Source organism: uncultured Thomasclavelia sp. (assembly GCF_944324745.1).
Taxonomy (GTDB): Bacteria; Bacillota_I; Bacilli_A; order Erysipelotrichales; family Coprobacillaceae; genus Thomasclavelia.
In genome coordinates this window covers 1-57,671 of record NZ_CALUXO010000093.1, presented here as the reverse complement: position 1 = coordinate 57,671, position 57,671 = coordinate 1, and the positions used below count along the sequence as shown (strand labels likewise).

The window sequence follows — 57,671 nt, the reverse complement described above, 5'->3', positions numbered from 1 at the left end:
TAAACTTACTAATGTATTTGGATGTATTTCTCCTAAAGTTTTTACCTGTAGTTGATAGCATTTTTTCCCGTATTTTATTGCTTTTTCATATTGACCAACTTTATCATAGTATAAGGCAAGATTTCCTAAGCTCATTAATGTATTTGGATGCTCTTCTCCTAAAATTTTGATTCTTTTTTGATAACACTCTTGTTCATATTTTAAAGCTAATTCATATTCTCCGATATTATTATAATATATGGCAAGATTTCCTAAGCTCATTAATGTATTTGGATGCTCTTCTCCTAAAATTTTGATTCTTTTTTGATAACACTCTTGTTCATATTTTAAAGCCAATTCATATTCTCCAATATTATTATAATATAGGGCAAGATTTCCTAAACTAATTAATATATCTGGATGATTTTCTCCTAAAGTCTTGATCCTTTTTTGATAGCATTCTTGTTCATATTTTAAAGCTAAGTCATATTGTCCCATATGACTATAATGTAGAGCAAGATTTCCTAAAGTCATTAATGTGTTCTGATTATTTTCTCCAAAAACTTTGACTTGTAATTGATAACATTTCTGGCTATATTCAAGTGCTTTATGATATTCACCAAGATTGTCATAATATAGTGCAATATTAGCTAAACTAGCTAATGTTTCAGCATGCTCCTTGCCTAATACTTGTATTTTAAGTTTATAATTCTTTTGTTCGTATTGTAATGCTTTTTCATATTGACCCAAGTCACTATAACAGTATGCAAGAACAGTTAAACTTGCCAATGTATCCACATGATCTTCACCTAAAATTTTTACTCTTGCATCATAACATTTTTGTTCACATTGCAATGCTTTTTCATATTGGCCTGACTGGTTATAGTATCTTGCAAGATCATCAAGACTTGATAGAGTTGTAGGATGTCTTTTTCCATAAGTTCGACTCTTACTTTCATAGCATTCTTGAGTATATTTAATAGCTTGTTCATATGATCCTACATTTGCATATGCTAAACCAAGATTATAAAGAACAATTATTGAATTTTTACTATCTTCTTTAAAATTTTTACGAACAAATTGATAACATTTTTGACTGCATAAAAGGGCTTCTTGATATTTTCTAGCTGATCTATATGCTATTTCAAGATTAGCTATACTTAGTACTGTTTTAATATTTTCTTCACCAAATAATTGTTTCCTTATTCTATAACTTGCTAAATTGTATTTAATAGAATTTTCTTTTTTAGCAAGATTTGTATAATCTACTGAAATATTAAATAATGCTTTTTTAGTATCAGGATGCTCCCGTCCTAATACCTTGACACGTAATTTATAACATTTTTGATCACATTCTAAAGCTTGTTGATGTTGTTGCAAATATTGATAATCTATAGCCAGATTGGCTAGTACTTTAAGGGTATCTGGATTTTCTTCACCTAATTGCTGTACTTTTATATTAAATAGTTCTTGATGATAATTGAGAGCTAGCTCATGATTTCCAAGTTTTCTATAATCTAATGCAATGTTGTTATAACTTTGTAAAGTATCCTTATGATATAATCCTAATATTTGTTTTCGCATAGTATAGCATTTCTGATCACAATTAAGTGCTTTGTTATATTTCTTTGTATAATAATAGCAATTACCAATATATCTTAAAACGTCTGCTAGCTCTTTGCTTTCCCCAAATTTTTTTTCACATTGATCATAATATGTTTGGAAAATTTCTAAAGCAAAAACATATAATTTTTTATTGTATAAGTCAAGAGCTTGTTGATATAGATCTTGTTCCATGTATTGCACCTCCCCCAACAAATATATTTTGCTATAATCAACAGTAATAAACCATCTAAATATAGCTTTTTTTCACCATGACTATCAACTAAAAAGTTTAATAATTATAGTGTTCTTCAATTGGGTTATAAATATTTTATTAACTATGTATAAGTTCTACCTAATAACTCTGTAAAAGTTCTTAAATATTTTTATATTAATTTATTAGAGAATCTTATTGTTTGTTTATATATTCAAAACGTTTATAGAATTTATAATTAGTTCTTATAATTTAAATAAGTATACTTTCATCAATATAACTATATTTTTCCTTATTATATAAAGAAAACCACTCAACGTAGTCTTCTAATTATCATAAGTAATTTCTATTTCAGTATCTTCTGGAATCTTCTTTTGATCAAATTCATAAATATACTGTAAAAGTGCTGAATCGAATTCCGGTTCTGTATTTATTGGATAAATAAGATCATCTTCAATCTCAAGATAAAAATTATGTTTTTCGGGACTATATAATACTAACCTGTTATCAATATCGTCATATTCAAGATGGATTAGATCATTATCATCATAGTCCCCTCTGACCATAGAAAATTCATAGTTAACAACAAGTTTTTGCATAGCTTTTTCTATACTGATGACAATATCTTGTGCCTGATTACGAATTAATTTTACAAAACCAACAGTATTATCTGATTCTTCTACCATAACATGGTCATTATTTGCTTCTAATTCTCGATAGAACTCTTCATTTGCCTGTTGTTGTTCAAGTGCAATTTTTATCCATGCATTATAATAAGGGTCATTTTTTATAGCATCATTATATTTTTCTATATAATCAATCATATCTTGATTAGGTAAAAAAGATGTTAAATACTGGATATATTTTTTTACTATTTCATCATTTAATTGTATATTTTCCTGATCATTCATCTATTCAACACCTCCAATATTTAAAATTGCACTAATTTTTTCTTCGCCAACATATATTTGATTAAATGGATTTTTTTTAAGCTGCTCACATAAAATCATTACTTGTTTTACATATCTAATATACTCGTTGACTTCATCTAGTTTATCTTGATATTCTTTGAAAATAGAATTAGTAACTACATAATTAATCCACATAATTACTCCAATATAAAAATTTTTAGAGTTATTCTTTTGAAATTTTAAGAATTTAATATAATCATCTTGATTGATTTTTCCCGATTCTATAAAATACGAAGCAAAATAAAAATATCCTAATCTTATAAGTTGGTTTTTTATGATATTTTTAATAGAAGTAATCATCATCTTTGTTTCTTTACTATTTATAACTTTTAAATTTAATTTATTATAGACATTATTATAGAAATCATCATTTTGTTCTATTTTTCTATATAAATTATTAATCAAAACAATTAAATAAGCTGCATAAAGATCATTTTTTTGATCTTCATTATCTAAATGATTCTTGATAATATCTTTATCTTTTAAGTATGTCATGTTATTATTTAATGATAAATTATATACCATCTTAAGAAGATCATCACTTTTTACTTTCTTTTCATCAATATATTCTTCAGAACTTATATAATTATCTTTTAATGATAAATTTTCTATATCTTGTGACTTTGAACTAAAATCATCTTCTAAATCTACGATTTTAGCATCATTTGCTTGATTATATTTATCATTAACATTAATATAACTCATTATATTCTGATTAAATTTATCTATTTTTTTCATAGCAATATCATCCCAGTCTTTGAAAATATAATAAAGCTTTACATTATCAAAAAAACTGATTCCTCTTCTATACCTAGACTCTACGATTGAATCACTAAATGCAATATCATATTCTCTATAAAGATGTGACTTTCTAATCGCATCTGTTCTAACAACAATACCAAGAAAATCACCAAAAACTGTACAAATTTCATAATAAGTTTTCATAACTTCCTTACTGCTATAGAAATGATTTTTTGTTTTATATCCAGTAAAGAAACAATAACCTTTATTATTTCTTTCTTGAGGGATTGAACTATTCTCTATTTTTCTTATGTTTTTCCTTAAAATACGGTCAAAAGATTTTTCTCCTGCTTCATTTCGATAAGAACTTTTCTTAACAAACGAATAATATGTAAAATATTTTCCATTTTTAATGTCATTAATTGTCGGCATGACATATGTATTAAATTTTGTTAGTGATTTTAGCGATTTAACATTGATTTCATTGACAAATGAATCAAATGATTGTGATTGGTAATTATTATCTAAATAAGGACTAAAGAAAATTGTTTCATCAAGTTTATTATTTTTTTGTAGAGCCTTCTTTTTCCTAATAGCAATAATATCTATAGCATCATCAATATCATTAATCTCTATAAGTATGGTTATCGGATCATAAAAATCATGATCAATAATCTTGATATGTTCATTTTTTTCTATTTCATTGTGATTTTGATAAGCAAAAATGGGTGCTAATTTATTTCTAAGATACAATAATCGTGATATTTTTTCGATATAATCAAGCTCTAAATCAGCTCGATCATTAAAATCTGGTCTACTAACTAACGATTTTATATAATTTATAATATCATAAGTTTCTTGTATCGCATCTTCACTATGAAAATTTAGTTCCTTAATATCTCCTATAGTCCCATGTGCTCTCAAATTTAACATATATACATCATCACCCATGATTCATCCCCCTAACCTATAACCATTATATAACAAATCTTACTCAATTCACACAAAAACAAAGAAAGACCTAAAACAATAAAATTCTTTAGATAATAATACGAATAAAATCAATAACTATTTTAACCTCATATCTAAAATACATTATCTATAACTAATAATAGATAATAAACCACAAAAAATTCAACTAATAAACCTATTTTTTGCTTTTTAGTAACATAAAAAGACAACTCATTTTATAATGAATCGTCTCAATAACTGCTATACTTTTAAATAAAAATATTATTTCTTATGTTTCCCCTGTTACTTATAATACTAGCTTCAAACAAAACTTGTCTAATTTTAAATTTTCGATTATCACCATAAATAGTTCATTCAACCAATCTTAATATTTGAGAAAATCTTTTATATAAACTAAACTTTATCTTTTTTATACGTAAAGACAATTCCAACTATGGCACCAATAAAGATCAGTGGTGCTATTCTTACGAATAAAAATTCAACACCATGTAATATAGTACCGGCAACTGCTAATTCAGGATTATTGTAATTCCAATTCAAATATTCACTATGCATAGCTGCTAAAGCAATAAATATTATTACTATAAGTATACATAGTAAAATAAGTAGATAGCGAATTATCCTAATTCTCATCACTTTTCTTTTAGCAAATTGATAATTAATATTTTCCAGCTTTTTAGAAATATTCTCTAAATTCATCTCATTCAAACTCGGTTCTGGCACAGTTTCACCAAGCAATCCACTTACTGAAGTATCCAGTTCTTCAGCTAACAAAATAAGCATACTTGAATCGGGAACTGACGTGCCTCTTTCCCATTTACTCACCGTTTGCCTTACTACATTTAATTTTATAGCAAGCTCTTCTTGCGATAAACCTTTTGCTTTTCTTAAATTCCTAATATTTTCATTTAACATTACTTGTCCTCCTTTATCTTGATATAACTATTAAATATCAAAACAACCGTTGCTACAAGCAACGTAAATTAACATTTATCATTCACACTACAAACTTAGAAGTTACCGAGAAATATACATTATAATTCTTAAATTATTATATCAGTTCTTTAGATAATATATTTAAAGCTTTCGTAAATGAAAGTAAAAATTCTCATTGTAAACTATGAATTCTTCCTGGTACTATTTCAAAGATATATTCTTAAAATACTGATAAATTCATCACTATTTCTATATATTTGCTTTGATTAATATATAATTATTCAATAACTAGTTTACCATCTATACAATTCCATCTTTGAGTAAATGTTGGTTTGATAGCAAACAACTTTTATGAATCTAATGATGGATATGCTTCAAAAAATAAAATATTTCTTAAACTTATTTATAAATAAATGATGTCTTATTTTTTACATAATCCTTTTATTTAAATATTATCAATATCAAAACAACATAATTACTTATCTTATAAACAGAGAAAAAAAGCATAACAAATTTGATTAGAGAAATGTTATGCTTTTTGCATATTCTTATTCATTGTATTGTAGCTACTAAAAAATCAAAATATTCTTATTTACTATTATAAGTGTATAATATAGGATATTTAATGTAACATTAAACTTTATGATATTTTCTCATTCTAATTGCGTTCCATTATGAATTAATTAATTTTTTTCCAACAAAAAAGACCTAATTTAATAGATCTTTGGCAACTTATAATTACTTTTGGACATATAATAATCTTCATTTTATAAGTATTATTTTGATAAATTCACAACAATGAGTACCATATCAATATCTTTCGTAGCACGAAAATCTAATTCTTGTTCTGACATCAATAATTCACATGCAGTTCCACCAATAATAACATACTGATCTTCAAAACCTTTAAAATACTGTCTAAATATATCTATTCCAATCATATTAATCACTCTCCATCTTATTAAATATATTTTCTGATAACTGTTTTATTTCCCTATCTAGTCGTTCATCTATGTTGTCTGACAGTGAAATAATCAAAGAAATTTTATCGATATTCTTTTGATCATGACTAAATAATAAAGGATTGTACTTCCAAATTTGTAATACTACTTGTTCTTCCTGTGAATAATATTCATTTTGTATTACAATGTGATTACTATTTACTTTATCTACGGCGTATATCTTCATTTTTGGTGGATTGATAAAAGAATATTGACTTAATGCTGATTCACCAGATAAGATCATATAATCATCAATATCTGAATTTAAAATAAAACCTTGTTTTTTTATCGGTGATTGTAAATATGATTTCATCTGATTAAATAAATTCAATTTATTTAAGTGAGTTGTTAAATAAATTTTTCTACCATTTTTATGTTCTTTAAATAATTTTGTTGCACATAATTGACGATATGCTCTTGTAAGGGTCATATTGGAAACTTTAATCACTTCTAATGCTTCATTAATATAAAATTCATCTTTGCTTTGATATAATATCCAAATAAATAAAAGTTGCGCAGCCAATGTCAGTTTTTCAATCTTAGGACTTTCTTCCATTGTTCATCGGTCAAGAGGGTTGCCATAAACGGCAAATAAACCATTTTATCTTTTATAATAAATGGTATGTTGTTTTCAAGAAGATTTTGTTTTCTAAAATGAGATATAGAATCAAGATTTAAAAATACCGGTATATCTTCAATCTTTTTAATTATTCCTATTTGCTTTTTTAATGCTGATAAAATTGGTAATCCTTCATGTGGTGTTAATGATAAACAATCAATATTATTGAAAGTTGCTTTCTGAATAGAAAAATTATTTAGGATATAGAGAGGTACCTGATTTCTTTTATCCCAATCTTTTAGTTTTAATTTTAATCCAAGTGCATTTATTACATTCATTCTATCACCACCATATTAATATTTATTTATTATATTTTAACATTTTAAATGTTAAAATATAATAAAATAAAGTTAAAATACTGATGTTTTCATCATATCTTTAACAATATGATTATTTATTTTAACTGTTTTATTATTAATTTTATTTGATATGACTTTGTATTTTTAATTCAATAAATATGATAAAAATACAAGCAATAAGAAACTACCTTAGCATATAATAACCAACTATTTTGCGCTTAACAATTACTTTTATTATCTTATTTATAATATTTCCAACTTTAAATCAAAAAAATCAGGAGGTTAATAAACGTCCTGAAATACATATTATATATTCTATTAGTTTTACATGCAAATATACAGAAAAAGACCTTGATAAAAATCAAGGTCTCATGTATTTTAGCTTAGTCTTGTACGTATGGTAATAAAGCCATTTGACGTGCACGTTTGATTGCAGTAGCTAATTTTCTTTGATATTTAGCGCTTGTTCCAGTTACACGTCTTGGAATGATTTTACCATTAGCTGAAATAAATCTTTTTAATAATTCAACATCTTTATAATCAATGTAAGTGATTTTGTTTTTTGTGAAGTAGCAAACTTTTCTTCTACCCATTCTTTGTTTTCTAAATGCCATTTTACTTAGCTCCTTTCATTAAAATTGAATATCATCTTCCATGATATCAAATGTATTTAATGAGTTATCAAATTCTTTTTCTAACTCAACTGTTTTCATATCATAAAAATTATCATTATTATTTTGTGGTTGTTGTTGCATCTGAGCTTGATTTCTTTCTCTTGCTGCTTTAGTTTCTAAAAATTGAACACTATCGCATAGAACCTCAGTTACATAAACCCGTTGTCCTTGTGCATTATCATAATTACGTGTTTGAATTCTTCCTTCAACACCTACTAAAGTTCCTTTTGCACAATATCTTTCAACATTTTCAGCTTGTTTACGCCATACAACGCAATTAATAAAATCGGCTTGTTGCTGACCATCACGAGCTGTGTAATTTCTGTTTACTGCTAAAGTAAATGAAGTTACTGCATCACCTTGTGCTGTTCTTCTTAATTCAGGATCTCTAGTTAATCTACCTACAAGAACTACTCTATTTATCATATATAACGCCTCCTATCGACGAAGTGTTAAATGACGTAATGTAGATGCGTTGATGTTTGATAAACGTTCAAATTCAGCGATATCGGCACCAGTACAAGTTGCATCAACTACTACATAGTAACCTTTTTTGTAATCTTTGATTTCATACGCTAAATCACGTAATCCCCATTCGTTAACATTGTCAACTGTTCCACCATTAGCTGTTAAGATACTTTTGAAATATTCGATTAATTTATTTCTTGCATCTTCTTCAACATCAGGTTTTACAATAAACATAATTTCATACTTGTTCATCTTTCTACCTCCTATGGACTATCGGCTTATATTTTAAGATATAAGCAGGCTGTAAATTAATATTTTTACATGCTCAGTTATAATAGCACAACAATTAAAACAAAGCAAGATTTTATTTGATAAAAACTTACTTTTTATCACTATCCTCTTTTATCTAGTATTGTTATTACATGATAATTTTATTTGCTTTTGATACTTAAATTATTTTATAAAAGTTGTAGACTTGCTTTCCAGGCTAGAACCCTTAAAACCGAGATATCCAACTGATTTAATGAAATTTCGCCATTATTAACGGCATTTAAAATTGCATTAAAACAACTTTGAGGATTCGATGTCATGATCAAATCATTACCAGCTTGGATTGCCTTAACTGCAATCTGATCATCATTGCCAAATTCTTGATGATCAATTCCCGAAATATCATCAGTTAAAATAACACCATTATAGCCCAAATTATTTCTAAGCAATTCATGAACATTGGCTGAAAGCGTTGCTGGATTTTGATCATCCATGCTATCAATAATATTATTTGTTACCAAGATTGCATTAGCTCCAGCTTCAATCCCAGCTTCAAATGGCAATAAATCACGATTTGCAAACTCACTATATTCTCTAGTATCATGGTAAGTTCCACTAGATCCTGGGGCATTTCCATAACCCGGAAAATGTTTTAAAACACTACCCATATGTAAATCGTTCATTGCACTAACAACATTTTTAACATAATTACTAGTTGCCTGGCTATCTAATCCAAATGATCTTGTGTAAATATAATCATCTTCACTTAAGGGAACATCAGCTACTGGTGCTAAATTAACATTAATTCCAAATTCTTGTAAAAATTCTGACTTTTCTGTTGCATCACTGATAATGGAATCCATCCCACCATAGGCAAATACATCCTGTGGTAATCTAAATCGATTATTTCTTAGATATTTACTTACTCGAACTAGATTGCCCCCTTCTTCATCAACCCCAATCAACATTGGATATTTAGCATCATCTTGATACCCTTGAATATTATTAATTACTTCATCTCGAGTTTTATCTTTAAAATCTTCTTCAAATAAAACACATCCAGCCACTGTTTGATTATCAATTAAGTTTTCAGACTTTAATACCAATAATAATTGTCCGACTTTATCTTCAAGTGACATTGATTTAGCTAGATTAGTTATTCGACTAAACGTTTCATTATCAAGCTCTCCATTGATTATTTGACTGTACTTGACTGTAATACTTTCAATTGTATATTGATCATTAATATCACCAGTATATCTAATGGTTACCTGGTTTGAAAAGATATATGAATTATTTTGTTCGGTGGTACCAAGATTTATTGTATACGTTTTATTTTGATTATCTCTAATAGTTAATGTATTATCACTGGTATCGATTATTTGGGCTGTCAATGTATTGGTAGTTAACTTTATTTGCTCTTCTGGTAATAAATTAATTTGATAATAAACCGCGCCACCAATCAATCCTAACAAAATTAAAATTACAAAGCACTTTGAAATTAATTTTCGTCTGATCATTTCAAATCCTCTGGGGTAGTAATCTTGATGTTTTCATAACTTCCCAAAACTGCCTTTACCGGTGTCTTTGAAAATTGTTCAACCAAAGAAGCATCATCAGTAGCTAAAAAGTTTTGCTCCTTTGCCATTTGATAACAATCTTTAATCAATGATGTTTTAAACGCTTGTGGTGTTTGGGCCTGCATTAATTGGGTTCTCGGTAAAGTTTCCACTATTGTATTTTCATTAACTAATTTAATTGTATCTTTAACCGGTACCATTAATAGACAGGCATCATTATCTTGTAAACAAAGTAATAAATCATCAATGTTTTCCTTTTTTAAATATGGTCTAGCTCCATCATGAATCAAGACAATATCCTGATTTACTGCTTGTAAACCATTATAAACGCTATCTTGGCGTTCTTTACCACCAAAGACATAACTAATTTTAGTATCTTGAATTAGTGTTTTTAACTCAACAAGTTCATCTTGTTTTGTTACAACAACGATCTGCTTACAACGACTATCTTGTAAAAAAACTTTCATCGTCATTTCATAAACCGTTTCTTGCTCAAAACGATATAACATTTTATTATAATTTAGACCACTACGGCTTCCTTTCCCGGCACATAAAACAACTGCACTATAATCCATTTTCTCACATCCTTCTATCTTTAATTTTAACATTTAATAATTATCTTGAAAATAAACATTATTTATTAATTTATTAATATAATTTATCAAAGGATGTGATAAATTATCAAAAATATTATTGGCTTTATTGGTAGTTTAGGTATCTTTCTTTTTGGTATGCGGATTTTATCAACATCATTAGATACTCTAGCCAGTGATAAGCTAAAAAAGATCCTCTATCACTTATCAAGTAATAAATATTTAGGAGTATTAACCGGAACGATCATTACAGCTTTGATTCATAGTTCTTCAGCAATGACGATTATTCTAATTGGCTTACTTAACAGCCATTTAATTACTCTAGCTCAAGCTACCTGGATTGTTTTAGGGGCTAATATTGGTACGACCGTTACGGGATTAATGATTGCTTTAGATATTGGTAAGTCGGCTATTTATCTTTGTCTGATTGGCTTTATTTTAATGTTATTTAAAAACAAAATTACTTATTGGGGACGATTATTCATGGCTTTAGGTTTGATTTTTCTAACTATGGATACGATGTCATTATCATTAGAACCAATGCAAAAATCCCCATTCTTTATAAATTTATTTATTAAATTAAATCATCCTTTGGTAGCAATTCTTGCTGGAACAATTTTTACAGCTATTATTCAAAGTTCTACGGCATCGGTTGGGGTTTTACAAACCATCTATGAAAAGGGGTTGATTAGCTATTCAATGGCTACCAATGTTATTTATGGTCAAAACATAGGAACCTGTATTACGGCTGTTTTAGGAGCTGTTAATGGAGATATTAATTCTAAACGATTAAGCATTATTCATATTTTAATCAATGTAATTGGTGCTCTTGTTTTTGTCATTGCCTCTTATTTTATTCCATTTGTTCCCTTTATTAAAAGCTTAACCACTAATCCTTTAATGCAAATAGCCTATATGCATACTTTTTTTAATCTGGCATCAACTATTTTATTCTTACCATTTGATTCCTGGTTAATTCATTTAGCTAATAAAATTACAAGAAAAGGAGATTAAAATAGTGACAACATTTTTAGGATTAATCAATCTTTATGGTTATAAAGCTGTGTTATTTTTAATGGTTTTAGAAAACATCTTTCCTCCAATTCCTTGTGAAATCATTTTAACTTTTAGTGGCTTTTTAACTACTTTTACTACATTAAAACCGTTAGCTATCATTATCGTTGCCACATTGGGATCATATTTAGGCGCCATCTTATTATATTTGCTAGGATATTTGATCAACTACCAAAAGTTAAATCAACTTTTAATTAAATTTCATTTTAAAGAAAATGCTTTAGAACGTTCAGTTAATTGGTTTGATTTGTATGGTAAGATTATTATTTTATTAGGTCGTTTGATTCCGATTATTCGTTCGATTATTTCAATTCCAGCTGGAATTACTAAAATGAATTTTTTTAATTTTTCTGTTTATACCATTATTGGTAGTTTAATTTGGAATGCCATTTTAGTTTATCTTGGTGTTATCTTAGGTAATAATTGGCAGATGATTAGTTTTTATCTTAATCGTTATAGTATTGTTGTTGCAATAGTATTAATAATTATAGTAATTATTAAACGAAAATTTTTGAAATCAAAAAAGTGAAGCATCATGTCTTCACTTTATTTAATAAATATTTATTTGCTGCTTTGATTATTCCACGGCCTTGTAATTTCATATCATAATCTTTTAAAATCATATCAATATCATCATCACTAAGTCTTTCTTTAAAATGCTGATAAATAATTTGTTTTAAATCAGTTACTGTCAGTGTTTTAAAATAAATAATTTCATCAATTCTAGTCATCATCTCATCGCTAAAAAAACCATTAGCTTTATGATTACTTTTTACAAAACCTAATCCATTTTTTATTCCATAATTAGATGTCATAATAATGATCGTATTATTAAAATAAACTTTGCGTTTATGACTATCTTCTAAATAACCTTCATCAAATACCTGCAAAAACAAATTTAAGACATCATTGCCAGCTTTATCGATTTCATCTAATAAAATAATACTTTTAGGATAAGTTTGTAACTGTCCTAGTAATGGACTAGGTTTATCATATCCAACATATCCTGGTGGGGCTCCTAAAATTTTTTGAACACTAGTACTATCACGATATTCACTCATATCTAATCGTAATAATTGTCTTGATAGTAATTTAGCTAAAACTTTAGCTGTCTCACTTTTTCCAACACCACTACTTCCAACAAATAACATCACCTTAGGTTGTTTAGCATCTTTTATCAAACGGAGCTGATTAATTATTTGACTAATTGCTTTATTTTGACCAATGATTTGTTGATTTAATTTAGTTGCGATTTTTTCATAATCATAATGATCATTAATTTTAATTGAAGTATATTCTTCAATAACCTCTTTAACAATCTTTTTAGTAATAATATGTTGCTGTTTAAATCTAGCTTTAACACAGGCTAAATCTAAAATATCGATTGCTTTATCTGGAAAAGTGCGGTTTTTAATATAGACATCAACATTTTCGACTAAATATTCTAGAACTTGGTTGTCAATTGTAATTTGATGAAATCGTTCATATAATGATTTAGTCTTTTGCAAAATTTCTAAAGTTTCTTCTTTAGTATTTTCTTTTAAAGCAATAACACTAAAGCGCCGATTCATCGCCTGATCTTTTTCAAAATGCTGAAAATATTCTTCAGTTGTCGTGGCACCAATAATAGTAAGATCTTTACGGGCTAGATATGGTTTTAAGATATTAGCGGCATCAATTGCTCCTTCAGCACCACCGGCACCAATTAAATTATGAATTTCATCAATAAAAATAATAACATTATCCATTTCTTTAACTTTATCAATTATTTTCCGTAATTTTTCTTCAAATTCTCCACGATATTTAGTTCCAGCGACAATACTTGATAAACTTAGTTCATAAATTATTTTTTTCTTTAAATTATCGTTTACTTTTTTTTGATTAATCAAGGATGCTAATTTTTCTACTAAAGCTGATTTTCCAACGCCTGCCTCACCAATTATTAAAGCATTATTTTTTTCTTTCTTACTTAAGATCATACATAGTTTTTCTAATTCTTTTTGACGGCCAATTACTAAATGCTCTTCTTGTTTAACTTTTTTATTCAAATTAACTAATGACGGAATCTGATCAAGCTTAGTTTCTAATTCACTATTTTCATTTAACTTATAAATAATATCTTCAAAATCGACATGATATTTTTTTAATAATTCATGCGCTACGCATTCTTTATTTTTCAACAAAGCCACTGTAAGTAAATTTAAGGTCACCTTACTTTTATTTTGCTGATCCGTTAATTCCATAGCAATCTCTAAAATATTCTTTACAGCATCACTATATTCCATATAAAAAGGTTGATCATCATTTGTACCAAACAACCTTTTAACATCTTCATATATATTTTTATCATCAACGCCATATTTCTTTACCAAATCACGTAATTTAGAGTTACTTAGTTTTAATAAAGACAGCAATAAATGTTCACTGCCAACGTTATTATGACCCAAATCAAAAGCAATACTTTCAGATACAACAATTGCTTTTTGCGCCTGTTCATCAAATTTTGTTAACATGTTCCACCTCTAATTTAATTATATGTTTAACCTCTTAAATTATTAACGAAACACCTTTATTTTAAACATAAAACAGTTCTCTAAAAATGAGAACTGTTGTTAAAAACGGAAATAAGATTACGTCCCAATTTTTTACTTTGATATAAGGCAATATCGGCATTAGTCAGTAGCTTCATAAAATCATTGCCATGTGCTGGATAATATGAAATTCCAATACTAATTGATATTTTATCATTACAATTTAATTTAGTAATTTTTTGATCCCAATCTTTCTTAAACTCATTAACCCGCTTAGTCAATTCCTGATAATTAGCTATATTGCTCTCTAAAAATGCAACAAATTCATCGCCACCAATTCTACCACAATTATTAATGCCAAAATTATCTTGCATTACTTTAGATAACATAACTAAAACTTTATCACCAAAAGGATGCCCATAATTATCATTGATTTTTTTAAAATAATCAATATCAATTATCAAAAATAGTCCGTAATTATATTTACTGAAAATTTGATTAATTGAATTTTCGATATAATGACGATTTAAAATTCCTGTCAAATAATCGTGCTTTAAATTATACATTACCTGCTGATTTGATATTTCTAATTCTTTGGTTCTTTTTTTTATTTGTTTTTCTAGCTCCTGACGACTTTTTTCAATAATCTCATGAGGGAAAAATTCATCATCACGTTGATTATGATCCGGAATTGATTGATGAAAATGAATAATCTTAAATTTTTCATTTTGATATTCCAAAACAATAGTAATTCTAGTAGTAAAAGAATATTCCAGTAATGAGTCAACGTCCTGCTTAACTTTAATTTCTCCCATTGCTAGAAATAAATTATGATGTAAATCTGTTACCTGATACCATTCATCATCAATAATAAACCTGTCAGGACATAATGCAGCTTCTTTTTTTAAAGCAGTTAATAATTCTTCACGATTACGGCTAATTTCATGGGCACCAGTACCAATTACAGTAATCCGTTCATCTAGCAGTTCTTCTAACAACGCAAAATTACGATTACTAAAATATTCCTGAGCTAAGCGACAACAAAAGTTTTCAACTTTTTTTACACTCCCCATAGCCTGTTTCCTTTCGAATAATCATTATAATTTCATCATAAGTATATCACAATTTAAACAAATTAAAAATAACTATCCTTGAGATAGTTATGAAAATAATGAAGCAAAAAACGACTTCTTTTTGATTTCTTTACTACTGACACAATAGCTAGTTTTTAAAGAGCCGGTCAGCTCTTTCCCCTGGCCTTCACCAAGGACAATTGTATATTCGCCATTATAATATTTTGCCTGATAGTCTTTTTGATGATCGGCTAGAACCTGATCAATATCATCGACTCCTTTAGCCCAGGTTTTAAAATCAGCTATTAAAGCATCTTTAGTTTCATACATTGCTTCAATGTCATCATCACTATTACTATTAGCAATTATTTTATATTTAGGATCATTACCAGAAGCATCTACAGTTACAACATTCATCATGATTATTAATATTATTAACAGTTTTCGCATATAGTTCACCTCAAGTTCATTATTGCCATTTATGATTAAGATATACAAAAAATAATTTAAAAGAGGTATGTTATGACTAATCGTATTATGCAAAAGGAAATCACAACTGATTCTATTAAACCTTTTAATCAACAAGATAATTTATCAGATTCAGTCAAAGAATTTTTAACTTTACAGCAGGTATATGAAGCTGGTATTAAAGAAATTCGAACTAAATTAGATATTCTAGATGATGAATTTAGAATCAAGCATGATCATAACCCGATTCATCATATGGTCTATCGTCTAAAATCACTGGATAGTATTGTCAACAAACTGAAAAAAAGAAATCTGGAAGTTTCATTAGATTCGATGGTTAATAATCTAACTGACATTGCCGGAGTTCGAGTTATTTGTAACTATGTTAGCGATGTTTATCGGATTGCTGATTTATTAGTGAAACAAAGTGATATCAAATTATTACAAAAAAAGGACTATATTAAAAATCCTAAACCTAATGGTTATCGCAGTCTGCATCTGGTTGTTGAAGTACCGATTTTTTTAGCTGAACGAGTACAGCCTATTGCTGTTGAAATTCAAATTCGAACAATTGCCATGGATTTTTGGGCTAGTTTAGAACATCATTTACGTTATAAAACTGAAAATGAAGTGCCTGATGGCGTTCGTGATGAATTGAAAGAGTGTGCTAAAACTATTTCTCAATTAGATTATAAAATGCAGGGAATTTATGAAGAATTAAAGAAGACTAAAAATAGAAAATGTGTAACAAATTTAAAATAGCTTTTTTAGATCGTGATGGGACCATTATTAAAGATTACCCTGATAAACAATGGGCGACTGTCAAATATCCAGAGTTTCTTGAAGGGGCGATTGCTGGAATGCAACGACTACTTTCACTAGGGTTTAAAATAATAATTGTTACTAACCAATATTTAATTAGCGATAAAATTATTACAACTGAGCAATATCATCAGTTTACTGATTTATTTCTTCAAGAATGTAAAGATAATGAGATTGATATTTTAAGAATATATTATTGTCCCCATAATGATAAAGATCATTGTAATTGTAAAAAACCAAGACCTGGCATGATTTACCAGGCCTTGGCAGATTATAATATTGATTTAAGTAAATCAATTTATCTCGGTGACAGTGAATGTGACTATCAATTAGCTAAACAATTTCACTTACCCTTTTATGCAATAACAACTACTTTTAATCAAAAAGATGTTGTAAATTGTAAAAGTATTTTAGATGTATGTCAGTATTTATGACATACATTTTTTAATATGATGAATCAACATCATATGTTACTAAATCATCAAACGTTTGTCTTCTAATTACTAAACGGTCTTTGCCTTGATAAGTAAAGACAACGGCTGGTTTTGGTAATTGATTATAATTAGATGACATTGAATAGTGATAAGCACCAGTTGAAAACATCGCTAAAATATCACCAGGTTGTGGATCTTGTAACATAATATCTTTAATTAAAATATCACCAGATTCACAGTTTTTCCCAGCAACGGTAACTAAATGGTCAGCTGGCATTTGTGCTTTATTGGCAATAACTGCATCATATTTAGCCCCATATAAACATGAACGAATATTATCAGTCATTCCTCCATCTACCGTAATATAGTCACGAATATCTTTGATATATTTATAAGATCCGACAGTATATAAGGTAATTCCGGCATTACCAACACAATAACGTCCTGGTTCAACTAACACCATTGGTCGTTTTAAATCTCTAGCTTCAAAACCTTTAGTGATAATATCCATAATGGTATCAACAACTTCTTCAAATTCTAGTGGATGATCAGCTTTAGTATAAGCAATTCCAAAACCACCACCAGCATTTAATTTATTAATGACAATTCCAAAGATATCATATATTTCATAAGCAATTTCAACAAATTTATTCATTGCTAAAACATAAGCTTGAATATCTTCAATTTGACTTCCCACGTGACAATGAATACCATCAAAAACGATATTTGGGGCATCTATTACTTTTTTTATTGCTTTTAAATATGTATTATCATGAGAACTAAATCCAAATTTAGTATCTTTAGCTCCTACTCGGATATAATCATGTCCACCAGCATAAACCCCTGGAGTAATTCTGACAATTCCATTAACCATGACATTTAATTTAGCTGCAATTTCTTGAACTAATTCAATTTCATAAAAATTATCAATTACAAAATTTTCTACCCCATGAGATAAAGCATATTCAATTTCTGATGGTAATTTGTTATTTCCATGGAAATATATTTTCTTTGGATCAAATCCACCTTTTAAAGCAACTGAGATTTCTCCTGCTGAAACGCAATCAATTCCAACCCCATATTCCTTAGCAATTTGATAAATTGCTTTACAAGAAAATGATTTTGAAGCAAACAAAGGTAATGTATTTTCATATTTGTCAATCATTTTAGTTTTAAGTGTATTAAACTGATTGCGAATATGTCCTTCAGACATTACATATAGCGGTGTCCCATATTTTTTTGCTAAATCACAAGCATTGACATCATCTATGTATAAATTATTGTTTTTTATTTCAGCAAATTTTGTTTGTAATACCATAACTTCCCCCTACTAATACAATGATTTTAAAGTATATAAACCATTGTCCTTATCTTTTAATGCAAATGCGGCACTAATTGCCCCTTGAACAAATACTTCTTTAGATAAAGCAGTATGTTTTATTTCCACAATTTCATCATTTCCGGCAAACATTACCGTGTGTTCACCAAAAATAGTTCCGCCACGCATTGCTTGAATTCCAATGCTTTCATGTTTTCTTTTTTCATGTAAGCTGCTGCGGTCATAACAAGGTTCAACTCCGTCAATTTCTTCGGCCATTACTTCATATAAAAGTTTGGCTGTTCCTGATGGAGCATCGATTTTTTGATTATGATGTTTTTCTAAGATTTCAATATCAAATCCAGCATTGAAAAACTCTTTAGCAAATGCTCGTAACATCTTAGTAAACATCTGAACTCCAAAAGAAGTATTATATGATTGGAAAATTGGAAGCTGCTTGGCAGCTTCACTGATTTTATCTAACTGTTCTTGACTGTATCCGGTTGTGGCAATAACCAATTTTGTTTGATTAGCTAAAGCATATTCTAAAATATCATCTAAGTTATTTGGATGAGAAAAGTCGATGATGACATCGGCTTTTTCGTCACATTCTTTTAAAGAACTATAACTTTTTTCAGGAACTTTTTCATCGAATTCATAACTGACAACCCCAATTAAATCCATATTTTCCTGACTTCTAACTTTATTGGCAACTTTTTTGCCCATTAAACCATATCCATAAACTATTACTTTCATCTTAAAACCCCAACTTTTCAAATGCATCCATAGCATCAAATAATAATTTTTTATTTTCTTCTGTTGTTTCTACTAATGGTAATCTAACTGTCTCTTTACATACTCCTAAATGAGCTAAAGCCGCTTTAGGCATAATTGGATTAACATCAATAAACAAATAACGACTAACTGGTTCCAAAGCATAAGCCATTTCTTGAGCTCGAGGCAAATCACCTTTTAAAGCTAACTGGGCAAACAATTCTGTTTCTCTTGGATATAAATTTGATAAGACAGAGATAACTCCTTTTCCACCAGCACAAATAAATGGCAAGATATTATCATCACATCCTGAATATAAATCAAAATCCATTCCTTGCGTTTTAGCTAGAACTTCCATGGCATAAGCAATATTATCAGTAGCATCTTTCATAGCCACAATATTTTTGTGTTTTGCCAATTCAACAACAGTATCTACAGTAATATTAATTCCTGTTCGACCAGGAACATTATATAAAATCATTGGAATATCTACTGCATCAGCTATTGTTGTATAATGCTTAATTAAACCACGTTGACTAGTTTTATTATAATAAGGTGTTACTACTAAAATAGCATCAGCACCTTTTTGTTTAGCATATTTAGCTTTAGTTAAAGCAGTAGCTGTATCATTTGATCCTGCTCCGGCAATAACTTTAACTCCAGTACCTTTTGCCATTTCCATCGTAATATCTAATAATTCAAATTCATCATCAATATGAATAGTTGGTGTTTCACCAGTAGTTCCATTAACTAATAAAGCTTGCACCCCACCATCAATCATTCTTTGAACTTGTCTTTTAAATCCTTCATAATCAATGCTTCCATCTTCATGCATTGGTAATACTAGTGCTACCGCACTTCCTTCAAAAATAGCCATAATAACCTCCTCTAATTTAAGTTAAATGCTTCATTTAACTTTTCCATAGCTAAATCTTTCAGTTTACGATCAACAATAAACGAAATAGTTCTTTTTGAAGTCGTAACTTGATAAAAATGTATATTATTTTCACCAAGAATTCTAAATACTGAAGCAGCACCACCTGGTGTTGTTTCTAATAACTTTCCTCCTAGAGCAATTTTAAAATATTTTCGATTTGTGGCAATTTCTAATTGAGGCACTTCATCTTTTAATTTTAAAATAGCCTGGTTTAACTCTTTTTGGTATTTTTCATCTAATGTAATTTCAATTTGCATTGCATCTTCAATCATAACTTGAGAAATCATATCCACGTTAACGCCACAATCACTAATGATCGTAAATATTTTTGCGATAATCATTGGATGTTTAGGAACATTTTTTAGCTGTAATTGGATAATGTTTTCCTCATAGCTCACTGCATCAATAACTTTTTCCATCATTGTCCTCCTTTACAAAAAAAGTTGCAATGAGTATCATTGCAACATAAACAGCGTATGAACAATGATAGCTCACCATTATCTTAAGATAATGACAGTCTTATAGATTTTCTCTATAAGCCCAGAACATAAATAACTGCAATTATTTATTTCTTCGGCGAATGTTCCTCTCCTAATATCTAGTTGCAGCATAATTAATACTAGCTTCTTAACACTTCGCGCCTCTATCCAATATCTGCTTACAATATATCACAATAGATATCATAATACAATATTAATTATACTGTTTTAATCAATGTTTTTAAATAAAAACATTTCCTAATCACTATTATTTATATGCTTATTTGCCAAATTTAGACTAGTTTTTTAAACAAATAAAACTCCAAAACAAATTAATGCTTTGGAGTCAATTTTAATTTTCTTTAATAATATTTTTGCTGCACCAATAAGTAATCACAAAATAGCCACCATAAATCAAAACCAGGAAGATCGCTGTAGTCAAAGTTGCTCTGGTAAGATCTAGTCTTCCTACCGATTCTAACATTAAAGTACAAACTTGTAATCCAAAGATAGAATGAATCAAAGCTAATATTAATGGTAGTAAAAAATAAATAGCGATTTGGATAAAAATTGAATGATTGATCATTTTTTCATCAACCCCGATTTTTCTTAATATCTGATATTTTTCTTTATTATCAATCGCTTGTGATAATTCTCTTAGTGCTAAAATGGCAGCACAGGAAATCAAAAAGACAATTCCAATATATAATCCAATAAAAATAACCATTGCGCCACTACCGGTATTAGCAGTTGCAATTTGAATTTTGGTACTAATGATTAAAGTATCACTAGAATAATCAGTTATCTTTTGATCAATTTCATTTCTTTGATCACGACTTGAAGCATCATAGTTACCAATCAAATAACTTGCATCGATCATCATATTATTAACGGCATTATCTGGTACTACAAAAAATCCCATATCCATTGGACTACTTTGCATCATTAAAAATCCATTTTGACACTGTGTAAATTTACTATGATAAATTTTATCATTTAAAACAATATCCGGTTTTTCCCTAAGCCATAAATTGATCATATTCATGCTATTACTATAATTACCAACAACAACATATTCATTATCATTTAAATTATATTCCGGTAGATGATATAATTTTGCTACCTGATTATAATCGCCGACTTTAACAATTCGCTGCGTTTCATTTAAGAAAGATTCACTAACATCACTATATATATTTCCATAAGTAGTGCCATAAGTCAATTGAGAGCTATAATACGTATTAAAAGAATAACTTGCTGATAAATCAGCTGAAATATCTATTTGATGATTCTTTAAATATTGTTCTACTGTAATATTATTAGCTTTAGTATCAATATACATACAAACGTCTGCTGGAGCCAGCTGATCAATTTCTTCATTAGCAGTATTATTTAAAGCTACAGCACTAGAAAAAATACAAATGGTCAAAAATAATAATAAGCAAATAACAGTTGATGATAATACAGCCGTATTGATTTTACTGCTGATTTGTTTGATTGTAAAACTATTCAAACGTTTAAAATAAGTGTTTTTCTTTAGTTTGATAAAATATAATAATAAACCAGCTAATGACCTATAAATTAAATATGTTGCCAAGGCTCCATAAATCATTTGTAAAATAACGGAGAAGAAACTAACTAAACTAGAAGCATTGCTGGTGACATTATAATAAGCATAAGATAACAGTAATACCGCGATGATAAAAACAATTATACAAATCCCCGGATTTTTAATTCTAATCATTTCACTTTGTTGATGCGATACAATTAATTGTAATAACTGCTGGCGATTTACTTGAATTGTATTAAAAACAATTACCAGTAAATACATAATTCCAAAATATAAACAGCTTTTAAACAACGCATTAGTCGACAAAACGAAAGTAAACTGCTGCATATCAGCTTCAAACATATTGGCAACGACAATTGACATGATCTGGGATAAACCAATTCCTACAATTAAACCCATAACTAAAGAAATCAAACCAATAATAATAGTTTCAAAAATTAATATTTTAGAAACCTGAAACTTAGACATTCCTAATGTCAGGTAAATTCCAAATTCTCTTTTTCTTCGTTTCATTAAAAATCGATTGGCATAAACAATTAAAAAACCTAAAACAAACGAAACAAAAATACTAACCCCAGATAAAATATTATTCATCATTTTAACGATATCTTTAGCCGTATCATTAATTTGTAACATCACACTCTGGGTTTCTAAAGCATTAAAAATATAAAAAATAGCCACCCCTAAAATTAATGTTACAAAATATATCGCATAATCTTTAAAACTCTGTTTAATATTTTTGATTGATAAATTAAATAACATCACTGATATCGCCTCCTAATAAAGAAACAACATCAATAATCTTATTGAAAAACTCTTTACGACTAGATTCACCCCGATTAAATTCATTAAAAATCTTACCATCTTTAATAAAGACAACTTTTGAGGCATAGCTGGCACTAAAGGCATCATGCGTTACCATCAAAATTGTTGCCTTTAAATCTTGATTCAATTTTGTCAAGCTTTCAAGTAGCATTCGCGAACTTCTTGAATCTAAAGCGCCAGTCGGTTCATCGGCCAGGATCAATTCAGGATTAGTAACAATTGCTCGACCGCAGGCAATTCGCTGTTTTTGTCCTCCTGACATTTCATAAGGATATTTGTCTAAAACTTCTGTAACATCTAATATTTTAGCGATTTGTAAGACTTTTTGATTAATTGTCTTATATTTAAGACCTTGAATTTGCAGAGCTAAAGCGATATTTTCATATCCTGTTAAAGTGTCTAAAAGATTAAAATCTTGAAAAATAAAGCCTAGTTCTTCACGACGAAATTGATTTAATTTATTTCCTTTTAATTTAGTAACATCTTGTCCTTTTAAATAAATATGACCACTAGTTACCCTATCTATTGTTGAAACTAAATTTAATAAAGTTGTTTTCCCGGAACCACTAGAACCCATGATGGCAATAAATTCGCCTTTATTAACGGTTAAAGATAAATTACTAATAGCTCTAGTAAGATTACTCTTATTTCCATAATACTTGCTTATTTTTTCAATCTTTAATATCTCTTCCATAAATCCATCTCCTTTACAATTTTATTATAGAAAAAAGTAATTCCTACTAACATTGATTAGTCTTACATTAGCTTACAACATTGTAATATTGATTATCATTAAAATAAATAGTTACTTTGGTATATTTACCCACCTTTGATTCTATTTTGATTTGATGACCTAATTTATCACATAACTCTTTAACAATATATAAGCCCATTCCTGTAGCACTACCGACAATTCGACCATTTTCTCCCGTAAAGGATTTATTAAAAACATAGGGAAGATCACTTTTTTTAATTCCAATACCATTATCAATTATTTCCAAGGCAATAGTATTTTGGTTATCAATAATTTTAAAACCTATTTGACGATGATCATCACGACAATATTTAATACTATTACTGACAATTTGATTAATTATAAACTCTAACCATTTACTATCACTTAAAACCTGTTTTTCAATCTCACTGATATTAATTTTTATTTGATGATATAATAAACTATCTTGATTTTTTTTTATAACATTTTTGATAATCGTCGCCAAATCGCATTTTTTAATTAAATAATCTTTTTCACTGTTTCCTAGTCTCGAATAATACAAAACCAGCTCAACATTATTTTCAATCCGATTAATTTGATTTTTTAATTTCCGAGTATCCTTTTCCTGGTTATAAATCATTAATTTCGTACTAGCAAGCGGTATCTTAACTTCATGGATCCATAGTTCGATATATTCTTTAAAATCATGTAATTGTTCCTGATATTTTCCAATTTCTTCATACATTGATTTATCAATTTCATACAATGAATCATACATGATCTTTCCCTCTAAAAAAGCCGGCTTTTTCATTAATTCAATAATTAAACACTTTTTATCCAACTTTTCTAACTTAAATAAAAAATCCTGATAAAACCCTTTACGACGATAATAATCAATTTCTATACTTACTAATAAAAACAACAACATTACAATTATTATGGCAGTTATTAAAGTAGCCGGTACTCGATACATCACTAATAAAAAAACCACAACTATTATCATAGTTATAAAAATCATGATCAGTAAAATTCGATCTTTTAAATAATCAATCAATTTCATATTAATATATAACCCTGATCCCTTCTAGTTTCAATTACATCATATAAACCAATCTTCTCTAGTTTCTTTCTTAATCTAGTAACATTAACCGTCAAAGTATTATCATCAATAAATTTATCAGTTCCCCATAAATAATTCATAATATCATCTCTAGTAACTATTTTTCCCTGATTAATAACTAAAAAATAAAAAATTCCCATTTCATTTTTAGACAATAACAATTCTTCATCATCTTTTTCCAGCGTACTTTTTAATAAATTAATTTTAATATCCCGATAACTTAATTTAGGTTCCTTTTTATTTAAACGCTTCATCAAAGCTTCAATTCTTAATAATAAGATCGTTGGATTATAGGGCTTAGTAATATAATCATCAACTCCATAGCTATAAGATAAAATTTCATCAATTTCACTATCTTTACTAGTTACCATTATGACCGGAATATCGGAAACTTCTCGTAATCTTTTTAATAACTGCTGACCATTTAAATACGGAATCATAATATCCAACAAAATTAAATCAGGATCAATTTCTAAAATTCTAGTCAAGGCATTTTTAAAGTCCGCTAAAATAATGCCCTGATAACCATTATTATCTAACAACTTTTTTAATTCATCTCTTAATTGAACATCATCTTCAACAATTAATATCTTCATGATTTTCACCACCTGGTCTTATTATAACTAATTAATACTTATTTTTGTTTTATTCTTACAAAATTGTCACCTAATTCATTTGCATTATTGAATTATGGTGACTATAATATTATCTTACTAGGAGTGATTATATGTTTAAAAAATTTGACAACAATAATATTACTAACCATGACAAAAATTTAGATTATATTCAAGATAATTATCCGGAATTATTAGATGATTATATTGATATTTTTGAAAACTGTGTTTTTGCCAGTAATGATGGTGTTGAGATTGAACCTGAAGATATGATTGAAGTAATAAAAATTGTGAAGAATTTTAAAGATAAACAGTATAAGGAATTAAATTAAAAGCTGCAACGAACTACGTTACAGCTTTTTGCTTATTTTTCTTCCTTTTTCCCTTTATTCATAACTTTATTAAATAATTTTTCTGTTTCTTCAAACTGTTTTAAAATTGCTTCATTACTAGGTCTAGTTACTTTAGGTTGTTTTTCATCAACTAAGATCTGTAGATTACGATCAATATTTTTTAATAAAACAATAATTTCATCTAATTTTTCTTCCATTTTTTATCTCCTTAACATTTTTATATTAAATATGGTAAAAAGGCTGTTGCCAATCCTAAAAAGAAAAAGAATCCTAAAATATCAGTAACTGTTGTAACAAAAACCCCGCTGGCTAAAGCCGGATCAACTTTTAGTTTATCTAAAATAACTGGAATGAAATAACCAGCAATATTAGCTAAAATCATATTTAAAAACATCGCTATTCCAGTTACTAAACCAAAAATTGGATTTCCTTCAAATAACATTGAACCAATTGCTACTAACACACCAATGATTGTGCCACTACAAATACCAACGATTATCTCTTTTAACATAATCTTGATTGCATTAGCTCTAGTCATTTCCCCAAGTGACAGTCCTCGTACCACGATGGTTAAAGTTTGGGTTCCAGCATTACCACCCATTCCCGTTACAATTGGCATAACAGTAGCCAACGTTACTACCTGGGCAATCGTTCCTTCAAAAAAACTAACAACCGAAGCAGCCATGACGGCAGTAAATAAATTGATGATCAGCCAGGGAATCCGACTTCTAAAGGACTCTAAAATAGTTGAATCAAGTCGTTCTTCTGAGTTAACTCCACCTAATAAATTAATATCTTCAGTATTTTCCTCTTGGATGATATCAATGATATCATCGAATTCAATTACACCCAATAAGTGATCCGCTTCATCAACAACCGGCATCATGATAAATCCATATTTTTTAAACTTACGCGCTACTTCTTCTTGATCAACGTTATAAAGAACTGTTTTAACATTAGGATTAGTAATATCAATCATCTTGGTATCAAAAGTACTACTAACAATGTCTCTTAATGAGACAACGCCTTTTAAAACATTTTGTGAATCAACCACATATAAATAATAAGTTGTATCTTCTTCAGTATTTTCTTGAAGATATTTTAAAGTCTTTTCAACCGTATTTCCAGCTCGAATACTAATATATTCCGTCGTCATGATTCCACCAGCTGTATCTGGTTCAAATGTTAATAATCGTTCAACATCTTCTTTATCATCTTGATCCATCTTATTGAAAATATCTTGTTTTTCATCGTCCTCTAACTCACTGACCATATCGGTAAGTTCATCTTTAGACATTTCATCAAGAATTTCTCTTTGCTTATTATCACTAAATAATTTCAATAATTCATATTGCTCATCTTCATCATCTTCTTCTTCGATGATATTGGCAATAACATCATTTGGTAGATGATCGATTAATTTTTTAATATTTTCTTCATCTTCATGAAGTAAATCTAAAAGATCAGCCGGATGAATTTTAGAAATGGTCTTTTTTATTTTTGTAACATCTTCACTTAATAATATTTCTTTTAATTCATCGCGAGTAATATTTTTGCTCATAATATCCCCCCAACTTATAACAACAAGGACATTGTATCATAATAATTAGAGTTTTAAAGCATAATTTTTGATTGCTAAAAGGACTGTTTAAAAACAGTCCTAGTCTAATGGAGCCTGATAAAAACCTCCAATAAAATTTTCAGTTGGAATTACGTTAATTATCGCTTTACTATCAAATTCATGTAGTAATTGAACAATATCTTGAACCTCATAAGCAGAAACAACCGTATGCAATAAACTCATTGGTTCTTTACTATAACCACCATAACCGTTTAATACTGATACACCATGGCGATATTGTTTAATATAAGCAGCCACCAGTTTTTCTGGTTCTTTAGTTGTGATTTGTAAAGTAACTCGTTTATATCGCTGATAAAAGGATGAAATGGTTCTAGTTGAAATAAATTGAAAAACAATCGAGTACCCAGCATAAATCCAACCAAACATATAACCAAAAATACATAAAATACAAGTATTAAAGATAAATACGTATCCCCAAATAGATTTCCCGCTTTTATTAGATACATATAATGCAATAAAATCTGTTCCCGCTGTTGACGCATTTCCTTTTAAAGCAATAACTGTCGCAATTCCATAAACAAAACCACCAAAGCAAACATTTAAGATAATGTCGTCAAATAGTGGTGGAAAGCTACATACTTGTAACAAAAAGCTTGTTAGAAAGACCTGACAAAGTGATGAAATAACAAATTTTTTTCCAATACTTTTATAACAAAGAATAGCAACCGGTAAATTTAAAACAATCATTCCAAGTGATGTAGAAAAACTAAAACCATACAAAGAAGTAATTCTTTCAATTAAAATTGCTACTCCAGTAAAACCACTAGATAATAAATTGGCTTGGTTTACAAATACTTTAATCGCATAAGTTTGTAAAAACGATGAAGCGATTACTGCAACGATAGTTACTAAATATCGAAACCAGACTTTCTTTTTCATAATCCTAATTTTACTAATTGCTTAACTAAATCTAAACTTACAACATCATAATCATCACGATGACCCTCAGGTCCATAGCAGTAATTAACATCTTTACCACTGGTAGTTAAATCAGTTCGCCAAGTTTTACAAGATGAATGGATTTGCTTGATCTTAGCTGTTTCCATTATTTCTTTAGCATTAGTTGCATTAACGCCACTACCAGCTAATATTTCAATTTTATCACCATATTGTGCTTGTAATTCTTTAATTAATTCAATTCCATCAAGTGCCTTAGCTTTTAAACCACTAGTAAGAATTCGATCAACCCCTAGTTCAATTAATGATTCAATACTTTGATAAGGATCATTAACACAATCAAAAGCTCGATGAAAAACGGCTGTTTTACGATATTTTTTACATAGTGCTACAAACTCTTTTGTTCTTTCTAAATCAATTTGATGATTTTCATGTAGAAAACCAAAAGCTAATCCATCACAGCCCGCTTCTAATAAATCTTTAGCTTCTAAGAGCATTTGACGGTATTCATATTTATCATAACAAAATCCAGCCGCGCGAGGTCGTACCATGCAAATTACCGTTAATTTAGTATTAGCTTTGACCATTTTTAATGAAGCTACACTTGGTGTTAAACCGCCCAAATGTAAAGCACTGTTTAATTCAATTCGTGTAGCACCGCCATTATAAGCGTTCATGGCATCTTCATAACTACCACAACATATTTCAATCATTCGTTTTCCCTACTTTCTATTTTGCTAGATAATACAGACTTAAAGCATAAATTTTAGCATTAGTGATTATATCTTCAATTGTCATCCATTCATTAGGCTGATGCCCAATTCCTTTTTGACCTGGAAATGAAGGACCAAAAGGAACAATATTAGGCATTAATTTGGCATATGTTCCTCCAGTTGTAGTTACTGGGGTTCCATCATTACCAGTTACTTTTTCATAAGTATAAACTAATGTTTTAACTAGTTGACAATCTTTTTCAAACTTAACTGGATTATAATTATCAATCAATTCAACTTTAAAATCACTAACTGCTTTTTTAATATTATTGACTATTGTCGCTACCGTTACATTAGCGGGATAACTGATACTAAATTGAATACCTGGAGCATCATCTAATAATAATTGATAATTTCTAACTTCAAGTAATCCAAATTCATCATCTTTAAAGTCGATATTAAAACGTTCCCCGTTATTTTTAGCATTTAAGATATATTCGTTTACCAAAGTGAAAAATTCACTTAATTTTTCCTTTTCACCACTAATCTTGACGACAGCTCGTCCTCTTTCACCATAGACAACGGGATATTTACAATCAGGAGTAAATCCCATCAGCGGTGGTTGTTCTTTAGATAAATAGTATTTTAAATCTTCGAATCCTGTTTCTTCATCACAGCCAAAAATAATTCTAACTTGATGTTTTAATTTGATATTTAATTCTTTTAAGGCATATAAAGCAAATAAACAAGCTAGAATTGGCCCTTTATTATCTAAAATTCCCCGACTATAAATTGTTCCATTTTCGATGTAACCACTAAATGGTGGCTGTTTCCAGCCAGTTTGCACAGGAACGACATCTAAATGACCAATAGCACAAATATAATCATTGCTTTTTCCATAACTGGCATAACCAATATAATTATCGATATTAGTTGTCTCAAAACCTAATGAATCAGCTAAATTCAATGTTTTTACTAAAGCCTCTTTAACTCCAGTCCCAAATGGAGCATCTGTCGTAGCTGGTTGTTCAACACTATCAATTTTGACTATATCAATGATGCTGTCAATCATCTGTTTAGAGATTTCATCTATTTTAGTTAATATTTCTGTTTCCATTTTATTTTTCTTCTAATGGAGCCATTCTTGTTGCCATATAGTTATCTAGCCATTCTTGACTGGCAACTGTATGCACACATTTACCATCAATATTTTCAGTTAGATAAACAGTTGGCTTTTCATTAGCAGTAGCTACCGCAAAAGAAAAACCTTCAATATTAGTGGCAACACCCCATTCTCCTTTATTATTCATTGCTACTAAGGACATATCACCCGCTTTACCACGGCGTTGTTTTAATTCTAAATCAAAATCATTAACTGCTTTTTCACAGGCTGCTTGTGGGTGCATTCCTTCTTTCATTAAACGCACAATTTCATAAGCTACGCAGCCTTTCATTACATCTTCACCAAGTCCGGTCGCACTAGCACCACCAACTTTACTGTCAACATAGAATCCAGATCCTGAAATTGGTGAATCACCAACACGACCAGCTTTTTTCATAAATAACCCACTTGTTGAAGTGGCCGATGTCATTTTACCGTGATCATCTAAACAAACCATCCCAACTGTATCATGCCCGGCATATGGTTTAATTTCTTGTTCTTTTACTTCTTTAACTCGATTACGATAGTGAATCTTAGCTCGGTCAGTTAACATGTTTTTACGTTCAAAACCTTCTTTATGAGCAAATTTTTCTGCTCCTTCACCAACTAATAAATTATTAACTTTTTCTTTTGATAATCTTCTAGCGATACTTACAGGATTAGCATAATCTTTAATTGCCGCTACTGCGCCAATATCTAAAGTATCCCCATCCATATAAGCCGCATCTAATTCTACTTCCATTTCTTCATTTGGTAAGCCACCATAACCGACTGATTTATAATATGGAAAATCTTCAACTTCTTTTACAGCTGTTTCAATAGCATCACCAGCATCGCCACCAGCAGATAGTATATCACTGGCTTTACTAATACCTTCTAAGGCCATTCTCCATGTTGCAATAATACCCCACATTTTTTATTTCCTCCTTTGATTTTGATAAAAGGATGCTTAATAAAGCATCCTTTTTTATAACTTAGAAACAATACTTTGAAGTAATTGAATTTAGATCTTCTTTATCTGTCAAAGCTTTTGCTAATTTACACATTCCATCTAATGCTTCATTTAAACCAGTGCCACCTTTTTTTGGTGTCTTTACAATATGAACTTTATCTTTAAATTCATTAATTGTTTCTACATTTTCAATCGACATTGCAGCAAAAGCTGGAACGTCTGTTGTCTGGTTAATATCATAAGCAATATTTGCTGCCATCTTACCATAGCCCAAGTAATTAAAAGCTGGTCCACACATGACAACATCAGGTTTTAATTTATTAACCATAGCACAAAGTTTACGACTTACTTCTTTAGGATTAGCTTCATAAAATCCATCACCACAATACAGACAAGCAACAACGCGACCACCGACTTGTTTTAAATATGGTTCCATCATAATTGCTGGCCCCACCGGATCTTTGGTTGCTCCTAAAGGAATCATATGATCATCTTTAATTCCAGCGCCTGATTGAATTTGATCATAAATCATAATTACTTTCATAATATATTGCCTCCTTTATTATAAATCATCAAATGATAAATCTTCTAGAGAAATATCATCATCTTCGTCTTCTTCTATCGCATTTGCTTCATCAATTAAGTATTGTTTATCCATAATCTTAATGAATGGCATATAGATAAAGATTCCAACTACTAACAAGATGGCCTGTAAAATAGCTCCAACCCAGTTAGTAGCTAAAAAACCTGAAATGACAACTGGTGTCGTCCATGGAATTTGCACCCCACTACAAATTGGTACGATGTCCATCGCCATTGCAAAATATGAAATAATAATATTTATTGTCGGTACTAAAACAAATGGAATTAACATCGTTGGATTTAATACGATTGGAAGTCCAAAAACAATTGGTTCGTTGATTCCAAAAATACCTGGTACTAATGCTAATTTTCCTAATTCAGTAATTCGTTTAGATTTACAGAATAATAACATGGCAATAATCAATGATAATGTTGATCCACAACCACCAAATGTAGCAAATAAATCTTGGAATTGTTGACAAATAATATGACCTTCACCAACTCCAGTTCTAAAGAATTCTAAGTTTTCAACTGCTAATGTTTGTAAAATTGGATTAAATACAGCTCCAACTACAGAACCACCATTTACTCCAAAGAACCAGAATAAATGTAAGAAAATATAAGCAATAACCATGGCACCTAAAGTATCTCCAAGGTTTAATAATGGTGTTTGTAAGAATTCAAAAATAATTTGGAATACGTTTGTTCCTAAAAAACCAAATAATAAGTTGATGGCAAAGAATACTGCCATTACCACAACAGCTGGAATCAACGCAGCGAATGATTGTTCAACTGTAGGTGGTACCCCTTTAGGCATTTTAATTACCCAACCTCTTTTTTCAACCCAAGCATAAATATGCACAGCCACAAAAGATACAATAATTCCCACAAAGATACCTTTGGCTCCGACCCAGCCAAGTGGTAATCCTGATAAGCTGGCAGCAACTTCTTCACCACCAACAGTAACAGTACCTTCAACTGTATATGGCATGATCAAAAACCATGACATAATGGCAACAGCCGCCCCGAAGATTTTATCAGTCTTCATTTGACGAGCAAACGAATAAGCAATCCCCACTACCGCAAAGATAGCCATGATATCAAAAGTTGCACTTGATGGCTTACTGATAAAAGACGCTAATGTTTCACCTGTATTTGAATTAATAACTACTGATTCTAACCAATCAGTCCAAGCAGTAATTGGAAAGTTTCCAATTAATAAGAAAATTGACCCGGCAATCAATAATGGCGTTGATACTAAAAAACCATCACGAATGGCAACTAAGTATTTATTACGCCCAATGGCCTCTGCTAGAGGCATCAAAACTTTTTCAAGTTTTTTCATCATAGTTATTTTCCCTCTTTCTGTTATTTTTTATTTCCTTTGATTAATTTAACGGCCATTTTAAGCACTTTTTCACCATTCATCATTCCATAATCACCTTGATCAATTACGGCAATTGGAATACCCTGACTTCCAAATTGAGCCACTGTTTCATCGTACATGTACTTAACTTGAGGACCTAATAAAATACAATCAGGACGATCATTGTTGATGATTTCCTCTAATTTGTTGTGTGGAAAAGCAGCTACTTTAATTGGTAACTTGTATTGATTAGCAACATCTTGCATATTACTTGCTAACATACTAGTAGACATTCCAGCACTACAAAATAAATAAACTTTTTTCATTTTTTAACCTCCCTTAATTTTTTTATAATAGTATTTACATACTTATTATTTTTCTAATGCGGCAATTTTTTCATTTAACTTAATGATTTCTAATGCCATAACTTTGATTGTTTCTGCTGACATCAATTGATCTTCAGCATGCATCAATAATAATGTTGGTACTACATGTTCACCACTGGCTTCTTTTTGAATCAATTCACCATGGGCAGTGTGACCCCCATTAAATGACTCTTCACCTTCTTTAATTTTGGCTTTAGCCAACTCGATATTTCCATCACTGGCAGCTTTCATTGCTTCAATATAACTAGATTTAGCCATTCCTACTGCCGAAATAATCTTAAAGCTTACTAATTCTAATCCTTCCATCTTCACATCTCCTTATAGTAACATTATAAATTTTATTTCTTCAAAATTGTGACCAGTCCTTCTTCCTAGCTTTAGGAAATTATTTACAATCAACTACCTTAGTATTACCAATATAATCATGTAAAGCCCGATGTTCACCTTTGAACAAATACAACAATATACTAATAATCGTAACTGCAAAGCCCAAATACATCAGTGGGGTAACAAAATTGACCTGCGTTATGATGGTAAGTACTTCATGGAAAATCGCACTGGCAGTTACTAAAACCCCTTCAATAACTATCATTCCTAGTAATTGTCGTAATAAAATATTTTTAATGGTGATTGGTTGATCATCATTTTGAATAATTTTTATTTTACAAATTCGTTTACCCGGTGTCTGTCCTGGATAAATAAACGTTGGGATAACAACAAAATAAAAAATAGCAAAAACAATTGCCAATAATCCGGCAATAACACCAAATGGCTGTTTAAAATCGACAATATTTTGATCTAACATTGTTCCACTTAATTTTTGAGAAGTAATAGCGATTGGAATAGCCGTACATAAACCACCTAAATACCAATCAATAATGTAACTAATAAATCTTCTTGTCATTGAAGCATCAACATAGTGATACTTTTTCTTTTTAATTCTATTTCTTTTCTTAGACATATCTTTCTCCTTTATTCAATTACCTGTTTAATAAAATCTTGATAATTTCTTACTTCTAATAACTGTCTAAATTTACCAGGATCACTAACCATACTACTTAACCAATCAAAAAATATCTTTAATAGATGGTTATCAGTATCCCTTATGGCCAGCAATAAAACTAGCTTGACATCATAATCGCCCCATTTAACGGGTTTATCTAAGATCATAACTGAAATACATGATTCCTTTGATGTTATTTCAATTGAATGGGGAACAGCAAAACCATTGACAAATGATGTTGCGGAAACTGCTTCGCGTTTAAAAACATCGTCTTTATATTGCTCACTGGCTAAACCTTTACTAATCAATTCATCACATAGATAATCTATAATTGCCGTTGAGCTAGGCATTTGGTTTTTAAAGTGAAATAAATCTGGTCGCATCAATTCATGAATCAAAGCAATGAAATCTTCATGATAGCGCTGTTTATCTAATAAATTTAAAGCCTGGAAAACTTTACTTTCATCTTCATAATTAATAAACAAGGTAACTTGAACTGTTAATATATTTAAATTATGTTTTAATGGCACTGTGGTAATAATCAAATCTGGTTCTAATCTTTTAATCATTGATTCTTCAAAAAAACCAAATTGTTGAACAATTACCATTCTTTCTTCAAATCTAAGTTTTAACTTATCAATACACATCTTCGATAACATTTGATTATGGGGTATGATCACAACAGTTCGAAAACGTTTGATTGAATTAACTCGATCATAGGCAGCTCCTAGATGCAAGGCTAAAAATGATAATTCATTTTCATTAATGGTAATATGACAAATTTCAGAAATAACTTCGCCCGTTCTTACTGCCATTTCAAAGACTAATGGATATTTTCGTTTGATTTCCTGTAAATAAACATTAGTAATCGTTACATTATTTTGTTGCCGTTCTAACAATAATTCTAAATGCATTTCTAAACCTAATTTAAAATCTTTATCTTTAGAAAAATCGATATCAAAATATTCTCTAACTTGCTTTATTACTGCCATAACGATCTGACTGGCTGTTAAATTATACTGTTTGGTTACATCATCTTTTTGATAATCGCCAATCAATAACTTAGCAAATAACTCCACTTCGTCTTCTACTAGTTCAATATCAATCATTTGACTAACTCGTTTAAAAAATTCATATGAAATCTGATATTCTATTTTCTTTTCTAAATTATGGTTACTTTGTTTGCCAATATAATTACGATTAATGATTCTTTCAAACGCTACACCAGCATGAATCATGATCATTGGAAAATCAATCTCACGAATATGATAACTATAGTTATCGCAAACATCTTCTAAAATATCTTTAACTTCCAATAAATTAAAATCACTCCACAATTCGGCAATCGAATTTAAATTCATGAAATTCCCATGAGTTTCTTCAGTTAATAACTGTTTATATAACTTTCTTTTATCCGATTCTTTTCCTTGCAGGCTAATATAATTTTTAGAGCGAACTAGTTTAAGACTAGGATAACTGCTAATAATTTTACGAATTTTTTTAATATCATTATCAATTGAATAACCACTGACAAATACCTGATCTTGTAAAGCAATTAAATTTATTTCATTGCTTTTAAATAACAATTGTCGAATTATATAAACACAACGCTCTCTTGAAGTTTGAGGAATAATTTCTTTAGTTTCAATATCTTGTTTAAAAAGTAACGCTTCATCAATTTGATAACCTAAGCGACGATTGGATTTAATTAATAAACAATCATAATATTTATTAATAGCCCCAATATCAAAACGAATTGTTCGATCAGATACATTTAGCATCTGTGCCAATTCTTTTCCGGTAATCCATGTATTATAATTAGTTAAAATATCAATAATTTGATTTTGTCGATTGCTTAGCATCTATATCAAATACTACTTGAAATATGGACAGCCCTTAGTCTAGTAGTAATCTTCTCCCTTCATAATATTTATTGCGTTATATAAGCCTTTGTATTTCCACAATAGACAACGCTAATTTTATCCTTTATTAAAATAACATATTTACATTTTTTTAAACCGCAAACAAATTTCCTAACTAATAGGAAGACAAATATTTTAGCATAATATTTCAATTATCTTTACAAATGTTGTAAACTATTTTTGAGGTGAAAATTATGTTGAAATTTATCGAATACCCTAAATGTAGTACTTGTAGAAAGGCCAAAAAATATTTAGATCAATTGGGTTTAGAACATGAAGATCGTCATATTGTTGAAGAAAAACTAAATAAAGAAGAACTACTAGCTTTATATCAAAAAAGTGGTCTACCACTTAAACGCTTTTTTAATACATCTGGTTTAAAATACCGGGAATTAAATTTAAAAGATAAACTATCATCACTATCTGAAGATGAACAATTAGAATTATTAGCTAGTGATGGGATGTTAGTAAAACGACCAATTGTCGAAACTGAAAATAAAGTTTTAGTTGGATTTAAAGCTAGTGAGTATGATTTACTTAAATAATGCCTGCTGCTTATAGTCACTATCGTCTAGGAAAAATGGTTCTGGCGAAACTTGACGATCAATTACAAAATCTAATTAAAAATAATCTTGATTATTATAATATTGGTCTCCATGGCCCTGATATCCTATTTTATAATCGTCCTTATCTTCATAGTCGGATTAATCGCCTGGGAAGTAAAATGCATCGTAAAACAGCTCGAACTTTCTTTGAACCAGCAATTAAAATTATCAAAGACAGTAAAAATGAAGCCCAGTTAGCTTATTTATGTGGATTTATTTGTCATTTTATTCTTGATAGTAATTGTCATGGTTTTATTGATGATATTATTAATCGAACTAAAGTTACTCATTTTGAAATTGAAACTGAACTTGATCGTGATTTTATGATTGAAGATGGCTTAGATCCTCTAAGAACTCATTTAACTAATCATATTAAAGTTAATGATGAAATTGTTGATAATATTGCTATCTTTTTTAATGGTGCCAGCAAGAAAGATATTTATAAAAGTTTAAAGGGATTTAAATTTTATGATCGCTTACTGGTAGCTCCTCAGTTATATAAACGAGGATTGATTTATTTAGTTTTAAAAATCACTTTTACTTTTAAAAGATTTCAAGGATTTGTGGTAAATTACAAGCCAAATTCCAAAATTACTACGGATATCAAAACTTTAAAACAATTATTTGATCACAGTATCGATGAATCGGTAACTTATATTGAACAATTTATAACTACTATAAAAAATAATGAACCATTAGATAATCGATTTAATCGAAACTATAAATAGACATTGATGATGTCTATTTTTTATAAACTGATATAATAGGTATTAAAACAATAAAATATTACAAAAGTTTAACGATTAAATCTAGATATCTTAAGATATCATCTTTATAATTATTCAAGTAGGAGGTTTCTTTATGCCCGCAAATTATGCTCACTACCAATTTGGAAATCTTGTCTTAAAAAAGATCAATAACGACAAGATTGTTTCTATTATCGAAAATAACCGTGGTTATTACAATATTGGCTTACAAGGACCAGATATCTTATTTTTTTATCATCCTTTAAAAAGTAATTTTGTCAATGAACTAGGTAATCAAATGCATCAAAATATTGCTCGAGATTTTTTTGAAAAAGCACTCGAAATAATTGATAGCGATGAAGCTAAATTAGCTTATATTTTTGGTTTTATCAATCATTATATTCTTGATAGTGAATGCCATAGCTATATTGAAAAAGTTGTTGAACATAAAGAGGTTAGCCACTATGCTATCGAACGTGATTTAGATTTTAATTTAATTAATCGTTATCATGATCAATTAAATTATCGAGTAGCTAGAAATATGCTAATCAATCATCAAAGTGCTAAAACTATTGCACCATTTTTTAATTTAGTTCCGGATACGATTTTAACCGCTTTAAAATCATTTCGACGTTTTACTGGTTTATTTGCCTGTAAAAACAAAATAAAAAGACAAATATTAATAAAAGGTATGCAACTAGTTAAAGCTAACACTTATAGTGATATGGTGATGCAAGATAAAGTCGATGATAGAATTATAGATGATATTAATTTTCTGCTTAATCTATTTGATCAAGCAACAAATATTGCAGCAAAGGAGATAATCGGTTATTATGATAGTTTAATTAATAAAACTAAAATATCTGACCGATTCAATTACAATTATGAATAAACTAACAAAACTAGAAAAATATTGGGTCTTATATGATGTTGGAAATTCCGCCTTTGTCTTACTAGTATCTACTATTATTCCAATTTATTTTAAAAATTTAGCTACTAGTGCTGGAATATCATTAAGTGACTCAACCGCTTATTATAGCTATGCTATTTCAATTGCAACTTTAATCGTTGCCTTTGCCGGTCCCGCTTTAGGAAGTATCGGAGATCGTAAAAATTTAAGAAAACCAATTTTTACTTTTTTTATGATGATGGGCGTTTTAAGTTTAGCCGCAATGGCAATACCAGTAGGGTGGATTGCTTTTCTAGCAATATTTATCATTGCTAAAACTGGTCTATCAACGAGTTTAGTTTTCTATGATTCGATGCTAGTCGATGTAACGACTAATGATCGAGTTGATATGGTTTCTTCTCATGGTTATGCCTGGGGATATATTGGCAGCTGTATTCCTTTTACCATCAGCTTATTATTAATTTTAGGAGCTGATACAATTGGTCTAACAACTATTCAGGCCATGTCAATTGCTTATTTGATGAATGCTCTTTGGTGGCTTTTAGTAACTATTCCATTGTTGAAAAATTATCATCAAGTTAATTATACTACTAAAAAGGAACCAATCTTTGGTAATTTAAAAAGGGTATTTAATGATATTAGAAAGAATAAAAAAGTTTTATTTTTCTTAATTGCCTTTTTCTTTTATATCGATGGGGTTTATACAATTATTGAAATGGCAACCTCTTATGGAAAAGATGTTGGTATCAATGATAATAGCTTATTATTAGCTTTACTATTAACTCAAGTTGTTGCCTTTCCATTTTCATTATTATTTGGAAAATTATCAAAAAAATATTCAGTAAAGAATTTAATCATTACTTGTATCATTGGTTATTTTTTAATTGCTGTATTTGCATTATGGTTAGATACAGCTTGGAAATTCTGGTTATTAGCCGTTTTTGTAGCTGTTTTCCAAGGAGCAATCCAAGCTTTATCGAGATCTTATTTTGCTAAAATTGTCCCAGATGAACAGGCCAGTGAATATTTTGGGGTTTTTGATATTTTTGGAAAAGGAGCTTCTTTTATGGGAACTTTGTTAATGGGAATTATTACTCAGATTACTGATAATTCACGTTATGGAGTTGTCGTAATTGCCCTTATGTTTTTAATTGGTGGTTTAATTTTTAAAACTAAATGTCAAGAAATTAAGGACTAAAAAGTCCTTTTTTTATTTTTTTAGCCAAAAATATACATATTCTTAACACTTTTTATCATTTAGAAATATTTACATTTATATATATCTTTGATAAAATATTATCCATACAATTATATTATTTTAAAGAAGGAGTGTATTATTATATGGATTCAGGCCCCGAGTCGATTTCATTACAAATTGTTTTAATTGTTGTATTAACATTAATTAATGCTTATTTTGCTGCCGCAGAGATGGCGATAGTATCTGTCAATAAATCAAAAATGCATAGTTTAAGTGAAGCCGGTAACAAAAGAGCAAAATTGGTTGAAAGTTTAATTGAGCAACCAACTAACTTTTTATCAACTATTCAAGTTGCTATTACATTAGCGGGATTCTTTAACTCAGCTAGTGCGGCAACTGGTATTTCAGTAAATCTTGCCAATGTATTAAGAAACTGGTCAATTCCTTATGCTGATACAATTGCTGTTGCAATCATCACAATTTTAATATCTTTTATCACATTGATCTTTGGTGAATTAGTTCCTAAACGAATCGCATTACAAAAAGCGGAATGGTATTCAATGTTTTGTGCTAAACCAATCTTAATTATGAGTAAGATTGCTTCACCATTTATTAAGATTTTATCTTTCTCTACTAAATTTGTTTTAAGATTATTTGGAATGAAAGATGAAAATGTTGAAGAAAGTTTATCTCGTGAAGATTTCCGTTCAATGGTTAAAAGTGGTCAAGAAAGCGGTGTTTTCGATGAAAACGAAAGTGATATGATTACTAATATCTTTGAATTTGATGAAAGCTTAGCTTTAAATATCATGACCCCAAGAACTGAAGTATATTGTATTGATATAAATGATCCATTAAGCAAAAATATTAACCAGATGATGACAATGCGTTATACACGTATTCCAGTTTATGAAGATTCAATTGATAATATTATTGGTATCTTAAACATGAAGGATTTTGTCATTCAAGCACGTAAATTTGGTTTTGATGGTGTAGATATTCGTAAAATTTTAAGAAAACCATATTTTGTTTTAGAATCAAAAAATACTGATGATTTATTAAAAGAATTACAAGAAGATCATCAACATATTGCTATCTTAGTTGATGAATATGGTGGTTTCTCTGGAATTGTTACTATCGAAGATTTAATTGAAGAAATTGTTGGTGAAATTGAAGATGAATATGATTTAGACAACGAACCAAAAATCACTAAAATTGATGATCATAACTACATTGTTGATGGTAATTATATAATTGATGACCTAAATGATGAGTTAGATTTAAATTTAGATATAGATGAAATAAATCATGATACTGTCAGTGGTTTTGTTCTTGAAGCTTTAGGTGAAATTCCTGATGATGATCAAGAACGAATTATTACAATTGATAATCTGACATTTAAAATTACCGGTATTAAAGGTAACCGGGTCACAAAAATTAAATTAACTATAAAAGATAAAGAACCAGAAACTAGCGACGAAGATGAAGAAGACTAGTTTCTGGTCTTTTTATTATTCCGTTATTTCAATATTATCTGAATTTTTTTGTGTTTCACTAATCACTACTTGATGTGGATATGGAATTTCAATTCCTTCTTCATCAAATCTTTTTTTAATATTTAAGCGCAGATCTGATAAAAGCTGAAATCCGGTACTACTATCTTTAGATAAAACTGTTGCTCTTAATTGAATCCCACTGGCATTAAATTCTACACAATGAACGGCCACCGTTGGTTCTTTTCTTTTTTTCTGAGCTTTCGTTCTACCATCTAAACAAAGAGGGTGTTTATATCCTTCTTCTTGAATTATTTCAATTGCTCTTTGAATATCACATTCATAAGAAACTTCTACATATAAATAATTAGCTTTTTGATTATTTTTAACATTTGATACATTTTCAATAATTGCCTTATTCATAATAGTATTAGGAATAATAACCTGGGTTTTTTCAAAAGTCTCAATAATACTATGACGCATTGAAATATCTACAACTCTTCCCGTAACATTATATTCCTTAACATTAACAAGATCTCCGATAGAGTAGGGCTTATAGCTCATGATCATAAAACCATTAATTAAATTACTTGCAGCTTCTTGAGAAGCAAGCCCAATTACAACAGCAATAATTCCTCCACTAGCCAATAGGGTAGTTAAAATTGACTGCATGGCACTCAATTCACTTAAAACTACGATTAAAATCAAAGCAACTAAAACAACCTTTTTTATCTTAGTTGGAAAAACTCGCTTTAACGGATCTGGAAATTTCTTTTTAATCACCTTGTTTGCTATTTTATTAACAATAAACACAAAGATAAGAACAGTAACCAACGTAATTATAAAACTAATTAAGCCGTGTTGAAATAAAGAATCTATTCGCTGATATACTTGATCAAAACTATTCATCTATTCACCTACTTACTTTTTTTACCATAATACTTTCCAATATAAAATAAGCACACTGCTTGTAAAGCACCAATTATTGTAATCATTAATAAGATATAACTTATCCAAAACAAGATATCATTACCAGTATTAATAGCATTAATAATCAAAAACAAAATAAATGCAATCCCAGCAATAATTCCAATATTTCTGGCAATTCCTAAAAATCGCAACTCTAATATCTTATTTCGATCCATTTTATTTACCTATACAAAAACGTTTAAATAACTCGTCTAATAAATCTTCTTTAGCTTTTTCCCCTAAAATCTCTTTCAAATTGTTCCAGCAATCATATAAATCAGTAACGATTAAATCGGTTGGAACCATTAATTTCATTGCTTCAACCGCTTGTTTTAATGATTTACTTGCCTGTTGTAACAACATTGTCTGACGAGCATTAGTTAAAATGAAATCATTATTATCAATAATCTTTCCCAAATCAAACATCTTTTTAATTTCTGCTGTTAAGTTACTAATTTGATGATCCTTAGCACTAATTTCAATACCATCTAAAGTAACTTTAATTCCCTGATCAGCTTTATTAATTACAATAATTCTTGTAGCATCTTTTGTTAGTTCTAATAATTGATTATCTTCATCTGTTAAAGGTTGACTACCATCAATTACTAATAATACTAAATCTGCCTGATGAACTAATTCTTTAGATTTTTCAACTCCGATACTTTCAATTAAATCATCGGTTTTTCTAATTCCAGCCGTATCAATCATATTTAAAACAATACCATCAATACTAATGCTTCCTTCAACTACATCTCTAGTAGTACCAGCAATATCCGTAACAATCGCTTTATCTTCATCTAATAAAGCATTCAACAAACTACTTTTACCAACATTAGGACGACCAACTATAACTGTTTTAATTCCTTCTTTTACTAATTTAATATTTTTAGAATTCTCCAGAATTTGATCCATCTTTTCTAATAATTCGCTACTTCTTGGCAATAACGATGTCGCCGTTAATTCTTCAACATCATCATATTCAGGATAATCTATATTTACTTCAATTTGAGTAATAATTTGAATTAAGTCTTCTTTTAAATCTTCAATAAAATTACTAATATTTCCTGTAATTCCTTTTAACGCTAAATCCGTAGCATAACTATTTTTTGCAGTAATAATATCACTAATAGCTTCAGCCTGTGATAAATCAATTCTGCCATTTAAAAAGGCCCGCTTACTAAATTCACCACGTTCTGCCATTCTTGCACCATTTTTTATACATACTTCTAATACTTTAGAAGTAATATAAACACCACCATGACAATTTATTTCAACCATTTCTTCACCGGTAAAAGTCTTACTTCCACGATAAATACTTACTAAAACCTCATCAATTTTCTTTCCTTCATCAATAATAAAACCATAATTAATCGTATGACTAGGTTTTTCCATGATTTTCCCGGTAAAAAATTTCTGGACAAAAGCGATACTATCTTTGCCACTAACTCTTATAATTGAAATAGCTGCCTCTAATCTACTTGTTGCAATAGCAACTATAATATCATCATTCATCATCTCACCGTCCTTTGACCTTTGTATTTTATCATAAATTAATAGTAATTAGTATACCAAAACAATGCTATAATAGTCTATATATCAATTATTGGGAGGAAACATATGAAATTAGGAATAATTGGAAGTGGTATGATCGTCCAGGATTTTTTAACTATTACACCTATATTACCAGAAATCGAATTAACTGCAATATTAGGGAGAAAACAATCGAGTGAAAAAATAAATAATTTAGTTAATAAATATCATATTCAAAAAGCATACTATGACTATGAAAAATTATTAAATGATCATGATATCGATACTGTTTATATAGCATTACCAAATCATCTTCATTTTCAATACGCTAAAAAAGCCCTGGAATGTCATAAACACGTAATCTGTGAAAAACCATTTACAACAAATTTAAAACAACTAGACCAATTAATCGACCTAGCTACAAACAACAATTGTCTATTATTTGAAGCTATTACAAATCAATACCTGCCAGTCTATCAACAAATCAAGGAACAATTATCAACTATCGGAAAAATAAGTATTGTCTCTTGTAATTTTTCCCAATATTCATCTCGTTATGACGATTTTAAGCAAGGAATAATTCATCCGGTTTTTGACTTTAATAAAGCGGGTGGGGCACTGATGGATTTAAATGTCTATAATATTCATTTTGTTACTGGATTATTTGGTCAACCCAATCAAGTAACTTATCACGCTAATATTGAAAATAATATTGATACTTCTGGAATTCTATTTCTCGATTATTCAGATTTTAAAGCTGTCTGTATTGGAGCTAAAGATTCCAGTGCTCCAATCACTTCAACAATTCAAGGCAATCTTGGATGTATCAAAATTGATGGTCCTGTAAGTGTACTTAATAATATTCAAATTCTAAAAAACAAAGGACACTCAAAGCAAATACCAACCGAAAATCATCATCATTTATTCGATGAATTTAAAACATTTGCCCAAGCCATCGATCATCTTGATTATAATCTTGCAAATAAAATGTTACAACACTCACGCATTGTAATGGATGTCTTAACTAAAGCTCAAAAAAGCGCTAATCTTAATTTTGATTCAAGCACTAGCAACAACTAGTGCTTGAAGACAAAAAAGATATGACATTGCATCATACCTTTTTTTAAATAAATATACAATGAAGATATTTTTATATTTTTTCTCCTTCTAGCTCCATCCACCTAACCATTTTAATAACCATTCGTATAAACCATAAGTAGTCATATTATATTTCCTCCTGTTCGAGAAAAATATAATATTAAATTTTAGATTTAATTAATTATTGTATTTATACTCTTTAAAATTGTATTTAAATCAATAGTTTACGACATTTAATAAAATAATTGTATTAATTAACGAATTATTTTCTATTTGATAGTCATTTTTACCATTATATTTATTAATAATTTCATTGATAATCTTTAAACCAACGCCATGATTTTCTGAATCAGATTTTGAACTTTTCATTTCCATTAAATAAATTAGCTCATCTTCATTTATAATTGGGTTGACTAGTTTAATTAAAAGATTATTTTTGATACTGGTAATAGTTAAAGAAATAAAACGATTAGAAGTGATTTTTATATTGGCTTCGATTGTATTGATGATTAAATTGTGGAATAGGGAACAAATATCCATATTATCCATATTGAGAGAATTATTTACATTATAGGTGAAAGTAAATTTAATATTATTTTCTTTAAACATCTGATCAAACGAATTTAAAATAGTAGAAATGTAAATGTTATTTGTGTTATACAAATCACTGCTTGATATTTTATCAGACATCTTCTTTAAGTATAGTTTAGCCTCCTCATAACTATGATTTTCTAATAAATTATTTAAAATATGATGATGGGCTTTAACATCATGTTTAAAACTACGAATATTAGTGTAGTTAGCAATTAGTTTTTGATAATAATCTTCCTGCAATTTTATAGTCTGATCTTTGATTAAGCTTTCTAAATAATACTTATCTTTTTCATTTTTATTTTTTATAAAGAAAATCATCGATATTATTGAAATTAGTATATTAAGATATGCAACAACTATTATTAAATTGCTTAAAGAATTTCTTATAAGATTGCTATATGTTTGAACAATAATTAATGGAAAAATTGTTGCACTAAATGAAAATATAATATTCATGTATATATAACTAGGTAAGCTTATTTGAAAAGAATTTTTACTAACTACATCAATTAAATGCTTTAACAAATAAATTATTAAAATAATAAAAAATCTTAATAAGTTTGAAATCACAAATTCATTATTATTAACATTTATAATATTATAGCCTAAAAATAAATCTACAATTTGTTCGATTACTGTAACTATTAGCGTACTTACCACTATATATTTGAATGTTATAGATGGTTTATTTCTAAGTACTACGACTAGAAAAATTAGACAGATAACTAAGTTTAAATCTATCCAAATATCAATAATATAGTTGAATAGTAGGAGATAGGTGATGATTATTAATACTGATAAAATTATTATTTCTTTAATCTTTTGATATTTATTCCACTTTAAATCGAATAAAGCATCAGCAATTAATAAATATTTGATAATATCAATGAATTGTTTCACTAATAAGATTAGCCAATTAATCATATGTAATATTCTCCATTAAATAATTATGATAAGTTTTGATGACTTCATTCTTTTTATTATGTGATATGCTGATGATTGCATCATTATCTAAAATTAGTTCTCGATTCTTTATTTCTTTGATATAGCGCATGTTAACTAGATATGATTTATGAGTTCTAATATAATTAGAATTCATTATTTTCTTTTCAAAATCACTTAGAGTCATCCGATAAATATCATAATCATTTTCATAATGAATATTGATATAAGGTCCATCGGCTCTAACATAATATACTTTATATAAATTAATTACTTTACCATGAATTACTACTGTGCGATTTTCTAATAATTCTTTAAAGATAATTGCCATTGGTTGTTCGATCTGTTCAATTTGAGCTTTATTAATATAACCATAGACATTACGACCAAATGAATATTTCATATACTCATCATAATTAGTTAAAAATATTATTCGAGAATTGTTGTTTCTATGATAGAAAATATCTTTAACTTGTACTCCTGAAACATTATCCATTTTAATATCTAAAATAATTACATCAAAAGTTTGATTACTATCTAATAAATCCTTACCACTATAAAATGTATGATAGATAAATTTATTGTTTCTTTTCCACGATATTTTATCTAGATAATCAATTATTTCTTTAACATAATCTTTCTCATCGTCACAAATTGCAATATTAAATTCCATTATCCGCTCTCCTTCTTTATATAAAATTTTATTGATTTTATCAGTATTTTCTATCATCAAAAATAATAACAAATTTTATAAGAATAAAGATATTTTGTCTACTAATGTGTATAAGATAATTTATATATGACACAATATGTGTATTAATTGTATTTTTTATCAAAAAATAAACACATGATAACCATGTGTTTATACTAATAAGATTGAAATAACTAATGGAATAGTAAAAACGCTAACTAACGTGGTAATAAAAATACTTTTAGCTGCTAATTCAACATCGCCACCATATTGTTTAGCGAATAATACAGCACTATTTCCTACTGGCATAGCAATATTAACTAAAGTAATTCCTTGAATTAAGGGATCTCTAATAAAAAAGGCGATAATAGGAAATACTACAATTGGTAAGATAACTTGTTTTACTACTGTAAAATAATATAAGCGTAATTCTGTAAATAAACTTTTTAACTCAATATTAGCTAATGTAGCCCCGATAATCATCATAGCTAATGGGGTAGTCATATCACCGACCATTTCAAAGCAATTTGCAAGAACACCTGGAATTGGAATTTCAAGAAAATAAATAAAAACTGCGATAATTGAAGAAACGACACCAGGGGATAATAAATTTTTAGGATCTAATTTCATTCTAACGTTATTACCATAGTTAATTAAAATTACTCCTAAAGTAAATACTTCTAAATTAAATAATATGTTAAATAGGGCAGTATAAAAGACTGCATCATTTCCAAATAAAGCTTTCATAATTGGAAATCCCATAAAACCAATGTTAGAAAAAATAGTCATAAACATATATAATCCTTTTTGTCGCATCGGAATCCGCATTATCTTCACTAATAAGAAACTTATAATTGGTAGTGCAATATATACTGCTGTAGCTACGATTAATGTATAAATGACCATGTTTTTATCATCAATCGTTGTGGTGCATACTGATGAAAATATCATTGCCGGTGTGGTAATTGAAATAACAATATAATTAAGTTTACTATTAATTTCGTCATTTAAAATCTTTTTCTTTTGCATGAAATAACCCAGACCAATTATAATAAATAATTGCAACATCTGGTTTATTACAACCATTACATCCATTAAACCCCTCCATTTTCAATAATTAATTATAACATAGTCATATTTTTTTATAATTATTGTTACGAAATTTGAAAAAGTGATATGTAATTAAACATATCACTTATCCTTAACTAGCTTTTCTTGATATAGATCAATCTTTAAATTAATCATTTCTATATTTTTATCTAATTCTTGTTGCTGCAACGTCAATATTTCTTTTTGTTTTTTTAATATTTCAAATCTTTGTTCTAAAGTCTCATCGCCTTGTTTACATAATTCAATATAATTACGAATATAAGCAATAGTCATTCCTGTTTTTCGCATACACATAATAATATCAAGCCACTTCAAATCATCATCATTATATACTCTTTGATTGCTTGAATTTTTTTTGATTGGAGGCAATAGATGTTCTTTTTCATAATATCTTAATGTAGAAGCATTTAAATCATATTTTTTACATACTTGATTAATTGTATATTCCATTGTTTTCTTCCTTTATTTCATCAATCATTTTCTTTATTTTATTGCTTAAACAACAACATTCATATTGTTTATTTTGCAACAAGTCATAGTGAAATAATAAAATATCCAATAAACTCATTTTATTATCAATTAAATCTAAAATATCTTCTTTATTATAACCAAGGGTCATTAACGTTTTAGTAAGGGCAAGAATCGCTTCATCCCTTTGATCAAATTCTAGAGTTGATTTGATTATTTTATTTTCCTGAAGAGCTACTAACAGCTCTTGATTGATATTAATATCCATAAACACTCCTCCTTTATTTTAAGCATACAACTTAAACCTTACTATAGGGCAAGAACTTTTTTTATATTTTAAAAGACCAGTAAAAACTACTGGTCTAACACATGTAATTTAAAGTATTTTATTTTACATAAGAAATAATCATGTGACGATTTTTTCCTTCACCGTGGCTTTCAGTTTTAACATGATTAAATTTAGCTAGCTCTTGATGCATTACTTTTCTTTCATCTGCAGGCATCGGATCTAATTTAATATCAGTTTTGGTTCTTTGAACTTGTTTACCAAATCTTCTAGCCATGGAAGCAACTTTTTTATAGCGATCTTCTTTATATCCATTAATATCAACACTGATTTCATAACGTTTTTTATATGTATTGCTGACTGCATTTTTAACAATAAAATTAATTGCTCGAAGAATAACACCAGCTTTACCAATTAAAATAGAATTATTACTTGTATTAATATTACAATAAATTCTTCCGTCTTGTAGATATGAAACTGTTTCAATTTCAAATCCCATATCTGTAATAAATCGACGAATATAATTTTCAATAAATTCCTGAATCATTGGAATTGTATAACATTCAATAGTTGCTTTTTTAATGAATAATGTCTTGGTTTCACTAATAACTTCATAATTTAATTCATCTATTGTAACTCCAAGTTCTTGACACGCGTTATTAACGGCATCTTGTACTGTTTTGGCAGTGTACTGTTTTTTCAATTAAATCACCTACTTTTTCTTATTTTTATTTAAGAAATTAGTTGTTGTAGCTTCTACTTCTTTTTTGGCTTTTTCAATATGGAAGAACTGAATATATACAGTTCTAATGATACTGATAACGTTAGTTGTGATCCAGTATAATGACATAGCTGCCGGCATTGTTGCTGATAAGTAAACAATGAAAATAGTCATAACGTTATTCATTGTATTCATCGACTTCATCTGATTTGATGGACGATATTTTGGTGAACGTTTTGCCATCATTTGGTTGATTTGCATTGCAAAGAATTGAGTTCCGGCAACTAATACCAATAAAATAATATACGCAATATTAAAATTTAAAATATGATTAATTGGTCTTTCACCTAAGTTGATTCCAAAAACAACAGTACTATATAAAATTTCAATTCGTTGTACTGCCTGCCACATTGCAAGCATGATTGGTAAGGTTAAGAATGTTGCAAACGAACCAAACATACTGACGTTGTTTTTCTTGTACAAGTTTTGAATTTCAGCATTTTGTCTCATTTGTGAAGCTTGATCAGTTCGACCACGATATTTACGCTGAATTTTTTCTAATTCTGGTTGTAACAACTGCATTTTTTGAGTTGATACTGTTGATTTAATCATAATTGGTAAAATAATCAAGTTGACGATGATTGTAACCCCAATTACCCCAATAGCAACATTTCCAACATAATTATTGATAAATAGAATTGCTTTGGCAATTGGAATAACGAAAATAAAATCAAACCACCCAGCCGATAGGGACCAAGGTGTTGATGTTGTAATCGCTCTTGACTCGATTAGATTACCGTTACTATCAAGGTTTTGTGTACATCCTGTTAAGATAGCAACTAAGAAAACTAAACAAAATATTTTTAGAATTTTTTTAGTCTTGTTATCTAACACCATTTATTTTTTCCATCCTTTTTAATATTTTTTTATATAAATATTGTAGCTCATTTAAATTTGAATTAAAATCTAAATCTAAATATTTATTTCGAATAATGACGATATAATCATAACATTTATCAAAATCAATCGTCTGTTGTAACATCATTCTTACTTGACGTTTTATCTTATTTCGTACTACCGCTTTACCTAATTTCTTACTTACTGATATTCCAACTCGAGCATGTTCCAAATCATTTTTTCGGTAATAAATAATGAATGAACGATTCGCTAAACTTTGTTTATCTTTAATAATGAGACTAAAATCCTCATTTTTTTTTACTCTATATTCTTTTTTCATAAAATTTTAGAAAAAAATCCACCATAAAAGTGGATTTTTTAAGCTGACAATACTTTTCTTCCTCTTTTACGGCGACGTGCAAGTACTTTTCTTCCTCCTACAGTTGCCATTCTAGCTCTAAAACCATGAGTTTTTGCTCTTCTTCTTTTATTTGGTTGATATGTTCTTTTCATTAATTACACCTCCATACTTTAATACTTTTATACAAATAACATATGCCCCACCATTTTATATGAAAAACCCCTCTAAGTCAATGAAATTAAAGAAAATTGACAGCTAGAAAGTTAAAAACTTTTTATTTTTCTCTATTCCTTTATATTTTCACTTTTAAATAAAAAAGTTTAGTAACATCAATTGTTCATAATTAAACACATTTAATTCACAAAGTCATATTGGGTCTTTTGATTATGTGAATAAGTGTGACTTTTGTCTAAAAAGCTCATTCTTGCTTGTTGTTAAATGTGACTTTAATATGAAGTTTGTCTTAATATTAGATAAATAGACACATTTTTCACATTCACATATTATAATGTGCACATTTAAATTTGTGAATTTTGTGAATTTCTATGATTTTCCTACAAAATCATAGATTTTGATGTGAATAACTTTGTGAAGTATTTTGAACTCTGTTTTTTTTGCTTTAAATTTACAATTTATTAACATATAATGGTAGGTGCGGAGGTAAAAAAATGAATGATAATAGTAAAATTTGGCAATTATGTCTTGATACATTAGAGAAAAAAGATTTGCCTGATGAACGAAAAATTGAAAAAATCATCATGGATTCAGTTTTTCGTTATTCTAATATCGCCTCAATTAGTGACAATAAGGTAATTATTACAACACCTTATGCTTTTAATGTAGAAACAATAAAAAATAATCAGAAAGATATTGAAGATATCCTCTCTGGCATGCTAGCTTCACCTGTCGTAGTTGAAATCATCACTGATGAAGAATTTCAAAAAACCATTTCCGTCCAAAATGAAGAACTTTTTAAAGATAATTTAAATAAAACCTTCACTTTTGATAACTTTGTAGTCGGAAGTTCCAATCGTATGGCACAAAACGCTGCTTTACTAGTATCGAGTAATCCAGGTTCTAATTTCAACCCGTTATTTATTTATAGTAACCCCGGGTTAGGAAAGACCCATCTATTAAATGCCATTGGAAACTACGCCAAAGAAACCAATCCATCGTTAAAAATTCGCTATATTACTAGTAAAGACTTTGTTGACGAAGTTGTTGGTGCAATGAAGGGTAGAAATAGCAATGATGTTTATCTAAAATATAAACAATTAGACATTTTATTAATTGATGATATTCAATTTTTATTCAATAAAGAAAAAAGTAGTGAAATCTTTTTTCACATCTTTAATGAATTAATAAATAATAATAAACAAATCGTCATCACTAGTGATAAAATGCCAGAAGAATTACAAGGAATTGAATCACGTTTGATCAGCCGTTTTAATTCAGGATTAAGCTTTGGTATTGATCCACCAGAATTTGAAACTGCTAGAGCTATCTTAGAAAAAAAGATTGAAAATCTTGATAATCCATCCTTAATTATCCAAGATGATGTTGTTGACTTTATGGCTAACCATTATTGTAAAGATGTTCGTAATCTTGAAGGAGCTTTAAAAAGACTATTTTTCTGCAGTATTATGAATCATACAAATACTATTGATATGGCTTTTGCTTTAGAATCACTTAAAGATGATAAAGTGGTACAAAATCCAAAAACCGCTTTAACTAAAGAATTGATCTTAAAAACAACGGCAGAATTTTATTATTTAACCATCAGTCAGCTTATTTCTAAAAATAAAACGCGTAAACTAACAACACCAAGAGAAATCTGCATGTATTTAATGCGAGAATTATTGGATATTACTTTTTCGGAAATTGGAACTACGTTTAGTAACCGTGATCACTCAACTGTAATGAAAGCTTGTGCCAGAGTAGATACTAAAATCAAAAAAGATCCTGATTATAAATTAGCTATTGATAAATTAAAGCACAAATTGGGCATAAATTAGACACATTAAACTCACAAAAAAATAACTGAATTATTCAAGGTTTTCGTGTTTATTCACAAAATTCACAATATAATAATATTAGTAGAATAATTTAAAATAAATATATATAATAAACTCAAGGAGGTCATTATGAAATTTACAATTAATCGACTTAAATTATTAAACGCACTTAATAAAACAACAAAAGCTGTTTCAATCAGAACCCCTTTACCTGTTTTAACAGGAATTAAGTTTGATTTACAATCAGATTGTTTAATCTTAACTGGTAGTGATTCTGATATTACGATTCAAACTAAAATTGATAAAAATGAAGATTTAAATATTGATGAAACTGGAGGAGTTGTTTTAAACTCTCGCTTTATCTTAGACATTGTTCGTAAAATTGATAACGATGACATTACTTTTGAAACTTTAGAACACTCATTAACTAGAATTTCTGGGGGAACATCTAAATTTGATTTAAATGGTAATGACATTTTAGATTATCCTCGTATCGATTTATCTAAAAGTGGGTCTAACTTTTTTATCAGTTCTTTTATCTTAAAAGATTTAATTACCCAAACTAAATTTGCTGCTAGCGAAAAAGAACATAAACCAATCTTGACTGGAATCAATTTTAAAGCTGGTAATGGACAATTAGAAGCTACAGCTACTGATAGTTATCGTTTAGCTAAAAAAGTAGCTCCATTAAATAACTCAATAACATTTAATATTACGATTCCTCAAAAATCATTAGATGAAATTTCTAAGATCATTGAAAAAGACGAAGAAATTGAAATCTATGTTTCTGATCGTAAAGTATTATATGTTTTTGATAATAACATTATTCAAACTAGATTAATTGATGGTACTTTCCCAGATACTAATCGCTTAATACCTGAAAGCTATGATTATGAATTAGATATTGATGCTCATTATTTATTAAATGCTATTGATCGTGTATCTTTATTAAATAATGAACAAAACAACATCATTAAACTTGATATGTCAGATGAAGAAGTAATTCTTTCATCTTATATGCAAGAAATTGGTTCTGTAGAAGAAAAACTTGATCGTTCTTTCTTCAAAGGTGAATCTTTGAGTATTTCTTTTAGTTCTAAATATGCAACTGATGCTTTAAGATCATTTAGTGAACCTAAAGTAAAATTATTGTTTACGGGACCAATGAAACCATTTATCATCAAAGATTATGAAAAAGATGATTTGATTCAATTAGTCTTACCAGTAAGAACTTATTAAGCTACATTTATTTGTAGCTTTTTTCATACTCTATATTATGTATATGTGGATAAATTTTAAATATGAGCAATTTTTTTATAAAGACAACATTTTTTATTATTTATTAAAAACCAGCCTTAAAAACCTTATTTTTTTGATTTTAAGGCTATAATATGTTATAATGATAATATATTTATGAGAAAAAGAGGGACATCATGAAAAAAATTCAGATAAAAGATGAATATATAACTTTAGGACAGTTTTTAAAATATTCTAATTGTGTTTCCAGTGGTATTGAAGCCAAAATGGTAATTCAAGATGGGCTAGTGAAAGTCAATGATGAAATTGAAACTCGTCGTGGTAAAAAATTACGCTCAGGTGACCAGATAGAATATAATGGTGATAAGTTTATAATTGAGTAATGAAAATTAAATCGATTAGTCTTGATACATTTCGTAATTATGAACATTTTTTTATTGAATTTGACCAAGATATCAATATTTTAATTGGTAGCAATGGTCAAGGGAAAACTAATTTAATTGAAGCTATTTATTTATTATCTGTTGGGAAATCTTTTAAAACTCATATCAATAAACAAATGATTATGTTTGATAAAGATTTTGCCAAGGTACAAGGAGAAATTATCACCAATAATAAAACTAGAAAGTTAGAAATGATTTTAGGAAACAATTTTAAACGTGCTAAAATCGATGACCAGGAACTTCATAAAATAAGTGAATTTGTTGGGTTATTAAATGTCGTTGTCTTCATTCCCGATGATCTTTATTTAATTAAGGGCAGTCCGAGAAATCGGCGCCATTTTATTGATTTAGAGCTTTCCAAGATCTCACCTATTTATGTTTTCAATCTTAGTAAATATAATCAATTGCTTAAAGAACGAAATAAATATTTAAAGATATTAAATCAAAAATATCAAAGCAATGATGAGTATCTTGAGGTTTTAGATGAACAGATGGCTCGATTGCAGACTGATTTAATTAGACGACGTAAAGATTTTGTTGCTCGTTTAAATGAAAAGGTAGTTTTAGTTTATCAGTTGATTTCTAAAAAAAATGATGAACAAGTTAGTTTAGCTTATCATTGTTTTTTAAAACAAGAAGTTAATGATGAAAATATCTTGGCTATTTATAAGAAAAATCGGCAACGGGATGTTGATTATATGCAAACGCATATTGGAATTCATAAAGATGATTTGAAGATTTATTTAAATCATAAAGAAGCTTATTTATATGCTTCACAAGGGCAACAAAGAACGATTGTATTAAGTTTAAAGATTGCATTAATTGAATTGATCAAAGAAGAAATTGGAGAATATCCGGTTTTATTATTAGATGATGTTTTATCAGAATTAGATGAAACTAGGAAAAATATGTTATTAGATATATTGAATCAAAAGATACAAACTTTTATTACGACGACATCGATTGATGGGATCCATCATCATATTGTCGAAAAAGCAAAGAAAATTTATATTTCTAGTGGTAAGGAGGTTAGCTGATGGCTGAAGAAAAAGTACAACATAGTTACGATGAATCAGATATTCAAGTATTAGAAGGTTTAGAGGCAGTTAGAAAAAGACCCGGAATGTATATCGGGACAACATCAATTAGAGGATTACATCATCTAGTATGGGAAATTGTTGATAACTCAATTGACGAAGCTTTAGCGGGATATGCCAGTCATATTCGAGTAATTTTAAAAGATGATGATGTTATTCAAGTTGTTGATGATGGACGTGGAATGCCAACTGGAATTCATGAAAAAACGGGAATATCTACTGTTGAAACAATTTTTACGGTCCTACATGCCGGAGGTAAATTCGGTGGTGGTGGTTACAAAGTATCTGGAGGTCTTCACGGTGTTGGGGCTTCAGTTGTTAATGCATTATCACTTTGGTTAGAAGTTCAGGTTCATCGTGATGGCCATATTTATTATCAAAGATTTGAAGATGGTGGAAAACCAGTTGCGCCATTAAAAATCATTGGTGATACCGATGATACTGGAACAATTGTTACTTTCAAAGCTGATCCACGAATTTTTAAAGAGGGAACAGTTTATGATTATGATACTTTAAGACAAAGAATTAGAGAATTGGCCTTTTTAAATAAAGGATTAAAACTATCTTTAGAAGATAATCGTAATGGTGCTAACCATAAACATGTTTATCATTATGAAGGTGGGATAAAAGAATATGTTGCATATATAAATAAGAATAAAACACCAATTCATGATGAAATCATTTATATGGAAGATATGCAACAAGATATTACGATTGAAGTAGGAATGCAATATAACGATGGCTATCAATCAAATATCTATTCATTCTGTAATAATATTAATACTCATGAAGGAGGAACTCATGAAGAAGGTTTCCGTTTAGCCTTAACTAGAGTTATTAATAATTACGCTAAAAATAACGGTTTATTAAAAAAAGATGACGAAGCTTTATCTGGTGAAGATGTGCGTGAAGGATTGACTGCAATTATTTCGGTTAAACATCCTGATCCTCAATATGAAGGACAAACAAAAACAAAATTAGGAAACGCTGAAGTAAGAAAGATTGCCAGCAATATTATTTCTAAAGAATTAGAAAAATTCTTATTAGAAAATCCCGATACCGCCAGAATAATCGTTGATAAAGCAATTGTTGCTTCTAGAGCTAGAATGGCAGCTAAAAAAGCCCGGGAAATGACACGAAGAAAAAGCGCTTTGGAAGTTTCTAATTTACCTGGAAAATTAGCTGATTGTTCAAGTAAAGATGCCAGTGAATGTGAAATCTTTATTGTCGAAGGGGATTCCGCTGGTGGTAGTGCCAAAATGGGTCGTGATCGAAGAATTCAGGCAATTTTACCACTTCGTGGTAAGATCTTAAATGTTGAAAAATCAAGATTAGAAAAAATCTTGGGAAATGCTGAAATTCGTTCGATGATTACTGCTTTTGGTACCGGAATTGGTGATGAATTTGATATTAATAAACTAAGATATCATAAAATTGTTATCATGACCGATGCCGATGTCGATGGTGGTCATATTCGAATTTTGATGTTGACGTTCTTATATCGTTATTTAAAACCATTGATTGAAAATGGATTTGTTTATGCAGCACAACCACCTTTATATTTATTAAAGCATGGTAAAGAAGAGCAT

General features: G+C 28.8%; 63 protein-coding genes and 1 riboswitch (1 of these 64 running past the window's edge). Of the genes, 16 read left to right on the top strand and 47 right to left on the bottom strand.

Annotated elements, in window-relative coordinates; translation table 11 throughout:
* The 12 genes from Q0K54_RS13385 to ispD form a co-directional block, all read right to left on the bottom strand.
* Positions 1–1,776 carry part of the coding region annotated (locus tag Q0K54_RS13385) for a tetratricopeptide repeat protein (RefSeq protein WP_294581980.1) on the bottom strand (this coding region is incomplete at its 3' end). 1,289 nt of the annotated region lie to the left of the window's left edge, so 1,776 of the 3,065 annotated nt are shown.
* A gap of 345 nt (positions 1,777–2,121) precedes the next feature.
* Positions 2,122–2,706 carry a hypothetical protein gene (locus Q0K54_RS13380; protein ID WP_294581979.1) on the bottom strand — a complete coding sequence of 195 codons (585 nt, stop codon included), beginning with the start codon at positions 2,704–2,706 and terminating at the stop codon, positions 2,122–2,124.
* Positions 2,707–4,458 (bottom strand): hypothetical protein, encoded by a 1,752-nt coding sequence (locus Q0K54_RS13375; RefSeq protein WP_294581978.1) that lies wholly within the window; start codon positions 4,456–4,458, stop codon positions 2,707–2,709.
* A gap of 414 nt (positions 4,459–4,872) precedes the next feature.
* Positions 4,873–5,394, bottom strand: coding sequence for a helix-turn-helix domain-containing protein (locus Q0K54_RS13370; protein WP_294581977.1), 522 nt, complete (start codon positions 5,392–5,394; stop codon positions 4,873–4,875).
* A gap of 797 nt (positions 5,395–6,191) precedes the next feature.
* On the bottom strand, positions 6,192–6,356 hold the full coding sequence (locus Q0K54_RS13365) for a hypothetical protein (protein WP_294581976.1): 165 nt from the start codon (positions 6,354–6,356) through the stop codon (positions 6,192–6,194).
* Position 6,357: 1 nt separating this feature from the next.
* Positions 6,358–6,972 (bottom strand): hypothetical protein, encoded by a 615-nt coding sequence (locus tag Q0K54_RS13360; protein WP_294581975.1) that lies wholly within the window; start codon positions 6,970–6,972, stop codon positions 6,358–6,360.
* Complete coding sequence (locus Q0K54_RS13355; RefSeq protein ID WP_294581974.1) at positions 6,942–7,313, bottom strand: hypothetical protein; 372 nt, start codon at positions 7,311–7,313, stop codon at positions 6,942–6,944. Before Q0K54_RS13355 ends, Q0K54_RS13360 begins: the two co-directional genes overlap by 31 nt.
* Positions 7,314–7,717: 404 nt before the next feature.
* Positions 7,718–7,948, bottom strand: a complete 231-nt coding sequence (rpsR, locus tag Q0K54_RS13350; RefSeq protein ID WP_294581973.1) for a 30S ribosomal protein S18 — start codon at positions 7,946–7,948, stop codon at positions 7,718–7,720.
* 18 nt (positions 7,949–7,966) lie between these two features.
* The gene (gene ssb, locus Q0K54_RS13345) at positions 7,967–8,434 is read right to left on the bottom strand and encodes a single-stranded DNA-binding protein (RefSeq protein WP_294581972.1); all 468 of its coding nucleotides are present in this window, start codon (positions 8,432–8,434) and stop codon (positions 7,967–7,969) included.
* 12 nt (positions 8,435–8,446) lie between these two features.
* Positions 8,447–8,728, bottom strand: coding sequence for a 30S ribosomal protein S6 (gene rpsF / locus Q0K54_RS13340; RefSeq protein WP_294581971.1), 282 nt, complete (start codon positions 8,726–8,728; stop codon positions 8,447–8,449).
* Between the two features lie 206 nt (positions 8,729–8,934).
* Complete coding sequence (locus Q0K54_RS13335) at positions 8,935–10,266, bottom strand: glycoside hydrolase family 3 N-terminal domain-containing protein (RefSeq protein ID WP_294581970.1); 1,332 nt, start codon at positions 10,264–10,266, stop codon at positions 8,935–8,937.
* On the bottom strand, positions 10,263–10,901 hold the full coding sequence (gene ispD, locus Q0K54_RS13330) for a 2-C-methyl-D-erythritol 4-phosphate cytidylyltransferase (protein WP_294581969.1): 639 nt from the start codon (positions 10,899–10,901) through the stop codon (positions 10,263–10,265). The genes Q0K54_RS13335 and ispD overlap by 4 nt, the downstream gene beginning before the upstream one ends.
* Positions 10,902–11,003: 102 nt before the next feature.
* Between ispD and Q0K54_RS13325 the strand changes: the two genes are divergently transcribed.
* Together Q0K54_RS13325 and Q0K54_RS13320 are read left to right on the top strand one after the other, a co-directional pair.
* Positions 11,004–11,933, top strand: coding sequence for a Na/Pi symporter (locus tag Q0K54_RS13325; protein WP_308698948.1), 930 nt, complete (start codon positions 11,004–11,006; stop codon positions 11,931–11,933).
* Positions 11,934–11,937: 4 nt separating this feature from the next.
* Positions 11,938–12,522: a DedA family protein gene (locus tag Q0K54_RS13320; protein ID WP_294581967.1), complete on the top strand. Its 585-nt coding sequence runs from the start codon at positions 11,938–11,940 to the stop codon at positions 12,520–12,522.
* A gap of 4 nt (positions 12,523–12,526) precedes the next feature.
* On the opposite strand, the gene Q0K54_RS13315 is transcribed toward Q0K54_RS13320, so the two are convergent.
* The 3 genes from Q0K54_RS13315 to Q0K54_RS13305 all read right to left on the bottom strand — a co-directional run bounded on the left by Q0K54_RS13315 (position 12,527) and on the right by Q0K54_RS13305 (position 16,047).
* Entirely contained in the window at positions 12,527–14,506 is a 1,980-nt protein-coding gene (locus tag Q0K54_RS13315) for an AAA family ATPase (RefSeq protein WP_294581966.1), read from the bottom strand.
* Positions 14,507–14,586: 80 nt separating this feature from the next.
* Positions 14,587–15,597, bottom strand: a complete 1,011-nt coding sequence (locus Q0K54_RS13310; protein ID WP_294581965.1) for a diguanylate cyclase — start codon at positions 15,595–15,597, stop codon at positions 14,587–14,589.
* A gap of 87 nt (positions 15,598–15,684) precedes the next feature.
* Positions 15,685–16,047, bottom strand: a complete 363-nt coding sequence (locus Q0K54_RS13305) for a hypothetical protein (RefSeq protein WP_294581964.1) — start codon at positions 16,045–16,047, stop codon at positions 15,685–15,687.
* A gap of 72 nt (positions 16,048–16,119) precedes the next feature.
* On the opposite strand from Q0K54_RS13305, the gene Q0K54_RS13300 reads away from it, so the two are divergent.
* Positions 16,120–16,827, top strand: coding sequence for a GTP pyrophosphokinase family protein (locus Q0K54_RS13300; protein WP_294581963.1), 708 nt, complete (start codon positions 16,120–16,122; stop codon positions 16,825–16,827).
* The gene (locus tag Q0K54_RS13295) at positions 16,806–17,321 is read left to right on the top strand and encodes an HAD-IIIA family hydrolase (RefSeq protein ID WP_294581962.1); all 516 of its coding nucleotides are present in this window, start codon (positions 16,806–16,808) and stop codon (positions 17,319–17,321) included. Before Q0K54_RS13300 ends, Q0K54_RS13295 begins: the two co-directional genes overlap by 22 nt.
* A 10-nt stretch (positions 17,322–17,331) precedes the next feature.
* Here Q0K54_RS13295 and lysA read toward each other — a convergent pair whose 3' ends face one another.
* From lysA to Q0K54_RS13255, 8 genes are all read right to left on the bottom strand, one after another.
* A complete protein-coding gene (gene lysA, locus Q0K54_RS13290; RefSeq protein WP_294581961.1) occupies positions 17,332–18,639 on the bottom strand; it encodes a diaminopimelate decarboxylase in 1,308 nt (435 codons plus the stop codon).
* Positions 18,640–18,651: 12 nt separating this feature from the next.
* Positions 18,652–19,395 (bottom strand): 4-hydroxy-tetrahydrodipicolinate reductase, encoded by a 744-nt coding sequence (gene dapB, locus Q0K54_RS13285; RefSeq protein ID WP_294581960.1) that lies wholly within the window; start codon positions 19,393–19,395, stop codon positions 18,652–18,654.
* A 1-nt stretch (position 19,396) separates the two neighbouring features.
* Positions 19,397–20,290 (bottom strand): 4-hydroxy-tetrahydrodipicolinate synthase, encoded by an 894-nt coding sequence (gene dapA, locus Q0K54_RS13280; RefSeq protein ID WP_294581959.1) that lies wholly within the window; start codon positions 20,288–20,290, stop codon positions 19,397–19,399.
* An 11-nt stretch (positions 20,291–20,301) separates the two neighbouring features.
* The gene (locus Q0K54_RS13275; RefSeq protein WP_294581958.1) at positions 20,302–20,769 is read right to left on the bottom strand and encodes an ACT domain-containing protein; all 468 of its coding nucleotides are present in this window, start codon (positions 20,767–20,769) and stop codon (positions 20,302–20,304) included.
* 60 nt (positions 20,770–20,829) lie between these two features.
* Positions 20,830–21,004, bottom strand: a riboswitch (Lysine riboswitch).
* Positions 21,005–21,181: 177 nt separating this feature from the next.
* Positions 21,182–23,161 (bottom strand): ABC transporter permease, encoded by a 1,980-nt coding sequence (locus Q0K54_RS13270; protein WP_294581981.1) that lies wholly within the window; start codon positions 23,159–23,161, stop codon positions 21,182–21,184.
* Positions 23,151–23,918 (bottom strand): ABC transporter ATP-binding protein, encoded by a 768-nt coding sequence (locus Q0K54_RS13265; RefSeq protein ID WP_294581957.1) that lies wholly within the window; start codon positions 23,916–23,918, stop codon positions 23,151–23,153. Before Q0K54_RS13265 ends, Q0K54_RS13270 begins: the two co-directional genes overlap by 11 nt.
* Before the next feature lie 67 nt (positions 23,919–23,985).
* Positions 23,986–24,999: a sensor histidine kinase gene (locus tag Q0K54_RS13260; protein WP_294581956.1), complete on the bottom strand. Its 1,014-nt coding sequence runs from the start codon at positions 24,997–24,999 to the stop codon at positions 23,986–23,988.
* The gene (locus Q0K54_RS13255) at positions 24,996–25,655 is read right to left on the bottom strand and encodes a response regulator transcription factor (protein WP_294581955.1); all 660 of its coding nucleotides are present in this window, start codon (positions 25,653–25,655) and stop codon (positions 24,996–24,998) included. Before Q0K54_RS13255 ends, Q0K54_RS13260 begins: the two co-directional genes overlap by 4 nt.
* A 131-nt stretch (positions 25,656–25,786) precedes the next feature.
* Here Q0K54_RS13255 and Q0K54_RS13250 point away from each other — a divergent pair, with 131 nt between their 5' ends.
* On the top strand, positions 25,787–26,005 hold the full coding sequence (locus Q0K54_RS13250) for a hypothetical protein (protein WP_294581954.1): 219 nt from the start codon (positions 25,787–25,789) through the stop codon (positions 26,003–26,005).
* A 32-nt stretch (positions 26,006–26,037) separates the two neighbouring features.
* On the opposite strand, the gene Q0K54_RS13245 is transcribed toward Q0K54_RS13250, so the two are convergent.
* The 12 genes from Q0K54_RS13245 to Q0K54_RS13190 form a co-directional block, all read right to left on the bottom strand.
* Positions 26,038–26,223, bottom strand: coding sequence for a hypothetical protein (locus Q0K54_RS13245; RefSeq protein WP_294581953.1), 186 nt, complete (start codon positions 26,221–26,223; stop codon positions 26,038–26,040).
* Between the two features lie 20 nt (positions 26,224–26,243).
* On the bottom strand, positions 26,244–27,587 hold the full coding sequence (gene mgtE / locus Q0K54_RS13240; protein ID WP_294581952.1) for a magnesium transporter: 1,344 nt from the start codon (positions 27,585–27,587) through the stop codon (positions 26,244–26,246).
* Between the two features lie 99 nt (positions 27,588–27,686).
* Positions 27,687–28,547: a YitT family protein gene (locus Q0K54_RS13235; RefSeq protein ID WP_294581951.1), complete on the bottom strand. Its 861-nt coding sequence runs from the start codon at positions 28,545–28,547 to the stop codon at positions 27,687–27,689.
* Entirely contained in the window at positions 28,544–29,278 is a 735-nt protein-coding gene (locus tag Q0K54_RS13230; protein WP_294581950.1) for a copper homeostasis protein CutC, read from the bottom strand. The genes Q0K54_RS13235 and Q0K54_RS13230 overlap by 4 nt, the downstream gene beginning before the upstream one ends.
* A gap of 16 nt (positions 29,279–29,294) precedes the next feature.
* Positions 29,295–30,395 (bottom strand): Sapep family Mn(2+)-dependent dipeptidase, encoded by a 1,101-nt coding sequence (locus Q0K54_RS13225; RefSeq protein ID WP_294581949.1) that lies wholly within the window; start codon positions 30,393–30,395, stop codon positions 29,295–29,297.
* Between the two features lies 1 nt (position 30,396).
* A complete protein-coding gene (locus tag Q0K54_RS13220; protein WP_294581948.1) occupies positions 30,397–31,353 on the bottom strand; it encodes a N(4)-(beta-N-acetylglucosaminyl)-L-asparaginase in 957 nt (318 codons plus the stop codon).
* A 61-nt stretch (positions 31,354–31,414) separates the two neighbouring features.
* Positions 31,415–31,936 carry a GrdB-related putative oxidoreductase gene (locus tag Q0K54_RS13215; protein ID WP_294581946.1) on the bottom strand — a complete coding sequence of 174 codons (522 nt, stop codon included), beginning with the start codon at positions 31,934–31,936 and terminating at the stop codon, positions 31,415–31,417.
* An 18-nt stretch (positions 31,937–31,954) separates the two neighbouring features.
* Positions 31,955–33,319 (bottom strand): PTS sugar transporter subunit IIC, encoded by a 1,365-nt coding sequence (locus Q0K54_RS13210; protein WP_294581945.1) that lies wholly within the window; start codon positions 33,317–33,319, stop codon positions 31,955–31,957.
* 23 nt (positions 33,320–33,342) lie between these two features.
* Complete coding sequence (locus tag Q0K54_RS13205; RefSeq protein ID WP_294581943.1) at positions 33,343–33,666, bottom strand: PTS sugar transporter subunit IIB; 324 nt, start codon at positions 33,664–33,666, stop codon at positions 33,343–33,345.
* 45 nt (positions 33,667–33,711) lie between these two features.
* Entirely contained in the window at positions 33,712–34,032 is a 321-nt protein-coding gene (locus tag Q0K54_RS13200) for a PTS lactose/cellobiose transporter subunit IIA (protein ID WP_294581941.1), read from the bottom strand.
* Positions 34,033–34,111: 79 nt separating this feature from the next.
* Positions 34,112–34,687 carry an RDD family protein gene (locus Q0K54_RS13195; RefSeq protein ID WP_294581939.1) on the bottom strand — a complete coding sequence of 192 codons (576 nt, stop codon included), beginning with the start codon at positions 34,685–34,687 and terminating at the stop codon, positions 34,112–34,114.
* Between the two features lie 11 nt (positions 34,688–34,698).
* Positions 34,699–36,591 carry a PRD domain-containing protein gene (locus tag Q0K54_RS13190; protein WP_294581937.1) on the bottom strand — a complete coding sequence of 631 codons (1,893 nt, stop codon included), beginning with the start codon at positions 36,589–36,591 and terminating at the stop codon, positions 34,699–34,701.
* 254 nt (positions 36,592–36,845) lie between these two features.
* Here Q0K54_RS13190 and Q0K54_RS13185 point away from each other — a divergent pair, with 254 nt between their 5' ends.
* From Q0K54_RS13185 to Q0K54_RS13165, 5 genes are all read left to right on the top strand, one after another.
* Positions 36,846–37,196, top strand: a complete 351-nt coding sequence (locus tag Q0K54_RS13185; protein ID WP_294581936.1) for an arsenate reductase family protein — start codon at positions 36,846–36,848, stop codon at positions 37,194–37,196.
* Positions 37,196–37,984 carry a zinc dependent phospholipase C family protein gene (locus Q0K54_RS13180; RefSeq protein WP_294581934.1) on the top strand — a complete coding sequence of 263 codons (789 nt, stop codon included), beginning with the start codon at positions 37,196–37,198 and terminating at the stop codon, positions 37,982–37,984. Before Q0K54_RS13185 ends, Q0K54_RS13180 begins: the two co-directional genes overlap by 1 nt.
* Before the next feature lie 133 nt (positions 37,985–38,117).
* Positions 38,118–38,894: a zinc dependent phospholipase C family protein gene (locus Q0K54_RS13175; protein WP_294581933.1), complete on the top strand. Its 777-nt coding sequence runs from the start codon at positions 38,118–38,120 to the stop codon at positions 38,892–38,894.
* Positions 38,887–40,110, top strand: coding sequence for an MFS transporter (locus Q0K54_RS13170; protein ID WP_294581931.1), 1,224 nt, complete (start codon positions 38,887–38,889; stop codon positions 40,108–40,110). Before Q0K54_RS13175 ends, Q0K54_RS13170 begins: the two co-directional genes overlap by 8 nt.
* A gap of 143 nt (positions 40,111–40,253) precedes the next feature.
* A complete protein-coding gene (locus tag Q0K54_RS13165; RefSeq protein ID WP_294581929.1) occupies positions 40,254–41,606 on the top strand; it encodes a hemolysin family protein in 1,353 nt (450 codons plus the stop codon).
* A 15-nt stretch (positions 41,607–41,621) separates the two neighbouring features.
* Here the strand turns inward: Q0K54_RS13165 and Q0K54_RS13160 are convergent, their stop codons facing one another.
* The 3 genes from Q0K54_RS13160 to mnmE are packed head-to-tail and all read right to left on the bottom strand — an operon-like array spanning position 41,622 to position 44,084.
* Positions 41,622–42,512 carry a mechanosensitive ion channel family protein gene (locus tag Q0K54_RS13160; protein WP_294581927.1) on the bottom strand — a complete coding sequence of 297 codons (891 nt, stop codon included), beginning with the start codon at positions 42,510–42,512 and terminating at the stop codon, positions 41,622–41,624.
* 8 nt (positions 42,513–42,520) lie between these two features.
* Complete coding sequence (locus Q0K54_RS13155; RefSeq protein WP_294581926.1) at positions 42,521–42,748, bottom strand: hypothetical protein; 228 nt, start codon at positions 42,746–42,748, stop codon at positions 42,521–42,523.
* 1 nt (position 42,749) lies between these two features.
* Positions 42,750–44,084 carry a tRNA uridine-5-carboxymethylaminomethyl(34) synthesis GTPase MnmE gene (mnmE, locus tag Q0K54_RS13150; protein ID WP_294581924.1) on the bottom strand — a complete coding sequence of 445 codons (1,335 nt, stop codon included), beginning with the start codon at positions 44,082–44,084 and terminating at the stop codon, positions 42,750–42,752.
* 105 nt (positions 44,085–44,189) lie between these two features.
* On the opposite strand from mnmE, the gene Q0K54_RS13145 reads away from it, so the two are divergent.
* Positions 44,190–45,182, top strand: a complete 993-nt coding sequence (locus Q0K54_RS13145; RefSeq protein ID WP_294581923.1) for a Gfo/Idh/MocA family protein — start codon at positions 44,190–44,192, stop codon at positions 45,180–45,182.
* A gap of 234 nt (positions 45,183–45,416) precedes the next feature.
* Here Q0K54_RS13145 and Q0K54_RS13140 read toward each other — a convergent pair whose 3' ends face one another.
* The 9 genes from Q0K54_RS13140 to rpmH all read right to left on the bottom strand — a co-directional run bounded on the left by Q0K54_RS13140 (position 45,417) and on the right by rpmH (position 51,422).
* Positions 45,417–46,718, bottom strand: coding sequence for a sensor histidine kinase (locus tag Q0K54_RS13140; protein WP_294581922.1), 1,302 nt, complete (start codon positions 46,716–46,718; stop codon positions 45,417–45,419).
* Positions 46,711–47,409, bottom strand: a complete 699-nt coding sequence (locus Q0K54_RS13135) for a LytTR family DNA-binding domain-containing protein (protein WP_294581920.1) — start codon at positions 47,407–47,409, stop codon at positions 46,711–46,713. Before Q0K54_RS13135 ends, Q0K54_RS13140 begins: the two co-directional genes overlap by 8 nt.
* Before the next feature lie 189 nt (positions 47,410–47,598).
* Positions 47,599–48,522 carry an AEC family transporter gene (locus Q0K54_RS13130; RefSeq protein ID WP_294581919.1) on the bottom strand — a complete coding sequence of 308 codons (924 nt, stop codon included), beginning with the start codon at positions 48,520–48,522 and terminating at the stop codon, positions 47,599–47,601.
* Positions 48,523–48,618: 96 nt separating this feature from the next.
* Positions 48,619–48,987, bottom strand: a complete 369-nt coding sequence (locus Q0K54_RS13125; protein ID WP_294581917.1) for a MerR family transcriptional regulator — start codon at positions 48,985–48,987, stop codon at positions 48,619–48,621.
* Positions 48,971–49,273 carry a hypothetical protein gene (locus Q0K54_RS13120; protein WP_294581915.1) on the bottom strand — a complete coding sequence of 101 codons (303 nt, stop codon included), beginning with the start codon at positions 49,271–49,273 and terminating at the stop codon, positions 48,971–48,973. Before Q0K54_RS13120 ends, Q0K54_RS13125 begins: the two co-directional genes overlap by 17 nt.
* Positions 49,274–49,391: 118 nt before the next feature.
* Complete coding sequence (gene jag / locus Q0K54_RS13115) at positions 49,392–49,994, bottom strand: RNA-binding cell elongation regulator Jag/EloR (protein WP_294581914.1); 603 nt, start codon at positions 49,992–49,994, stop codon at positions 49,392–49,394.
* A gap of 9 nt (positions 49,995–50,003) precedes the next feature.
* Positions 50,004–50,909, bottom strand: coding sequence for a membrane protein insertase YidC (locus tag Q0K54_RS13110; protein WP_294581912.1), 906 nt, complete (start codon positions 50,907–50,909; stop codon positions 50,004–50,006).
* A complete protein-coding gene (gene rnpA, locus Q0K54_RS13105; RefSeq protein ID WP_294581910.1) occupies positions 50,896–51,249 on the bottom strand; it encodes a ribonuclease P protein component in 354 nt (117 codons plus the stop codon). Before rnpA ends, Q0K54_RS13110 begins: the two co-directional genes overlap by 14 nt.
* 38 nt (positions 51,250–51,287) lie before the next feature.
* Positions 51,288–51,422 carry a 50S ribosomal protein L34 gene (gene rpmH, locus Q0K54_RS13100; protein ID WP_294581909.1) on the bottom strand — a complete coding sequence of 45 codons (135 nt, stop codon included), beginning with the start codon at positions 51,420–51,422 and terminating at the stop codon, positions 51,288–51,290.
* Positions 51,423–51,938: 516 nt separating this feature from the next.
* Between rpmH and dnaA the strand changes: the two genes are divergently transcribed.
* The 5 genes from dnaA to Q0K54_RS13075 form a co-directional block, all read left to right on the top strand.
* Positions 51,939–53,285, top strand: coding sequence for a chromosomal replication initiator protein DnaA (gene dnaA, locus Q0K54_RS13095; protein WP_294581907.1), 1,347 nt, complete (start codon positions 51,939–51,941; stop codon positions 53,283–53,285).
* A 129-nt stretch (positions 53,286–53,414) separates the two neighbouring features.
* Positions 53,415–54,524: a DNA polymerase III subunit beta gene (dnaN, locus tag Q0K54_RS13090; protein ID WP_294581905.1), complete on the top strand. Its 1,110-nt coding sequence runs from the start codon at positions 53,415–53,417 to the stop codon at positions 54,522–54,524.
* Positions 54,525–54,718: 194 nt separating this feature from the next.
* The gene (gene yaaA / locus Q0K54_RS13085; RefSeq protein WP_294581904.1) at positions 54,719–54,925 is read left to right on the top strand and encodes a S4 domain-containing protein YaaA; all 207 of its coding nucleotides are present in this window, start codon (positions 54,719–54,721) and stop codon (positions 54,923–54,925) included.
* On the top strand, positions 54,925–56,022 hold the full coding sequence (recF, locus tag Q0K54_RS13080; protein ID WP_294581902.1) for a DNA replication/repair protein RecF: 1,098 nt from the start codon (positions 54,925–54,927) through the stop codon (positions 56,020–56,022). The genes yaaA and recF overlap by 1 nt, the downstream gene beginning before the upstream one ends.
* A partial coding sequence (locus tag Q0K54_RS13075) for a DNA topoisomerase subunit B (RefSeq protein WP_294581900.1) occupies positions 56,022–57,671 on the top strand: 1,650 nt, incomplete at its 3' end. The genes recF and Q0K54_RS13075, both read left to right, overlap by 1 nt.

Coding starts and splice junctions, on each gene's coding strand:
- Q0K54_RS13380 (WP_294581979.1), bottom strand. CDS start 2,706: ATGAATGATCAGGAAAATATACAATTAAATGATGAAATAGTAAAAAAA.
- Q0K54_RS13375 (WP_294581978.1), bottom strand. CDS start 4,458: ATGGGTGATGATGTATATATGTTAAATTTGAGAGCACATGGGACTATA.
- Q0K54_RS13370 (WP_294581977.1), bottom strand. CDS start 5,394: ATGTTAAATGAAAATATTAGGAATTTAAGAAAAGCAAAAGGTTTATCG.
- Q0K54_RS13365 (WP_294581976.1), bottom strand. CDS start 6,356: ATGATTGGAATAGATATATTTAGACAGTATTTTAAAGGTTTTGAAGAT.
- Q0K54_RS13360 (WP_294581975.1), bottom strand. CDS start 6,972: ATGGAAGAAAGTCCTAAGATTGAAAAACTGACATTGGCTGCGCAACTT.
- Q0K54_RS13355 (WP_294581974.1), bottom strand. CDS start 7,313: ATGAATGTAATAAATGCACTTGGATTAAAATTAAAACTAAAAGATTGG.
- rpsR (WP_294581973.1), bottom strand. CDS start 7,948: ATGGCATTTAGAAAACAAAGAATGGGTAGAAGAAAAGTTTGCTACTTC.
- ssb (WP_294581972.1), bottom strand. CDS start 8,434: ATGATAAATAGAGTAGTTCTTGTAGGTAGATTAACTAGAGATCCTGAA.
- rpsF (WP_294581971.1), bottom strand. CDS start 8,728: ATGAACAAGTATGAAATTATGTTTATTGTAAAACCTGATGTTGAAGAA.
- Q0K54_RS13335 (WP_294581970.1), bottom strand. CDS start 10,266: ATGATCAGACGAAAATTAATTTCAAAGTGCTTTGTAATTTTAATTTTG.
- ispD (WP_294581969.1), bottom strand. CDS start 10,901: ATGGATTATAGTGCAGTTGTTTTATGTGCCGGGAAAGGAAGCCGTAGT.
- Q0K54_RS13315 (WP_294581966.1), bottom strand. CDS start 14,506: ATGTTAACAAAATTTGATGAACAGGCGCAAAAAGCAATTGTTGTATCT.
- Q0K54_RS13310 (WP_294581965.1), bottom strand. CDS start 15,597: ATGGGGAGTGTAAAAAAAGTTGAAAACTTTTGTTGTCGCTTAGCTCAG.
- Q0K54_RS13305 (WP_294581964.1), bottom strand. CDS start 16,047: ATGCGAAAACTGTTAATAATATTAATAATCATGATGAATGTTGTAACT.
- Q0K54_RS13300 (WP_294581963.1), top strand. CDS start 16,120: ATGACTAATCGTATTATGCAAAAGGAAATCACAACTGATTCTATTAAA.
- Q0K54_RS13295 (WP_294581962.1), top strand. CDS start 16,806: ATGTGTAACAAATTTAAAATAGCTTTTTTAGATCGTGATGGGACCATT.
- lysA (WP_294581961.1), bottom strand. CDS start 18,639: ATGGTATTACAAACAAAATTTGCTGAAATAAAAAACAATAATTTATAC.
- dapB (WP_294581960.1), bottom strand. CDS start 19,395: ATGAAAGTAATAGTTTATGGATATGGTTTAATGGGCAAAAAAGTTGCC.
- dapA (WP_294581959.1), bottom strand. CDS start 20,290: ATGGCTATTTTTGAAGGAAGTGCGGTAGCACTAGTATTACCAATGCAT.
- Q0K54_RS13275 (WP_294581958.1), bottom strand. CDS start 20,769: ATGGAAAAAGTTATTGATGCAGTGAGCTATGAGGAAAACATTATCCAA.
- Q0K54_RS13270 (WP_294581981.1), bottom strand. CDS start 23,161: ATGTTATTTAATTTATCAATCAAAAATATTAAACAGAGTTTTAAAGAT.
- Q0K54_RS13265 (WP_294581957.1), bottom strand. CDS start 23,918: ATGGAAGAGATATTAAAGATTGAAAAAATAAGCAAGTATTATGGAAAT.
- Q0K54_RS13260 (WP_294581956.1), bottom strand. CDS start 24,999: ATGAAATTGATTGATTATTTAAAAGATCGAATTTTACTGATCATGATT.
- Q0K54_RS13255 (WP_294581955.1), bottom strand. CDS start 25,655: ATGAAGATATTAATTGTTGAAGATGATGTTCAATTAAGAGATGAATTA.
- Q0K54_RS13250 (WP_294581954.1), top strand. CDS start 25,787: ATGTTTAAAAAATTTGACAACAATAATATTACTAACCATGACAAAAAT.
- Q0K54_RS13245 (WP_294581953.1), bottom strand. CDS start 26,223: ATGGAAGAAAAATTAGATGAAATTATTGTTTTATTAAAAAATATTGAT.
- mgtE (WP_294581952.1), bottom strand. CDS start 27,587: ATGAGCAAAAATATTACTCGCGATGAATTAAAAGAAATATTATTAAGT.
- Q0K54_RS13235 (WP_294581951.1), bottom strand. CDS start 28,547: ATGAAAAAGAAAGTCTGGTTTCGATATTTAGTAACTATCGTTGCAGTA.
- Q0K54_RS13230 (WP_294581950.1), bottom strand. CDS start 29,278: ATGATTGAAATATGTTGTGGTAGTTATGAAGATGCCATGAACGCTTAT.
- Q0K54_RS13225 (WP_294581949.1), bottom strand. CDS start 30,395: ATGGAAACAGAAATATTAACTAAAATAGATGAAATCTCTAAACAGATG.
- Q0K54_RS13220 (WP_294581948.1), bottom strand. CDS start 31,353: ATGTGGGGTATTATTGCAACATGGAGAATGGCCTTAGAAGGTATTAGT.
- Q0K54_RS13215 (WP_294581946.1), bottom strand. CDS start 31,936: ATGAAAGTAATTATGATTTATGATCAAATTCAATCAGGCGCTGGAATT.
- Q0K54_RS13210 (WP_294581945.1), bottom strand. CDS start 33,319: ATGAAAAAACTTGAAAAAGTTTTGATGCCTCTAGCAGAGGCCATTGGG.
- Q0K54_RS13205 (WP_294581943.1), bottom strand. CDS start 33,666: ATGAAAAAAGTTTATTTATTTTGTAGTGCTGGAATGTCTACTAGTATG.
- Q0K54_RS13200 (WP_294581941.1), bottom strand. CDS start 34,032: ATGGAAGGATTAGAATTAGTAAGCTTTAAGATTATTTCGGCAGTAGGA.
- Q0K54_RS13195 (WP_294581939.1), bottom strand. CDS start 34,687: ATGTCTAAGAAAAGAAATAGAATTAAAAAGAAAAAGTATCACTATGTT.
- Q0K54_RS13190 (WP_294581937.1), bottom strand. CDS start 36,591: ATGCTAAGCAATCGACAAAATCAAATTATTGATATTTTAACTAATTAT.
- Q0K54_RS13185 (WP_294581936.1), top strand. CDS start 36,846: ATGTTGAAATTTATCGAATACCCTAAATGTAGTACTTGTAGAAAGGCC.
- Q0K54_RS13180 (WP_294581934.1), top strand. CDS start 37,196: ATGCCTGCTGCTTATAGTCACTATCGTCTAGGAAAAATGGTTCTGGCG.
- Q0K54_RS13175 (WP_294581933.1), top strand. CDS start 38,118: ATGCCCGCAAATTATGCTCACTACCAATTTGGAAATCTTGTCTTAAAA.
- Q0K54_RS13170 (WP_294581931.1), top strand. CDS start 38,887: ATGAATAAACTAACAAAACTAGAAAAATATTGGGTCTTATATGATGTT.
- Q0K54_RS13165 (WP_294581929.1), top strand. CDS start 40,254: ATGGATTCAGGCCCCGAGTCGATTTCATTACAAATTGTTTTAATTGTT.
- Q0K54_RS13160 (WP_294581927.1), bottom strand. CDS start 42,512: ATGAATAGTTTTGATCAAGTATATCAGCGAATAGATTCTTTATTTCAA.
- Q0K54_RS13155 (WP_294581926.1), bottom strand. CDS start 42,748: ATGGATCGAAATAAGATATTAGAGTTGCGATTTTTAGGAATTGCCAGA.
- mnmE (WP_294581924.1), bottom strand. CDS start 44,084: ATGAATGATGATATTATAGTTGCTATTGCAACAAGTAGATTAGAGGCA.
- Q0K54_RS13145 (WP_294581923.1), top strand. CDS start 44,190: ATGAAATTAGGAATAATTGGAAGTGGTATGATCGTCCAGGATTTTTTA.
- Q0K54_RS13140 (WP_294581922.1), bottom strand. CDS start 46,718: ATGATTAATTGGCTAATCTTATTAGTGAAACAATTCATTGATATTATC.
- Q0K54_RS13135 (WP_294581920.1), bottom strand. CDS start 47,409: ATGGAATTTAATATTGCAATTTGTGACGATGAGAAAGATTATGTTAAA.
- Q0K54_RS13130 (WP_294581919.1), bottom strand. CDS start 48,522: ATGGATGTAATGGTTGTAATAAACCAGATGTTGCAATTATTTATTATA.
- Q0K54_RS13125 (WP_294581917.1), bottom strand. CDS start 48,987: ATGGAATATACAATTAATCAAGTATGTAAAAAATATGATTTAAATGCT.
- Q0K54_RS13120 (WP_294581915.1), bottom strand. CDS start 49,273: ATGGATATTAATATCAATCAAGAGCTGTTAGTAGCTCTTCAGGAAAAT.
- Q0K54_RS13110 (WP_294581912.1), bottom strand. CDS start 50,909: ATGGTGTTAGATAACAAGACTAAAAAAATTCTAAAAATATTTTGTTTA.
- rnpA (WP_294581910.1), bottom strand. CDS start 51,249: ATGAAAAAAGAATATAGAGTAAAAAAAAATGAGGATTTTAGTCTCATT.
- rpmH (WP_294581909.1), bottom strand. CDS start 51,422: ATGAAAAGAACATATCAACCAAATAAAAGAAGAAGAGCAAAAACTCAT.
- dnaA (WP_294581907.1), top strand. CDS start 51,939: ATGAATGATAATAGTAAAATTTGGCAATTATGTCTTGATACATTAGAG.
- dnaN (WP_294581905.1), top strand. CDS start 53,415: ATGAAATTTACAATTAATCGACTTAAATTATTAAACGCACTTAATAAA.
- yaaA (WP_294581904.1), top strand. CDS start 54,719: ATGAAAAAAATTCAGATAAAAGATGAATATATAACTTTAGGACAGTTT.
- recF (WP_294581902.1), top strand. CDS start 54,925: ATGAAAATTAAATCGATTAGTCTTGATACATTTCGTAATTATGAACAT.